This is a genomic window from Streptomyces sp. NPDC001536, from assembly GCF_042894505.1.
GTDB lineage: Bacteria > Actinomycetota > Actinomycetes > Streptomycetales > Streptomycetaceae > Streptomyces.
Genome location: NZ_JBIAVQ010000020.1, coordinates 125429 through 166722 on the forward strand (window position 1 = coordinate 125429; position 41294 = coordinate 166722).

General features: G+C 69.0%; 34 protein-coding genes and 1 pseudogene. 14 read left to right on the forward strand and 21 right to left on the reverse strand.

Features of this window, described 5'->3' with window-relative positions:
- Positions 1-88: 88 nt before the first annotated feature.
- The 15 genes from ACFY0U_RS39985 to ACFY0U_RS40055 all read right to left on the reverse strand — a co-directional run bounded on the left by ACFY0U_RS39985 (position 89) and on the right by ACFY0U_RS40055 (position 20554).
- The gene (locus ACFY0U_RS39985; RefSeq protein WP_388644598.1) at positions 89-415 is read right to left on the reverse strand and encodes a DUF6059 family protein; all 327 of its coding nucleotides are present in this window, start codon (positions 413-415) and stop codon (positions 89-91) included.
- Between the two features lie 196 nt (positions 416-611).
- Entirely contained in the window at positions 612-740 is a 129-nt protein-coding gene (locus ACFY0U_RS39990; protein WP_388644601.1) for a hypothetical protein, read from the reverse strand.
- Positions 741-762: 22 nt separating this feature from the next.
- On the reverse strand, positions 763-2172 hold the full coding sequence (gene ahcY, locus ACFY0U_RS39995; protein WP_388644604.1) for an adenosylhomocysteinase: 1410 nt from the start codon (positions 2170-2172) through the stop codon (positions 763-765).
- The gene (gene metF, locus ACFY0U_RS40000; protein ID WP_388644607.1) at positions 2150-3055 is read right to left on the reverse strand and encodes a methylenetetrahydrofolate reductase [NAD(P)H]; all 906 of its coding nucleotides are present in this window, start codon (positions 3053-3055) and stop codon (positions 2150-2152) included. The genes ahcY and metF overlap by 23 nt, the downstream gene beginning before the upstream one ends.
- A complete protein-coding gene (gene metH, locus ACFY0U_RS40005; protein WP_388644610.1) occupies positions 3052-6555 on the reverse strand; it encodes a methionine synthase in 3504 nt (1167 codons plus the stop codon). The genes metF and metH overlap by 4 nt, the downstream gene beginning before the upstream one ends.
- Entirely contained in the window at positions 6552-7535 is a 984-nt protein-coding gene (locus tag ACFY0U_RS40010; RefSeq protein WP_388644612.1) for a carbohydrate kinase family protein, read from the reverse strand. Before ACFY0U_RS40010 ends, metH begins: the two co-directional genes overlap by 4 nt.
- Before the next feature lie 88 nt (positions 7536-7623).
- Positions 7624-8832, reverse strand: a complete 1209-nt coding sequence (gene metK / locus ACFY0U_RS40015) for a methionine adenosyltransferase (protein ID WP_388644614.1) — start codon at positions 8830-8832, stop codon at positions 7624-7626.
- Between the two features lie 335 nt (positions 8833-9167).
- On the reverse strand, positions 9168-12536 hold the full coding sequence (locus ACFY0U_RS40020; protein WP_388644617.1) for a condensation domain-containing protein: 3369 nt from the start codon (positions 12534-12536) through the stop codon (positions 9168-9170).
- A 507-nt stretch (positions 12537-13043) separates the two neighbouring features.
- Positions 13044-13997, reverse strand: a complete 954-nt coding sequence (locus tag ACFY0U_RS40025) for an aromatase/cyclase (protein WP_388644619.1) — start codon at positions 13995-13997, stop codon at positions 13044-13046.
- Between the two features lie 191 nt (positions 13998-14188).
- Positions 14189-14938, reverse strand: a complete 750-nt coding sequence (locus ACFY0U_RS40030; protein WP_388644622.1) for a thioesterase II family protein — start codon at positions 14936-14938, stop codon at positions 14189-14191.
- Between the two features lie 463 nt (positions 14939-15401).
- Positions 15402-16223, reverse strand: a complete 822-nt coding sequence (locus ACFY0U_RS40035) for a BTAD domain-containing putative transcriptional regulator (protein ID WP_388644624.1) — start codon at positions 16221-16223, stop codon at positions 15402-15404.
- Between the two features lie 565 nt (positions 16224-16788).
- Positions 16789-17634, reverse strand: a complete 846-nt coding sequence (locus ACFY0U_RS40040) for a BTAD domain-containing putative transcriptional regulator (RefSeq protein WP_388644627.1) — start codon at positions 17632-17634, stop codon at positions 16789-16791.
- Positions 17635-17925: 291 nt separating this feature from the next.
- Entirely contained in the window at positions 17926-18579 is a 654-nt protein-coding gene (locus ACFY0U_RS40045) for a ScbR family autoregulator-binding transcription factor (protein ID WP_388644629.1), read from the reverse strand.
- Between the two features lie 73 nt (positions 18580-18652).
- Positions 18653-20242 (reverse strand): acyl-CoA carboxylase subunit beta, encoded by a 1590-nt coding sequence (locus tag ACFY0U_RS40050; RefSeq protein ID WP_388644632.1) that lies wholly within the window; start codon positions 20240-20242, stop codon positions 18653-18655.
- 123 nt (positions 20243-20365) lie between these two features.
- Positions 20366-20554 (reverse strand): acyl-CoA carboxylase subunit epsilon, encoded by a 189-nt coding sequence (locus ACFY0U_RS40055; protein ID WP_388644635.1) that lies wholly within the window; start codon positions 20552-20554, stop codon positions 20366-20368.
- A gap of 336 nt (positions 20555-20890) precedes the next feature.
- Here ACFY0U_RS40055 and ACFY0U_RS40060 point away from each other — a divergent pair, with 336 nt between their 5' ends.
- The 4 genes from ACFY0U_RS40060 to ACFY0U_RS40075 all read left to right on the forward strand — a co-directional run bounded on the left by ACFY0U_RS40060 (position 20891) and on the right by ACFY0U_RS40075 (position 25534).
- A complete protein-coding gene (locus ACFY0U_RS40060; RefSeq protein ID WP_388644637.1) occupies positions 20891-21883 on the forward strand; it encodes a ScbA/BarX family gamma-butyrolactone biosynthesis protein in 993 nt (330 codons plus the stop codon).
- A 781-nt stretch (positions 21884-22664) separates the two neighbouring features.
- Entirely contained in the window at positions 22665-23336 is a 672-nt protein-coding gene (locus ACFY0U_RS40065) for a ScbR family autoregulator-binding transcription factor (RefSeq protein ID WP_388644640.1), read from the forward strand.
- Between the two features lie 201 nt (positions 23337-23537).
- Positions 23538-24302 carry an SDR family oxidoreductase gene (locus ACFY0U_RS40070; protein WP_388644643.1) on the forward strand — a complete coding sequence of 255 codons (765 nt, stop codon included), beginning with the start codon at positions 23538-23540 and terminating at the stop codon, positions 24300-24302.
- 164 nt (positions 24303-24466) lie between these two features.
- Entirely contained in the window at positions 24467-25534 is a 1068-nt protein-coding gene (locus ACFY0U_RS40075) for an NAD-dependent epimerase/dehydratase family protein (RefSeq protein WP_388644646.1), read from the forward strand.
- Here the strand turns inward: ACFY0U_RS40075 and ACFY0U_RS40080 are convergent.
- The 3 genes from ACFY0U_RS40080 to ACFY0U_RS40090 are packed head-to-tail and all read right to left on the reverse strand — an operon-like array spanning position 25518 to position 28449.
- On the reverse strand, positions 25518-25919 hold the full coding sequence (locus ACFY0U_RS40080; RefSeq protein WP_388644649.1) for a DUF6009 family protein: 402 nt from the start codon (positions 25917-25919) through the stop codon (positions 25518-25520). The genes ACFY0U_RS40075 and ACFY0U_RS40080 overlap by 17 nt on opposite strands.
- Positions 25916-27418 (reverse strand): phage/plasmid primase, P4 family, encoded by a 1503-nt coding sequence (locus ACFY0U_RS40085; protein WP_388644652.1) that lies wholly within the window; start codon positions 27416-27418, stop codon positions 25916-25918. Before ACFY0U_RS40085 ends, ACFY0U_RS40080 begins: the two co-directional genes overlap by 4 nt.
- On the reverse strand, positions 27415-28449 hold the full coding sequence (locus tag ACFY0U_RS40090; protein WP_388644655.1) for a bifunctional DNA primase/polymerase: 1035 nt from the start codon (positions 28447-28449) through the stop codon (positions 27415-27417). The genes ACFY0U_RS40085 and ACFY0U_RS40090 overlap by 4 nt, the downstream gene beginning before the upstream one ends.
- 757 nt (positions 28450-29206) lie before the next feature.
- On the opposite strand from ACFY0U_RS40090, the gene ACFY0U_RS40095 reads away from it, so the two are divergent.
- Positions 29207-29779, forward strand: a complete 573-nt coding sequence (locus ACFY0U_RS40095) for a transcriptional regulator (protein ID WP_388644656.1) — start codon at positions 29207-29209, stop codon at positions 29777-29779.
- Between the two features lie 65 nt (positions 29780-29844).
- On the opposite strand, the gene ACFY0U_RS40100 is transcribed toward ACFY0U_RS40095, so the two are convergent.
- Both ACFY0U_RS40100 and ACFY0U_RS40105 read right to left on the reverse strand, forming a co-directional pair.
- Positions 29845-30906 (reverse strand): ParB/RepB/Spo0J family partition protein, encoded by a 1062-nt coding sequence (locus tag ACFY0U_RS40100; protein WP_388644659.1) that lies wholly within the window; start codon positions 30904-30906, stop codon positions 29845-29847.
- Positions 30903-32138, reverse strand: a complete 1236-nt coding sequence (locus ACFY0U_RS40105; RefSeq protein WP_388644662.1) for a ParA family protein — start codon at positions 32136-32138, stop codon at positions 30903-30905. Before ACFY0U_RS40105 ends, ACFY0U_RS40100 begins: the two co-directional genes overlap by 4 nt.
- 679 nt (positions 32139-32817) lie before the next feature.
- Between ACFY0U_RS40105 and ACFY0U_RS40110 the strand changes: the two genes are divergently transcribed.
- The 6 genes from ACFY0U_RS40110 to ACFY0U_RS40135 all read left to right on the forward strand — a co-directional run bounded on the left by ACFY0U_RS40110 (position 32818) and on the right by ACFY0U_RS40135 (position 37452).
- On the forward strand, positions 32818-33894 hold the full coding sequence (locus ACFY0U_RS40110) for a bifunctional DNA primase/polymerase (RefSeq protein WP_388644665.1): 1077 nt from the start codon (positions 32818-32820) through the stop codon (positions 33892-33894).
- Positions 33891-35426, forward strand: coding sequence for a phage/plasmid primase, P4 family (locus ACFY0U_RS40115; protein WP_388644667.1), 1536 nt, complete (start codon positions 33891-33893; stop codon positions 35424-35426). The genes ACFY0U_RS40110 and ACFY0U_RS40115 overlap by 4 nt, the downstream gene beginning before the upstream one ends.
- A gap of 148 nt (positions 35427-35574) precedes the next feature.
- Positions 35575-35958, forward strand: coding sequence for a DUF6009 family protein (locus ACFY0U_RS40120; protein WP_388644670.1), 384 nt, complete (start codon positions 35575-35577; stop codon positions 35956-35958).
- 237 nt (positions 35959-36195) lie between these two features.
- Positions 36196-36435, forward strand: coding sequence for a hypothetical protein (locus ACFY0U_RS40125; RefSeq protein WP_388644673.1), 240 nt, complete (start codon positions 36196-36198; stop codon positions 36433-36435).
- The gene (locus tag ACFY0U_RS40130) at positions 36435-36812 is read left to right on the forward strand and encodes a fic family toxin-antitoxin system, toxin component (protein ID WP_266835504.1); all 378 of its coding nucleotides are present in this window, start codon (positions 36435-36437) and stop codon (positions 36810-36812) included. The genes ACFY0U_RS40125 and ACFY0U_RS40130 overlap by 1 nt, the downstream gene beginning before the upstream one ends.
- A gap of 61 nt (positions 36813-36873) precedes the next feature.
- Complete coding sequence (locus ACFY0U_RS40135) at positions 36874-37452, forward strand: TetR/AcrR family transcriptional regulator (RefSeq protein WP_388644676.1); 579 nt, start codon at positions 36874-36876, stop codon at positions 37450-37452.
- A gap of 171 nt (positions 37453-37623) precedes the next feature.
- Here ACFY0U_RS40135 and ACFY0U_RS40140 read toward each other — a convergent pair whose 3' ends face one another.
- Positions 37624-38220 (reverse strand): TetR/AcrR family transcriptional regulator, encoded by a 597-nt coding sequence (locus tag ACFY0U_RS40140; protein ID WP_388644678.1) that lies wholly within the window; start codon positions 38218-38220, stop codon positions 37624-37626.
- A 176-nt stretch (positions 38221-38396) separates the two neighbouring features.
- Between ACFY0U_RS40140 and ACFY0U_RS40145 the strand changes: the two genes are divergently transcribed.
- The 3 genes and pseudogenes from ACFY0U_RS40145 to ACFY0U_RS40155 form a co-directional block, all read left to right on the forward strand.
- On the forward strand, positions 38397-39353 hold the full coding sequence (locus ACFY0U_RS40145; protein ID WP_388644680.1) for an alpha/beta hydrolase family protein: 957 nt from the start codon (positions 38397-38399) through the stop codon (positions 39351-39353).
- Positions 39354-39473: 120 nt separating this feature from the next.
- A complete protein-coding gene (locus tag ACFY0U_RS40150) occupies positions 39474-39983 on the forward strand; it encodes a putative phosphothreonine lyase domain-containg protein (RefSeq protein ID WP_388644683.1) in 510 nt (169 codons plus the stop codon).
- A gap of 131 nt (positions 39984-40114) precedes the next feature.
- Positions 40115-40322: pseudogene (locus ACFY0U_RS40155) on the forward strand (helix-turn-helix transcriptional regulator); the annotation flags it as partial.
- Between the last annotated feature and the right edge of the window lie 972 nt (positions 40323-41294).

The following is a 41294-nucleotide window of genomic DNA, read 5'->3' on the forward strand; positions in this document are numbered from 1 at the left end:
CGCCGCGCGCCCCCCCCCCCGCCCCCCCCCCCCCCCCCCCCCCCCCCCCCCCCAAACCCCCCCCCCCCCCCCCGGCCCTTCTCGTCCGTCACCCGCGGCCGCGGGCGTGCTGCTCGTAGGCGGGCCACACGTCGCGTACGAGCTGCTGTTCCTGCGGGGACAGCGGTACGTCCTCACGCAGCCGCTCGGGGTGCGCCGGCGGCGGCCCGCCCACCCCTGGTGGCAGCACCAGGAACCGGCCCTGCGCATAGCGCACCAGGCGGTTCTGGGAGCGTGAGGCCGTACGGGGCGGCTCCATGGCCTGCAACGCCTCCGGGCCGACATAGATGGCTCCGTAGGACGCCAGGCCCCGCCAAAGAGGCCGCAGACAGCGGCAGATCGTCACCCGCAGCACGCCACGCAGCATCCGAATCATGACTGCACCTCCACGCCTCCACTCGTCGTTTCCTATAGAGATTGACAAGGTTCACTCGTGGACCGGTCGAGAAGCCTTGGCGCACGGCGATGCTGTTTTCCGGCCACCGCGGCCGCGCGGACACCACGACGAGGCGCGCCGCACAACTGCTGCGGCGCGCCTCGTGGATGGGCCGGGAAGGAACGTCAGAAGTAGGTCAGTCGATACCGCGTACGACGTGGGGTTCCCAGCTGTCGTCCTCGTCGATGCCGGCGAGCCGGAGCGGCGGGGCGAGGGCCGGGACGTCATGGGACTGTCTGAGGTCCTCCTCCAAGATGTCGTACACCTGGTCCTCCTGCTCGGTCGGCTCAGTAGCGGTAGTGGTCCGGCTTGTAGGGGCCCTCGACCTCGACGCCGATGTAGGAGGCCTGCTCCGGGCGCAGCGTCGTCAGCTTCACACCGAGCGCGTCCAGGTGGAGGCGGGCGACCTTCTCGTCGAGGTGCTTGGGCAGCGTGTAGACGCCGATCGGGTACTCGGCCTGCTTGGTGAACAGCTCGATCTGGGCCAGCGTCTGGTCCGCGAAGGAGTTGGACATCACGAACGAGGGGTGCCCGGTGGCGTTGCCCAGGTTCAGCAGGCGGCCCTCGGACAGCACGATGATCGTCTTGCCGTCGGGGAAGGTCCAGGTGTGGACCTGCGGCTTGACCTCGTCCTTGACGATGCCCGGCACGCTCGCCAGACCGGCCATGTCGATCTCGTTGTCGAAGTGACCGATGTTCCCGACGATCGCCTGATGCTTCATCCTGGCCATGTCCGAGGCCATGATGATGTCCTTGTTGCCGGTCGTGGTGATGAAGATGTCGGCGGTCTCGACGACCTCGTCCAGCGTGGTCACCTGGTAGCCGTCCATCGCGGCCTGGAGGGCACAGATCGGGTCGATCTCGGTGACGATGACCCGGGCGCCCTGTCCGCGGAGCGACTCCGCGCTCCCCTTGCCGACATCGCCGTACCCGAACACGACGGCGGTCTTGCCGCCGATGAGGACGTCGGTGGCCCGGTTGATGCCGTCGATGAGGGAGTGCCGGCAGCCGTACTTGTTGTCGAACTTCGACTTGGTGACGGCGTCGTTCACGTTGATCGCCGGGAACAGCAGCACCCCGTCGCGCTGCATCTCGTACAGCCGGTGCACGCCGGTCGTGGTCTCCTCGGACACCCCGCGGATCTCCGAGGCGATCCGCGTCCAGTCCAGCGGGCTGTTCTCCAACAGGGCCCGCACCACGGCCAGTTCCTCGTTCTCGGCGACCGGCAGCTGGCCCGTCTTGCGGTACTCGACGCCCTTGTGGACGAGGAGCGTGGCGTCACCGCCGTCGTCGAGGATCATGTTGGGGCCGGCGTGCCCGGGCCAGGTGAGGGCCTGCTCGGTGCACCACCAGTACTCCTCCAGGGTCTCGCCCTTCCAGGCGAAGACCGGGATGCCGGCGGCGGCGATGGCTGCGGCCGCGTGGTCCTGGGTGGAGAAGATGTTGCAGGACACCCAGCGCACCTCGGCGCCCAGGGCGACGAGCGTCTCGATGAGCACGGCGGTCTGCACCGTCATGTGGAGCGAGCCCGTGATCCGCGCGCCGGCGAGCGGCTGCGCCTCGGCGTACTCCTTGCGGATCGCCATCAGACCGGGCATCTCGTGCTCGGCGAGGGTGATCTCCTTGCGGCCGAACTCGGCGAGGGAGAGGTCGGCGACCTTGAAGTCCGTGAAGTCAGCGCTGGGCTGCGAGGGCATGCTGGGCACTCCTTGAGTTCAGTACGTTGCGGTGGATTTCGAGCGTCGCCGTCGAACGGTTCAGGGTGATGTAGTGCAGCCCCGGGGCGCCTTCGGCGAGGAGCCGCTCGGCCATCGCGGTGGCGTACTCGACGCCGATGCGGTGGCCGTCGGCCGGGTTGTCGCGCACGGCGTCCAGGCGGTGGGCGAGGTCCTCGGGGAAGGCGGCGCCGCTGAGTTCGGCGAAGCGGGCGATCTGGCGTACGTCGGTGGCCGGCATGATCTCCGGGATGATCGGGGTGTCGCAGCCCGCGGCGGCCACCCGGTCGCGCAGCCGCAGATAGTCCTCGACGTCGAAGAACATCTGGGTGATGGCGTAGTCGGCGCCCGCCCTGCACTTGGCGACGAAGTGCCGGATCTCGCTGTCCCAGTCCGCCGAGCGCGGATGCCGCTCCGGGAAGGCGGCCACCCCGACGCTGAACTCCCCCGATTCCTTGACCAGCCGCACCAGTTCGTCGGCGTGGGTGAAGCCGGCGGGGTGCGGGATCCAGGGGGCGTTCGGGTCGCCGGGCGGGTCGCCGCGCAGGGCGAGGACGTCGCGGACCCCGGCGTCGGCGTACTGGCCGATGATGTGCCGCAGCTCCGCCACCGAGTGGCCGACGGCGGTGAGGTGGGCGACGGGGCGCAGGGTCGTGTCGGTCGCGATCCGTTTGGTCACCTCGACGGTGCGGTCCCGGGAGGAGCCGCCGGCCCCGTAGGTGACCGACACGAAGCTCGGTGCGAGCGGCTCGATCCGGCGGATCGCCTCCCACAGCGTCCGCTCCCCCTTGGCCGTCTTCGGCGGGAAGAACTCGAAGGAGAACGACGGCGTCCCTCTGTCGAGGATGTCGCGCAGGGTGCTCATTCCCGGCCTCCGGCGTTGAAGTAGCTGGCCTCGGGGTGGTGCAGGACGATCGCGTCCGTGGACTGCTCGGGGTGCAGCTGGAACTCCTCGGACAGATGAACCCCGATGCGCTCCGGCTGGAGCAGCTCGGCGATCTTCGCCCGGTCCTCCAGGTCGGGGCAGGCCGGGTAGCCGAGGGAGTAGCGGCAGCCCTGGTACTCGGTACGGAACATGCCGTCCAGCGAGCCCGGGTCGCCCGCGGCGATCCCGAGCTCGTCGCGCACGCGCGCGTGCCAGTACTCGGCGAGCGCTTCGGCCAACTGCACGGACAGACCGTGCAGTTCGAGGTAGTCGCGGTAGGCGTCGGCCTCGAACAGCTTGGCCGTCTCCTCCCCGATCCGGGAGCCGACGGTGACGACCTGGAGACCGACGACGTCCGTCTCCCCCGACTCTTCGGGCCGGAAGAAGTCCGCGAGGCACAGTCGCCGGCCCCGGCGCTGACGCGGGAAGGAGAACCGGGTCAGTTCGGACCCGTTCTCGTCGAGCAGGATCAGGTCGTCGCCCTTGGAGACGGCGCGGAAGTAGCCGTGGACGACGGCCGCCTCAAGCAGGTTCTCTGTCTGGAGCCGGTCGAGCCAGCCGCGCAGCCGGGGCCGCCCCTCGGTCTCCACGAGCTCCTCGTAGGTCGGCCCGTCGCCCTTGCGGGCCTGCTTGAGGCCCCACTGCCCCTTGAAGAGGGCGCCCTCGTCGAGCCAGGACGCGTACTCCTTGAGCTGGATGCCCTTGACGACACGGGTGCCCCAGAACGGCGGCGTGGGCACGGGGTTGTCGACGGCGACGTCGGAGCGTCCCTGTTCGGGGCTCTCCGCCACGACGACGGCGGCGGTCGCGGTGCTCTTGACCCGCCGCTGCTTCAGCTCGGGCAGCTTGGCACCGGGCACGCCCCGCTTGACCGCGATGAGCGCGTCCATGAGCCGCAGCCCCTCGAACGCGTCGCGGGCGTACCGGACTTCGCCCTCGTAGATCTCGTGCAGATCCTGCTCGACATACGCCCGCGTGAGCGCCGCACCACCGAGGATCACGGGGTAGTCGGCCGCCAGCCCGCGCTGGTTGAGCTCCTCCAGGTTCTCCTTCATGATCACCGTGGACTTGACCAGGAGCCCGGACATGCCGATCACATCGGCCTTGTGCTCAGCGGCGGCTTCCAGGATCGCGGAGACCGGCTGCTTGATCCCGATGTTGACCACGTTGTAGCCGTTGTTGGACAGGATGATGTCGACGAGGTTCTTGCCGATGTCGTGCACGTCCCCACGCACGGTGGCCAGCACGATCGTGCCCTTGCCCTCGGCGTCCGACTTCTCCATGTGCGGTTCGAGATGGGCCACCGCGGTCTTCATGACCTCCGCGGACTGGAGCACGAACGGCAACTGCATCTGCCCGGACCCGAACAGCTCACCGACGACCTTCATGCCCTCCAGGAGGGTGTTGTTGACGATGTCCAGAGCGGGCGTGTCCTGGAGAGCCTCGTCGAGGTCGGCCTCCAGCCCGTTCTTCTCACCGTCGATGATGCGCCGCTGAAGACGCTCATCCAGCGGAAGGGCGGCGAGTTCCTCGGCCTTGCCCGCCTTGAGCGACTTCGCGGTGGCGCCCTCGAACAGGGCCATCAGCTTCTGGAGCGGGTCATAGCCCTCGGCACGCCGGTCGTAGATGAGATCGAGGGCGGTGGTCACCTCTTCCTCGCTGAACCGGGCGATCGGCAGGATCTTCGACGCGTGCACGATCGCCGAGTCCAGCCCCGCCTTGACGCACTCGTCCAGGAACACCGAGTTGAGCAGGATGCGGGCGGCCGGGTTCAGCCCGAAGGAGATGTTCGACAGACCCAGGGTTGTCTGCACATCCGGATGACGGCGCTTGAGCTCGCGGATCGCCTCGATGGTGGCGATGCCGTCGCCCCGGGACTCCTCCTGACCGGTGCAGATGGTGAAGGTCAGGGTGTCGATGAGGATGTCCGACTCGTGGATGCCCCAGTTGCCGGTCAGGTCGTCGATCAGCCGCTCGGCGATCTCGACCTTCTTCTCGACGGTGCGGGCCTGCCCCTCCTCGTCGATGGTCAGCGCGATCAGGGCGGCGCCGTGCTCCTGGGCGAGCCGGGTGACCTTCACGAACCGGGACTCGGGACCGTCCCCGTCCTCGTAGTTGACCGAGTTGATGACCGCACGCCCGCCGAGCTTCTCCAGCCCGGCCTGAATGACGTCGACCTCGGTGGAGTCCAGCACGATCGGCAGCGTGGAGGCGGTGGCGAACCGCCCGGCCAGTTCCTCCATGTCGGCGACGCCGTCGCGGCCGACGTAGTCCACGCACAGGTCGAGCATGTGCGCGCCCTCGCGGATCTGGTCGCGGGCCATCTCGACGCAGTCGTCCCAGCGGCCCTCCAGCATGGCCTCGCGGAACTTCTTCGACCCGTTCGCGTTCGTCCGCTCGCCGATCGCCATGTACGACGTATCCTGCCGGAACGGCACCGTCTGATACAGCGAAGCCGCACCGGGTTCCGGACGCGGATCCCGTGCGGTCGGGGCAAGTCCACGCACCCGCTCGACGACCTGGCGCAGGTGCTCCGGCGTCGTACCGCAGCAGCCGCCGACCAGCGAGAGACCGTAGTCGCGGACGAAGTTCTCCTGCGCGTCGGCCAACTCCGGGGCGCCCAGCGGATAGTGGGCGCCGTCCTTGCCCAGCACCGGCAGACCGGCGTTCGGCATACAGGACAGCTGGATGCGGGAGTGCCGGGCCAGATAGCGCAGGTGCTCGCTCATCTCGGCGGGCCCGGTCGCACAGTTCAGGCCGATCATGTCGATACCGAGCGGCTCCAGCGCGGTCAGCGCGGCGCCGATCTCCGAGCCGAGCAGCATGGTGCCGGTCGTCTCCACCGTCACCGACACGATGAGCGGCAGATCCACACCGAGTGCGGCCAGACCACGGCGGGCACCGAGGACGGCGGCCTTGGTCTGGAGCAGGTCCTGGGTGGTCTCGACGAGCAGGGCGTCGGCGCCGCCCGCGACCAGGCCCTCGGCGTTCTGCTGGAAGGCGTCGCGCAGGGTGGTGTAGGGGGCGTGGCCGAGCGTGGGCAGCTTGGTGCCGGGGCCGATCGAGCCGAGGACCCAGCGCTGGCGGCCGTCGCGGGCGGTGTACTCGTCGGCTGTATCGCGGGCCACGCGGGCGCCGGCTTCGGAGAGTTCGTGGACGCGCTCGGGGATGTCGTACTCGCCGAGGGCCGCGTGGTTGGCGCCGAAGGTGTTGGTCTCGACGCAGTCGACTCCGGCGTCGAAGTACTCGGCGTGCACCGAGCGCACGATGTCCGGGCGGGTGACGTTGAGGATCTCGTTGCAGCCTTCGAGCTGCTGGAAGTCCTCCAGCGTGGGGTCCTGGGCCTGCAGCATGGTGCCCATCGCCCCGTCGGCGACCACCACACGGGTGGCGAAGGCCTCGCGGAGTGCGGCGATGCGGGTCCGGTGGTCAGCGGTCATGAGTGTTCTCCGAGGACTGGCGCGAGCGGGTCGGCCGTACCGGGGCCGTAGGCTCGCTCGACGATGCCGGACAGCTGTGCCAGGTCGACCTCGTAGGACTGGGAGCCCACCGCGCCGAGGACCACGGAGGCCAGCGCGCAGCCCAGTCGGGCCGCGGGTTCGAGCGGGACGCCGTGGCTGACGGCGGCCAGGAAGCCGGCGCGGAAGGCGTCGCCGACTCCGGTCGGGTCGGCCGTGTCGGTGTCGGGGACCGCGGGGACGACGAGCGGGGGCTGTCCGGCGCGTTCGATGCGCACGCCCTTCTCGCCGAGGGTGGTGACCCAGGTGCCGACGACCGCGAGGATCTCGGTGCGGCTCCAGCCGGTGCGCTCCTTGAGCAGCGCGGCCTCGTACTCGTTGGTGAACAGCCAGGTGGCGCCGTCCACGAGTTCGCGGACCTGGTCGCCGTCCAGGCGGGCCAGCTGCTGCGAGGGGTCGGCCGCGAAGGGGAGGCCGAGGGCCCGGCACTCTGCGGTGTGGCGGAGCATGGCCGCCGGGTCGTTGGGCGAGACGAGGACGAGGCCGGGGCGGTCGGGGCCGGTGACGAGGGCGCCGAGGTCGATGTCGTGCGCTTCGGCCATGGCGCCCGCGTAGAACGCGGCGATCTGGTTGGCGTCCTCGTCGGTGATGCACATGAAGCGGGCCGTCTGGTGCTGGGCGGAGGTGTGCACTCCCCCGGTGTCGACGCCGTGTTCCTTCAGCCAGACCGCGTACTCGGCGAAGTCCGTGCCGACCGCCCCGACCAGGAGCGGCGACAGGTCGAAGCCGCCGAGCCCGAAGGCGATGTTGGCAGCGACGCCGCCCCGGCGCACCTCGAGGCGGTCGACGAGGAAGGACAGCGAGATGTGGGCCAGCTGCTCGGGCAGCAGCTGGTCCGTGAACCGTCCGGGGAAGACCATCAGGTGGTCGGTGGCTATGGATCCTGTCACCGCGATGCGCACGGGAACTCCTTCGGTCGCTTCGGTCGCTGATCGCCGGTGTCGCACGGCGCCGGCCGCGACCGTCGGGCCCGGCCGTCAGGTGTCGGGCTCAGATGCCCGCGGCTGCCTTGAGCTGCTGGGCGCGGTCGGTGCGCTCCCAGGTGAAGTCGGGCAGCTCACGGCCGAAGTGGCCGTACGCGGCGGTCTGGGCGTAGATCGGGCGCAGCAGTTCCAGGTCGCGGATGATCGCGGCCGGACGCAGGTCGAAGACCTCGCCGATGGCCTGCTGGATCTTCTCCACCGGGATGGTGTGGGTGCCGAAGGTCTCGACGAAGAGACCGACGGGCTCGGCCTTGCCGATCGCGTACGCCACCTGCACCTCGCACCGCGAGGCGAGACCGGCCGCGACGACGTTCTTGGCGACCCAGCGCATCGCGTACGCGGCCGAACGGTCCACCTTGGACGGGTCCTTGCCGGAGAAAGCGCCGCCACCGTGGCGGGCCATGCCGCCGTACGTGTCGATGATGATCTTGCGGCCGGTGAGCCCGGCGTCACCCATCGGCCCGCCGATCTCGAAGCGGCCGGTCGGGTTCACGAGGAGGCGGTAGCCCTCGGTCTCCAGCTTGATGCCCTCGTCGGCGAGCTGCTTGAGCACGTACTCGACGACCTCGTCGCGGATGTCGGGGGTGAGCAGCGAGTCCAGGTCGATGTCGGAGGCGTGCTGCGAGGAGACCACGACCGTGTCGAGGCGGACGGCCTTGTCGCCGTCGTACTCGATGGTGACCTGCGTCTTGCCGTCGGGGCGCAGGTAGGGGACGGTGCCGTCCTTGCGGACCTGGGTGAGCCGGCGGGAGAGCCGGTGGGCCAGCTCGATGGGCAGCGGCATCAGGTTGGGCGTCTCGTTCGTGGCGTAGCCGAACATGAGGCCCTGGTCGCCGGCGCCCTGCTTGTCGAGCTCGTCCTCGTCGCCCTCGACCCGCTTCTCATAGGCGGTGTCGACACCCTGGGCGATGTCGGGGGACTGCGCGCCGATGGACACCGAGACACCGCAGGAGGCGCCGTCGAAGCCCTTGGCCGAGGAGTCGTAGCCGATGTCGAGGATGGCGTCGCGCACGAGTTGGGCGATCGGGGCGTAGGCCGCGGTGGTGACCTCGCCGGCGATGTGCACCTGACCGGTGGTGATCAGGGTCTCCACGGCGACGCGCGAGGTGGGGTCCTGGCTCAGCAGCGCATCGAGGATGGTGTCGCTGATCCGATCGGCGATCTTGTCGGGGTGACCCTCGGTCACGGATTCCGAGGTGAACAGACGACGGGACATGGCTCTCCTGATGGTTGCGGCCCAAAGCACGAAGGGCGTCAGAGACCGGGCGAGGTCACCCGTGACCCTTCCGAAGATGTACGACTACGAACGAGGAGCGCTCGAAGAGTGGCGGAACCACAGCGGAGACGATCGTTCCGGCGACGGTGCGGCCGTTTCGCTCGTGGTACGTCGATGTCATGGCGCGGCGATGTCATGGCGCACGTCCCGCCTTGCCGAGCGACGCCCTGCGGCACCGCCCCGAAGTCAGCCCCAACCGCCATCAGAGCGACCGGCGTTCCGGCACCTTCGAAGCAACCGACCTCAGAGGCACCTCCGGGCCGACCCAACCCCCCTCAGACGTCAGGCGCGACGGCGTCCTGAAGGGCCCGGGCGAGGTCATGGGTCCGTTCCTCCTCGTCCGCGCCCGCGCCGGCGAGCACCACGCGGGGCGGGCGGCCGCCGTCGGACGCGATACGCCGGGCGAGGTCGCAGGCGAGGGTGCCGGCACCGGAGAAACCGCCGAGCAGCAGCCGTCCGGTGCCGTGCGCGGCCAGGGCGGGCCGGGCACGGTCGGCGTCGCCGGTGAGCACCAGCAGTTCCTGGGGGCCCGCATAGGCGTGGGCCAGCAGGTCGTAGCAGGTGGCGGGCGCGCCCGGCGGCAGGACCAGACAGATGGTGCCCGCCTGCTCCTGCCCCGCCGTGCGCAGGGTGAGCAGCGGCTCGTCCCCGCCCTCCCCCGAGACCTCGGCCATCCGCGGCACGGCCCTGCCCTCCAGCAGCTTCACGGCGTCGGCGACGGTGGTGGACTCGCCCGCCCACAAGGGGAGTTCGCGCAGCAGCAGGGCGCTCTGCATCAGCAGTTCGGCAGCCGCCTCCTCGTCGAGCACGTCACGGTCGTACACCCCCGTCAGGACCAGGCCGCCCGCGCCGTCGTGGTGGGCGAGCAGCCCGATGGGCAGTACCGAGCGGGCGGGTACGGCGCCCGTGAACTCGGCCCGGATGCCCTGCGCGGCGAGTTCGCCCTCCAGCCCCTCCACCGGATGCGGCGGATCCTCGAAGACGATGACGGTGGCGGCGGGGTCGGTGCCCGCGCCGCGCCGGCCCGGGGGCCGGATCCAGTCGGCGGGCACCCATTCGTAGGCGGCCATGTCCAGGGCGTGGTCCCGCAGTTGCCGCATCAGGTGCGGCAGGGTCCCCGCCGGGTCGACCTCGACGGACATCGGCAGCGAGTTGCGCAGCGGTCCCAGCATCCGGGCGACACCGTCGAGCGGTATGCCACGCCCCGGGACGGTGACCGCGAAGCAGACCGAGGCGGGTCCGGTGGCGCCGGAGGCGCGGTGGATCAGCATCGCCCAGACGGCCTGGAGCACGCTGCTCTCCGCGATGCCCCACATGCCGGCCCAGCGCGCGAGGCGGATGGTTTCTGCAGAGTCCAGACGCAGCCGCGAGCGACCCACTCCGGTCAGCCCGGTGGCCCCGCCGGGCCGGCCCGGGCGCGACGCCGCATCGGCGGGCGGTACGGAACGCGCCCAGAACCCCCGTACGGGTTCCAGGTCCTGGGCCGCGATCCAGGCGGTGTAGTCCCGCAGATCGGGTCGGCGCTCACCGCCGGGCAGGGATCCGCCCGCGAGATAGGCGCGGTGGAACTCGCGCAGCATGATGTGCGCGCTCCAGGTGTCGAGCAGGGCCCGGTGGTAGGTGAGCACGATCCGGGTGGGTGAGGCGGCGCCCTCGAGCGGGCTCTGCTCCGACCCCAGCAGGGTCAGGCGCAGCGGTCCGGGGCAGCGCAGGTCGAAGCCGCGCAGCCGGTCGCGCTCCAGCAGGGCGGACAGCTCGTCGTCGGCGCCGCGCCGGACCCGGACGGTGATCTCGGGGGTGACCCGGCTGTGCACCATGAGCTGTGGTTCGGGGCCGCCGGTGAACGCGGTACGCAGCACGGTTTCGCAGTCGAAGACCGACTGCCATGCGGAGGTGAAGCGTTCGATGTCGAGCGGGCCGTGCCAGACCCACACGAGCTGCTCGACGTGCCGGCCGGTGCCGGGCTGTGCGTCGCTGCCCTGGTACAGCGCCGTCTGCTGAGGGCTGGCCCGGAAGAGGGACGGGATGGGGGCGGTGGCCGCGTCCGCCAGCTCCCCGAGCACCTCGCGCAGCAGGTCGGCGAGGGCGGCCACGGAGGTGTCGGTGATGCCGTGGGCCGGGTCGGGCACCCAGTCCAGGCCGAGGCGCAGTCTGCCGCCGACGAGGTGGACGCGTACGTCGAGACGGTGCGCGGGCCGGCTGGGCGCGCTGCCGGATACGGGGCGGGCGGATTCGGGCAGGAGTTCGTCCGGGCCGTGCAGGATCAGACAGGCCGGGGCGGGCTCCAGTTCGCGCAGAGCGTCGCGCAGCAGCGGATCGGGGCTCCACTCCCGGCAGGCCCCGAATCCGGCGCCGCCCGCCGCCTGTCCGGCGCAGGCCGCCAACGGGCCCGCCACAGCGGCCAGTTGGCCGATGGGGTCGAGGCCGGGGTCGAGGGTGAGATGGACCGGGTGCACATCGGTGAGCCGGCCCACGTGGCGCCGTAGGCCCGGATGGCCGGCCCTGGGGTCGCTGCGCACGTCGAAGCCGACCTCGTCGACGCGCTGCCAGCGGGCGAGGGCCAGGGCGAACGCCCCGGTCAGCACCTGCACGTCGGTCAACGCGAGCCGCCCGGCCAGACCTTGGGTGACCCGCTCGGTCACTGCCTCGTCCAGGACGACGTCGATGTGCCGCTCCTGCGCCGTCCCACTGCTGTCCCAGGCCTGCGCCGGGGCGGTGTCGGCCGCCTCGCCGGACCGGGTCAGCGCGGCGGAACTGCGGGCGCCGAGCGTGCGGGCCCTGCGGTCGGCGACGCGGGACCAGTGGCGGACCTCGTCGGGGTCGTGGGCCAGTTCCCGCAGTTCACCGACCCAGTCGGTCAGCGGGTCGGGCACGCGCCGGGGCCGTACGGGAAGGCCGGCCGTGGCCGCTCCGAGGGCGGCGGTCAGGTCGTCCAGCAGGATCCGCCAGGACGCGGCGTCCACCGCGAGTTGATGGACGATCACCGCGAGCCGGTCGGCGCGCGGTCCTGTCGTACGACGGTCCCGGGCCAGCAGTGCCCGCAGCTGGACGCCGGTGCTCGCACCGAGCACGTGGCCGACGGAGGCAACCGCCGTGGCGAAGTCGGCCTCGTCGGTGAACTCCCCCTGCGCCAACAGGTCCTGGTCGTCCACGGTCGCGGCCTGCCCGGTCAGACGGCCGCCCGTCGTGTCGAGGCGGGAGCGCAGCTGAGGGTGGGCGGCCACGACGGAACGCAGCGCCTCACGCACCACGCCGGCGTCCGGCGAAGCGGCGAGCTCGATGAACACCGCCTCGTAGCGGTGCCGTGCGGGACGGGCGAGGACCGCGCACTGGGCGGGGACGAGCGGACGGTCGGTCACCGCGGGCTCGGTGAGGAGATCGGCGATACGGCCCACCACGGACGCCGCGATCGCACCGTCGCGCTGGATGAAGCGGAGCGTGTGATGGTCGGGGCCGTGCCGCAGCAGCCGGTGCTGCCACCCGGGCCGGCCCGGGTCACCGGCGGCGAGCTCGCCCAGGACGTCTTCCAGCGCGGCGGGGTCGAGAGGGCCGCGCAACTCGAGGTCCCACGGGGCCGTGTGGGGAGGGGGCCCGGGGTCGACGACCACGGAGACCGCCGCGTGGGAGGAACGGGAAACTGTCATGCGTGTCCGGGGACGTGCGGTCCGCTGCGACCGGCGCGGTCCCCTCCCTCCTCTCCTCTGTAGGCGCTGGCTGAGCTGCGACGCACGGCCCTTGTGAGGACCGTGCCGCCGTTCCGGTGGGCGGCGTGCCGAGTCCGGCCCTGAAGGCGTGGTGGACGGTTCGCGCCCGGTTGCGCCGTACAGGGCCGTGCCGAAGACAGGACAACGCCCGAGGACGGACGGCAGGCGGGGCGGAGAGCCCGCGCGCATGCCCGATGGAGCCAGGCCGGAGGAAGTGGCCGCGACGCGGGCGGCCGGCCATGGAACACACGGGGGCGCTGCCGCGCTGCCTCGCTTCCATGACGCCTCCTGGTCAGCAGATATCCACCACACTCCGTCTCAGCACGCTAACGGCAGCACCCCTCCCCCGTCCGATTTCCCAAGCGGGTGTACAGCGGTGCCCAAGCCCGGCAGGGCCCATCCAAGAGCGGCGTGTCCGATACCCGTGTGCCCCGCCCGGTGCCGCCGTCACAGCATGCGGACGGCGGTCTCCGCGTGCTGCTTGGCATGGGCGAGCAGCACGCGGCTGTTGCGGCCGATCGCCTCGCGCACATGCCGGCGGGCGTGGTCCAGGCTCGCGTCCTCGCCCAGTTCGGCGGCGATGTTCTCCTCGCGCAGGACGACGGTGTGCTGCGCGATGACGGTCACGCCCCGCTCCTCGGGGACGACGGACCATTCGCCGATGTGGGCCTCCAGCAGGGCGGAGGTCGTGGTCTGCTTGTGGATGATGCGCTCGGCGTGCGGGAAGCAGATCCGCACCGAGTCCGTGGTGTGCGTACCGAACTCGGTCAGCGTCTCCATGCTCATGCGCTGCACTCCGGGCTCGTCCTCGGACAGGTCGACCCGGGTGACGTGCGGCACCATGTCCGGCCAGTCCCCGGCCCGGTACAGGAAGTCGTAGACCAGCTCGGCCGGTCCGTTGACGTGCACCGACTCCTCGAAGGTCAGGACGAGTTCGTCCAGGCGCGCCCAGCGCTCGGCGACCGCCTTCAGGTCGGTGAGCTGGCTGCGGCTGTGTCCCTCGGCGGCGCGTTCCGCCCACGCCACGTCGGCGGGCAGGTCGTCGACGACGCTGAAGTCGTACAGCAGTTCCAGCTCGCTGCCGTGCGGCCCCGCGGGACGGACGTGCACGGCGCCGCCCAGTGAGCTCAACGGGGGCGCGGGCAGCTCCTGCCGGAATTCCACACGGCGGTTCACCGGGTCCAGGTGCCGCCATGAGGTCCAGGACTTCAGCTGGCCGTCCATGAAACACCATGTCCGCAGCCGCTCCCGTTCGCCGTCGAACTCCAGGCGTTCCACATGAACGCTCGGGGAGAAATAGAGCGGCCAGTTCACCGCATCGGCAAAGAGGGCGTAGACCACACCGGCGGGTGCGGACACATGGACCTTGTGCGTCGTCTTCTCCGCGAGCTCAACAGACATCTGAACACCTCTCCTACATTGCGCCGACGGGTACGCGAACAGAATTCAGACGGCCGGATGAAAACCGCTGAAGAACGAGCGGAAAGCAGATCGAATAGCGCTGGTCCCGTCAGCCGTCGACTGCCGCGTCGCGCAAGAATTCAGAGGCGCAGACATTGCACGTCCGCACCGGATTGACCGGCGGTACAGGTTCAGCCGACAGGCACGCTCTCCCGGGCCAGGCGGTGGGTGACGCGGCAGGCCCGGCCGAGCAGCCCCGGCAGTTGACGGCCCCGTCCGAAGAAGTGATGACCGGGGACGGTACGCAGCCAGGTGGGCCCCTGGGTCCACTGCCGCCAGCCGTCGGCGATCGTGGGCGGCGCCAGCGGGTTCTCCCGCGAGGCGACCACGAGTACGGGGGTGGTGAGCGGCCCCGCGGACGAGGGCTTGCGGGCCGCCTCCTCCAGGGCCTGGGCGAGCTCCAGGTCGGCGCGGAGCACCGGCAGCATGGCCCGCAGCCAGATCCCTTCGTCGCTCTGCGGCGGCACGGCCCCCTTGCCGCCGAGGACGTGCAGCAGTTCGGCGTCCGTCGCCCCGCGCGCGTCCGGCAGCTCCGAGGGGGTGTCGGGCGGCGGGCAGGCACCGACGGCGAGCAGCGCGGGGCCGGGCAGGCCGGCCTCGTGCAGCGCGCGCGTGACGGTGAAGGCGACCATGGCACCGAGACCGTGCCCGTACAGCACATACGGGTCGGGCCGCGGGTCGGTGAACCGGGGCAGCACATCGGCGAGCAGCCCCTCATGGGTGGTCACCCGGGGTTCGGAGCGCCGCCGTTCACCGCCCGGCAGGGCGACCGGGAGCACCTCGACACCGGGGCCGGTGCTCGCGGCCCAGTGATCGAAGATCGAGAGGCCCCCTTCGGAGTGCGCGAAACAGTGCAGTCGCACCGCCGGTCCGTCCGACATGGCTTCCTCCTCTCCCGCCGCCCCTGGACACACGGGGGTGGGGTTCGAGAATCGCCGGACGACCTCAAAAACCGCTTGAGGGCGGGCGGAGGTCGGCTCTCGCCGGCTCGGCCGCACGGCCGAAGGGTGTGATCATGGAGAAGACCTCCTGCATGGAGAGCTCTCGGAGAGGTCCGTCGCACGGAGGTCTTCGTCGTCGATCGGGAGGTCCGGCCGGCCGCTCCGGCCGACTCGGCCGTAGTACTGAAGACCGGTCGCGGAACACCGCGTTCTCCTGAGCGCTGCTGCGGCCGGGGAGAGCCGAGCGGACGCCGGGCGGACACCGCGGGCCCGCGCGCTGCACTCTCCACACCGCCTCGAAGCCGCGCTCCACCCGGCACCGCGGGGTCAAGCGCGATGCCGGGATGAGGCGTTGATGGACAACGATCTCTGAGTACGACTCGAGCCCCCGCTCCGGCCGGCCTCAGGCGGCGTAGAGATCGAAGGTCGAGCTGCGCCGGATGCCGGCGGAGACGTCCAGCTGCGGGTCGACGGCGAGCATCGCCTGGTGCAACCGCTGCACCTGCGGCGAGGGCTCCACGCCCAGCTCCTCGATGAGCCGGATGCGCAGCTTGCGGTAGACGGACAGGGCCGACGCCTGCCGCCCCGACCGGTACAGCGCCACCATGGCCTGCGAGTGCAGCCCCTCGTGCTGCGGGTAGCGTGCCGTCAGTTCGGCGAGCTCCGCGATGAGTTCGGAGTGCCTTCCGAGCCGCAGATCGGCGTCGATGCGCCGCTCGACGGTGCCGAGCCGGCTCTCCTCCAGGCGCATGACCTCGATCTGGAGGATCGGTCCGACCCGTACGTCGACCAGTGCGGGGCCGCGCCACAGTTCCAGCGCCTTGCGGAAGCAATTGGCCGAAGTCTCGTCGTCCCCGGACTCGAACGCCGACCGTCCTTCCGTGACCATGCGCTCGTACTCGTGGACGTCGACGCTCTCGGGCGATATCTGGAGCAGGTAGCCGCCGTGCCGGGTGGCCAGCACCTCCTTGGCCGCGCCGGGGGCGTCGGGTCCCATCGCGGTGCCCAGGCGCCGGCGCAGTTGCAGGATGTAGGTCTGAAGCGTGGTGAGCGCGCTCTGCGGCGGTTCGGTTCCCCAGATTTCTTCCATGAGCATGGGGACAGGCATCACCCGTCCGGGGTAGAGAGCGAGCAGGGAAAGAATCTGCCGCGGCTTACCGGCCGTCGGGACAATCGACCCCCCGTTGACCTCAGCACTCAACGGACCCAGAACTTGAATCTTCACTGCTTTCCTCCGTACCTCGTCGAGTTCCTCTCGTGGCTGAATTCCGTCACCGTCAGCACACTAGCCGGATTCGCGCCACACCCGACTTTCCTCAACCGGAGCTTGAGGACGTTTCAACTGAAGGCCACAGTCCGGAAATTGATCCACTCAAGGGCATGTAAACGACGACTGGAAGAAGGTGCGCCGCACTATCACAGAACTCTCCGCCGGGTTACCTTTTCGGTTGAATTCCGTTGCAGAGAAACCGGATTACGGAACGTACGGCACCGTTGCGACGCAGGGGCCGTATCGGCCCGATGCCGCCCCTCCCCCGGCATCGGGCCGCGGGCATCGGGGGGTGAGGCAGCAGCGCCTCGGCGGCGGGGTGACGTCCGGGCACGGACGAGAGGTGCGACAGATCCCGGTGGGCATCACGGGCGTCGCGGACGAGCGTGCGTCACGGCATCGGCCGGACGCGGCGGTACGCAGGGCTCCGCACTTCTCGGGCCCGTACATGCCGCTTCCCAAGGCATCGGCACACCGGAGGGACCGGCTGCGCGAAGGCCCTGGGAAAGGGGGGCGGCACTCAACTCGTGGGAACGAGGCGCTCCTTGCCGGTCTTGGGCGCCGGCACCGTGGTCTCGGGGTTGGCGGTGAGGATGGACCGCTGCAGACGCCGCAGCCCTGCCGAAGGCTCCAGACCGAGGTCCCGGACCAGTGTGGCGCGCAGCCGCTGGTAGACCTCCAGGGCCTCTCCGCGTCGCCCGGAGCGGTACAGCGCGAGCATGAACTGGCCGTGCAGGCTCTCATGAGTGCGGTAACGATTCACCAGAACGGTCAGCTCGGCCAGCAGTTCACGGTGGCGCCCCAGCCGCAGATCGGCCTCGATGCGCTGGTCGAGCGCGCACAGCCGGCTCTCCTCGAGACGCTTGATCTCCATGTCCAGCTGTGCCCCGGCCTGGACGTCCGCGAAGGCGGTCCCGGACCACAGCATCAGCGCTTCCCGCAACTGCCGCGCGGCACCGGGGAAGTCACCCGCGTCCATGGCCCGGTATCCCACGCCCGCAAGACGCTCGAAGGTGCGCACGTCACTCTCGCCGTCACCGCTGGCCAGCATGTAACCGCTGGGCATCGTCACCAGCACGTCCTTGGCGGTACGCCGCCTGCCCTCCCCCTCAACGCCGTCGTGCTCGTCCTTCTCCAGGGCAACGGCGATGAGTTCGCGCAGCTGGAGGACGTATGTCTGCAAGGTGGTGCGGGCGCTGCGCGGCGGCGTGGTGCCCCACAGCTCCTCGATCAGGGCGGAGACGGGCACCACCCGGTCGGCGTGCAGCGCCAGGAGCGCCAGCACCTGCCGCGGCTTGGGGGCCGTCGGCGTGATGGAGATTCCGTTCTCCTGTACGGCCAGTGCGCCGAGTACCTCGATGTCCACGCGATCTCCCCTGTCTTATGCCCGAGTGCTCCGGTCGGCCCGCGGCCGTCAACAGATGCCAGTCCGGCGCCATGACAAGAGTAAAAAACAGCACGCGCGGTCTGTCAATACCAAACCGCACATCCTGTATTTTCTTAGTGGACACGTAGCGGCTACAGGCCTTCTACCTGCATATATATTGGTTCTCTAGCGAGATTCAAGGCGCCCTAGAGCAAGCCTCCAGGGCGTAACAGGGCGATACAGGCGAGGATCGATCGAGAAACAGACCATGCGGTCTTCTAATGTTCGAGGTCAGCCCGAGGACTGCTCCGCCGGGGAGACGGCAGCCGACGGCCGCGAGCCGGAGCTCACCAGCCGGTCCAGGTCCTGCCGCCCGGCGAGCCGCGGCAGGAGCACCTCCCAGAAGCGGGTGACGTTCTGCCGCGACAGCCAGGAGTTGTCATCGCCGCCGAGGACCTCGAAACCCGCGGTCGCGGCGACGATGACGCGGGCGCTGTCCGCCCAGGACACCCCTTCCGCCAGAGCACCGTTGCGCTCGGCCCGGCGGAGGCTGTCCTCGACCCAGTGCTGCCACTGCGTGCGCAGGGAGGTCTCCCCCCGGCGGGTGCAGTCGCCCGCGAGCTCGAAGCCGCCGCGGACCACGATGTCGTGGGCGAGGCTGCGCATCAGCTCGTGGGTGGCGTCCACCACCGTCTGCAGCGAGTCGCCCTGCCAGGCCCGCGCCGCCTCGGTGATGCGGTGGACGGCCTTGGCGGCCTCCGCCTCCACCGCGTCGGCGAGCATGCCCTTGTTGGCGAAGTGGAAGTGCAGCGCACCGTTGCTGACACCGGCCCGCCTGCTGATGGTGCTCAACGACGCGGTGACAAAGCCCTCCTCGGCGAACACCTCGGCCGCGGCCTGGATCAGTGCCTGCCGGGTGCGGGCCGCTCGCTCCTGTTTGACCATGTGCTGTCTCCTGAGAACAGGGACGTCGAAGGCCGGCACCGCACCGACATCCCAAGTCCCTCGGAACGTACTGCTATTGCGGGGGGTTGCCGTGTTTGCGCGAGGGCAGCTCGGCGTGCTTCCTGCGGAGCATGGCCAGGGAGCGGATGAGGACCTCGCGAGTCCGGGCCGGGTCGATCACGTCGTCCACCAGACCGCGTTCGGCCGCGTAGTACGGGTGCATGAGCTCGGCCTTGTACTCCTTGACCATCTTCTGCCGCATGGCCTCGGGGTCCTCGGCCTCGGCTATCTGCCGGCGGAAGATGACGTTGGCTGCGCCCTCGGCGCCCATCACGGCGATCTCGTTCGTCGGCCACGCGTACGTCAGGTCGGCGCCGATGGACTGGGAGTCCATGACGATGTACGCGCCGCCGTACGCCTTGCGCAGCACCAGCGAGACCCGCGGCACGGTCGCGTTGCAGTAGGCGTACAGCAGCTTCGCGCCGTGCCTGATGATTCCGCCGTGCTCCTGGTCGACACCTGGGAGGAAGCCCGGGACATCCAGGAAGGTCATGATCGGGATATTGAAGGCGTCGCACATCTGGACGAAGCGCGCGGCCTTTTCGCTGGCCTCGATGTCCAGGACGCCGGCCAGGGTCTGGGGCTGGTTGGCCACGAACGCGACGGTCTGCCCGTCGAGCCGGCCCAGCGCGCAGATGATGTTCCGCGCCCAGCCCTCGTGGACCTCCAGGTACTCGCCGTCGTCGACGACCTCCTCGATGACCTTGGCCATGTCGTACGGCCGGTTGCCGTCGGCCGGCACCAGGTCCAGGAGCGCGTCCGAGCGCCGGTCGATGTAGTCGCCGCCGCGCACCCTCGGCGGGGCCTCGCGGTTGTTCTGCGGCAGCAACGACAGGAGGTAGCGCACCTCCGCGATGCACGTCTCCTCGTCGTCGTAGGCGAAGTGGCACACGCCCGAGGTCTCGGCGTGCACGTCCGCGCCGCCCAGCCCGTTCTGCGAGATCTCTTCCCCGGTCACGGCCTTGACCACGTCCGGGCCGGTGATGAACATCTGCGAGGTCTCACGGACCATGAACACGAAGTCCGTCAGCGCGGGACTGTAGGCCGCACCACCCGCGCACGGGCCCAGCATCACCGAGATCTGCGGGATGACACCCGAGGCCTTCGTGTTGCGCTGGAAGATGCCGCCATACCCGGCGAGCGCCGAGACGCCTTCCTGGATGCGGGCGCCGGCGCCGTCGTTCAGCGACACCAGCGGAGCCCCAGTAGCGATGGCCATGTCCATGATCTTGTGGATCTTGGTGGCGTGGGCCTCGCCCAGCGCGCCGCCGAAGATCCGGAAGTCGTGCGCGTACACGAAAACGGTACGTCCATCGACTGTGCCCCAGCCGGTGACCACACCATCCGTGTACGGCTTCTTCACTTCCAGTCCGAAACCGCTTGCCCGGTGCCGGCGCAGTTGCTCGACCTCCTGGAACGAACCCGGGTCCAGCAGCAGTTCGATCCGCTCCCGGGCGGTCAGCTTGCCCTTGGCATGCTGCGCCTCGGTCGCCTGCTGACTGGGGCCGGCCAGCGCCTGTTCGCGGATGCTGTCCAGCTCCGCCACGCGCCCGCGTATATCGGCAGGTCCCGGTTCCGTCGAAGCCCGGCTCGTCATAGCCATGTCAGGTGCCTTCCTGGGACAAGGCCGAGGAGGTCCCGCCCCGGGTCCATGAAGCCATCGTAACAAACCGCTTATGCGGTTTCTGGTTGAGGAGTGAAGGAACTAGGGAGATATGCCTCGCCATCAGCGCCAACTCTCGGGCGCCGCATAGGCGTCCGGCTCCTGCCACCAGCGGATTTCAGCCGCCGGCAGCTCCTCGGGCGCCTCCTCCGCGCCCGCCTGCAGGGCGAGCAGTACCGTGACCACGGCGGCCAGTTCCACCTCGTCAGGCCACCCTCGCTCCACCCTGATCAGGGCTTCTCCCCTCTCCATGCGACCGATCCCCCTTTATGTCGGGCCTGGAGACACGGTCGGGGAAACAACTCAAGAACGACTTTCAGATCGCTTGAGGTAGGGGGCGGGTCACGTCACACGCGCCCCGGCCGACGACGGGCGCCCCATGAATCGGCGCACCACGGGAGACCTGCCGGGGTCTCCATCACCCCAGGAGCCAGCCAATGATCATCTACACATTCGGGAACGCATCGTTCCATTTATCGCATGGCTGACTGCGGCATTCCTTCTAGAAATTAAACCGGATGGTATGTATCTTCGCTCTCCTGAGGGATCCACCACTCACATTCAAGCCGAGGCGGCTCAGGGGGAACCATGTCTGCGAGCACGTTCCACATGGATCGCGCGAAACACAGCGCGGCGCTCACCGAGAGCGACACGATGGCCTCCATCGAGGCCCGTGCCCTGCTCTACCGGTCCTTGACCACCACTGTTCCCAAGGAACTCGTCCACCGTGCGAGCGTCGCCGAGGTCATGCTGACCGACTGGGAGCGGGTGACCGACGATCGCTTCACCGTCGCCGCCCAGTGGCCTCGCGGGCACAGCTTCTTCGCCAACGTGGACGACTGCCACGACCCGCTCATCGCAGCGGAAACGATCCGGCAGGCCGGAACGCTCCTGACGCACGCGGAGTTCGGCGTCCCGCTCGGTTACCACTTCCTCATGTGGGATCTCTCGGTCTCCGTAGAGCCGGCGCACCTTCGCGTCGGCACCGCGCCGGCTTCGGTCGACGTCGAGATGACCTGTGAGGACGTCAAGCGACGTGGCGACAAGCTGGCAGGCTGCCGGTTCAACGCGGTGATCCGCCGCAACGGCCAGGTCGTCGTGACCGGAAGCGCCAATTTCACCTGCACCTCCGCCAAGGTCTATGAACGACTGCGCGGCGACCGCGGCGACACCGCGCAACGGCAGCTGCCGCTCACCGCTCCCATGGCGCCCCAGAACGTCGGCCGGGTCTCCCCCATGGACGTCGTCCTGTCACCCATCGGAGAACCGGACCGCTGGCTGCTGAGGGTGGACACCCGCCACCCGATTCTCTTCGATCACCCGGTCGACCACGTGCCCGGCATGATGCTGCTGGAAGCCGCCCGCCAGGCCGCGACCGCGCTCCTGGGCCGACCTTCCCTGCCTCTCGACATCAGCAGCGAGTTCATGAAGTACGCGGAACTGGACGCTCCCTGTGTGATCGAAGCACGCCGCCTCCCCGGCTCGGCCACGGACCGGGGCGAGTCGGTGCTCGTGACCGGCTACCAGGACGAGACTCCTGTGTTCCGGTCCACCCTGACCATGGCACCGGCCGCCGCGTAACGGCCCGTCCCACATGGCGGGGCCCGCACCCCCGCTGTGTCGGCACCGGCCCCGCGGTGCGCGAGTGAGCTTCGGCCCGCTCCCACAGGGCGGCGCCCGCTCGACGCGTCCCGTACCCGCTCAACGCCGGTTCCTCGAACCGCGGCACGGCGCCGGGTCGGCGACCGGAGGGGGCATCCCACTCCCCGGTCAGCGGCCCGGCGCCGCCGCGACATCCCTGGGCTCGGCAGACTCCCTGTGTTCCGGCGGCAGGGGGGAAGACGGTGCCGCTGGAGCACGACGAGAACGACGGCCGGGGAGACCTCACCACCCGTCGCACTCCAGCCATTTGTGCGGTGCGGGCGCCCCGGGAGCCATCGTCACCGACGACGCGGACGGCACCGAGGACCGCCGGCCGCGCACCCCGGTCGGCGACCGTGGACCGGCGAGGTACCCGGCGTCCGTCCGAGCCGCCGCAACCACCCTCGCGGCCTTCGCGGAATCCCTGGCCATGACGCGAACACGCAGTTCGGCCGGAAGCCGCTCAACCACTTCGCCGTCCCCTGTTCCGACGACTCGCCGACGCCAGGATCACCGGGGACTCGCCCCCACCCGATGGGGTGCGGCGCCTCTCCGCACCCTGATCGAATCGCTGCTTCCCGCCTCCCCGGCACGGTGATTTTCCGCAACTCCTTGAAAGTCGTACGGCCGAAGGGGTGCGCGATCTCCAGTTGTCTGTAAGATACAAACTGGGCGGTTTTTTTAGTGGGTCTCCGGGCTCATCGATCAGAGGAGGCCGAAAGTGGCGAAACAGGACAGGGCGATCCGCACCCGTCGGACGATCCTCACGGCAGCAGCCAGTGTCTTCGAGGAGCACGGCTACCAAGCCGCCACGATCTCCGAGATCCTCTCCACGGCCGGAGTGACCAAGGGAGCCTTGTACTTCCATTTCAACTCCAAGGAAGAACTGGCGTTCGGCGTCCTCGACGCACAGCACATCCAGTTCTCCATCCCGAGCAGGCCCTGCAAGCTGCAGGAACTCGTGGACACGGCGATGCTGCACGCGTACCGGCTCCAGACCGATCCCATGGTGCGCGCCAGCGTGCGCCTGGCCATGGACCAGACGGCGACAGGCCTGGACCGTACCGGCCCGTTCCTGCGCTGGAGCGAGATCACACACGATCTGCTGAAGCAAGCACAGGCCCAGGGCGAGTTGTTGCCGCAAGTCGTACCGACCAAGTCCTCGGACGTGTTCGTGGGGTCCTTCGCCGGTGTCCAGTCCATGTCCCAGGTCCTGAGCGGCTATCAGGACCTCACCGACAGGGTCAGTGAGATGCTCCGCCACCTGCTGCCCAGTCTGGCGCAGCCCTCCGTGATCGCCTCCCTGCGGCTGTCCGCGTCCCAGGGTGCCAAGGTCTTCGAAGAGGTCCAGGACCTGATGGAGGAGCAGAAGGCGCCGGTAGCGGTCGACTGAGCAGCAAGGCAGCGCCATGTGCCGGGCCGTGTTACCTCCGGTCCGCGTGTACTTTGGGATCGAGAGTCACATCCGGTTTCGAGACGTTCGGCAGTTCAGACGCACGGTACCGGTGGCAGGGGTCCCCCCACGCCCCTCAGCTGACGCCACAAAGCACTAACGGCCGGTACATCTACCGTCTGCTGCATGGGGGGTTGGGGCATGGGATCGCTCGTCGGAAAGACAGCACTGGTCACGGGAGCCAGCCGAGGGATCGGCAGAGGGATCGCTCGCGAACTCGCGCGCCAGGGAGCGTTGGTCGCGGTTCACTACGGCGAGAACCAACAAGCAGCGCGTGAGACCGTCGAGTTGATCGGCCAGGAAGGCGGACAGGCCTTTCCCGTCCGGGCCGAACTGGGCGTACCGGGCGACATCGAGACGCTGTACTCCCAGGTGGAGGACGGTCTGGCGCGGCAGGGCCAGGGGCCCGAGCTCGACATTCTCGTCAACAACGCGGCAGTCAGCGGATCCGCCCGGATCGACGAGGTGACGCCCGAGCTGTTCGACCGCCTGTTCGCCGTGAACACCAGGTCACTGCTGTTCCTTGTGCAGCGAGGCCTGAAGAATCTGCGCAACGGCGGCCGCATCATCAACGTCTCCTCGGCGGCCACCCGCATCGCCTACCCCGAATCCGTCGTGTACTCGATGACCAAAGGGGCCTTGAACACCTTCACCCTGGCCCTGGCCAAGGAACTCGGTCCCCGTGGCATCACGGTGAACGCGGTCGGCCCCGGGTTCGTGGAGACCGACATGAACGCGGGCAAGCGGGCAACCGAGGACGCCGCGGCGAAACTCGCCTCCTGGTCTGTCTTCAACCGGGTCGGCCGGCCGTCCGACATCGCCGAGATCGTGGCGTTCCTGGCCTCGGACGCGTCCCGTTGGATCACCGGTCAGTGCCTCGACGCCAGCGGCGGCTCCGGTCTCTGACCCCGCGCCGGCACCCTCCCCTGCTCCTCCCTGGCCTGCCCCGGCCCTGGCCTGACTGGCCATACCCCCTTTGAAACAAACCGAATACGCGGTATGTTTCTTGTCGCGGAGGTCGCGCTCGCCAGAGCGTCTGGAATGCCTGCCTTTTCACAAGGAGCCCAGTCATGCTCACTCTGACATCGAGGCCCAGCAACACCCCCATGACGACCGGAACCGACACCGGCCCAGTCCTGGTCGTCGGGGGCACCGGTTTCATCGGCAGCGCCGTTCTGAGGGAACTGACCCGAGAGCACTCCTCCCCCGGCAGCACGCCCACGCTCCACGTACTGAGCCGGACGCCACCCCGGGTGACCGCAGCCACCGGAGTACGGCATGTGGCCGGCGATCTCACCGATCCGTCCACCCTGCGCGGGGCCTGCTCGGGCATCAAAACAGTGATCCACGCCGCCAGTTACGTCGGCCGCGACGAACAGATGTGCCACGACATCAACCACCTGGGCACACAGGCCCTGCTGGACGAAGCCCGCCGCAACGGAGTCCGGCGCTTCATCTACGTCAGCACCGCCTCGGTCTACGGCATGGGACCCCACCGCGGGCCCGTCGAGGGGCAGCTGGCACCTTCACCGGCCTCACCCGCCAGCACCTCGCGTCTGCGCGCCGAGGAGGCGGTCCGGGCCTCAGGCGGCATCGTGCTGCGCCCTCACCTCGTCTACGGCATCGGCGACCGCTGGTTCATCCCCACCCTGGCCCGGGTGCTGCGCCAAGTGCCCTACTGGCCCGCCGGGACAACGCCCCGAGCCTCCGTGATCGCCGCCGAGGACCTGGCCCGCGTCATCGCCGCGCTCGCGCTGCAGCCCGAGCCGCACGACGGCGGCACGTATCACGTGGCCGACCCCCGGCCGCTGCTCATGGACGACCTGTACGCGAGCCTGCGCGCCCTGCTGCGGCTGCCCATGGCTCAGCAGGTGCCGATCGGTGAACACCGCTCGCTGGTAAGGCAGCTCGTGCCCGATCTCTCCGACCACCAGTACGCCCTCCTCACGCAGGACTGCTGGTTCGACACGACCCGTATCTGGCAGCGGACGGGCCTGAACCCGGGCCCCGGTTTCGAGCGGCGCCTGGCGGCCTGCTCCGCCTGGTACGCGAAGCAACTGGCTCCCGGAGCCCCCACGCAGTCGGGAACCGCCCGGTCCTTGCTCAGCCTCCCCGCCACCGCTACAGCGGCAGCGTGATCCCCAGCTCCCGCATCGCCGAGGACGGCGGCCCGCCCTCCGACCGCTCGGTCTTGCAGCCCTTGCTGCCGGGTGCCAGCGTGCGCGGATCCACGGCCTCGGCGGGCGCGCCGGTCGCGTAGAGCCCCTCGGGCTCGGTGTCGCGATCGTGCGGAAGCAGCCAGAACACCCGTCGGCGGAACGTCCCCGAGGACCGGGACGGCTTGGCTGCCGAGCCCAGCAGCGCATAGCCGACCATGCGTCCGTCGCGATGGTAGGCGGGTTTGCCACGACGCGTCGGCAGCCGGTCCAGGCTCTGGCGTACGTAGTCGAGTGTGCTGATGTCCTCGAGCCAGACGAAGTCGTCCTCATGAACGAGCTCGTCCTCAGCGATGAGGGCGCTCATGCTGTCTCCTCGTCGGCGACCAGTCCGATGCCCGGGTAGTACTTGCGCTGGTTGGACAGGATCATCTCCTTGGGAGACGCCAGTCCGACCACCTCTCGGACCCGTGCCGCAAAGGCCCGGGACGAGATCGCCGGGGCCCCCTCATTCTGACACCACGTCTTATAAACCGCGTAGAGCTGTGCCTGTTCCGCCCTGAGCTCCGGTGCGAGACGGCAGGACTCGGAGAGGAACCGCCCGGTGTGGTCCTCGGTCTCCGCGTACGCCGTGGTGGCGATCCGTACACGTTCGGGGCCGCTGAGGTCCTTCTCCCCGCTCAGGTAGCGACGGGCGCCCAGGATCAGCCAGTTGAGGATTCCGGGGCCCTCCTCGGTGACGAGGATGTCGGCCAGGTTGTCGATCTTGCGTTCGTCGGGGACGACCCGCTCGAACGGGATCAGCCGCATGCGCCGCCAGAACGCGAAGCCGCCGGTGCCGACTTCGGGCCGGTGGTTGCCCAGCAGCCAGAGTTTGTGGGTGGGTTCGAAGCTGAAGAAGTCCTGACGCATGCGGCGGGCCTTGATCCGGTCGCCGCCCGTCAGCAGCTTCACCCGGGCCTCGTCGAAACGGTCCCCCGGCTTGACCTCGCTGCACACGATGACCCGCCGACCGTGCAGCTCGGCCAGGTCGGTTGGATGCCCCTCGTAGGGCCGGGCCATCAGGAACCCGGGCGGCGCCGCGTCGGCGTAGTCCCCCACCAGCTTCATCAGGACGTCCAGCAGCACCGACTTGCCGTTCTTGCCGGACCCGAACAGGAACGGCATGACCTGTGCTCCGACGTCACCGGTGATGGAGTACCCCAGCAGCAGGTGCAGGAAGTCGATCATCTCCGCGCCCTCGGGCCCCTCGCCGAAGGTGTCGGTGAGGAACCGGTCCCAGCGCGGGGTGGGCATCGGCTGGGGGGCCGCGGTGGTGGAGCGGGAGTGGAAGTCCTTGTCGGGGTCGGGGGTGCGCAGCAGTCCGGTGCGCAGGTCGACGATGCCGGCCGGGGTGCACAGCGCGTACGGGTCGGCGTCCAGGCGGGCCGCGTTGAGCACCATGCCGGGGGCTGACCTGGCCTGCGCGAGCATGGCGTTCATGCCGCTGGTGCTGAGCGCCCGTCGGCGGTGCTGCTGCAGTGCCACGGAGGTGAACACCCCCCGCGGGTCGTTGCTCGCCAGGGATTCGGCGAGGTCCCCGGCGGCCCACATCACGGTGTCGTCCTCGTCGATCTGCCAACGGGTGCTGTCCCAGCGGAACCAGCCGAGGCCGGGCACGTGCCGGTAGTCGTTGGAGTAGAGCTTGACGAACAGTTTGGCGTTGCCCCGGTCGCTGAGGGTGTCGGGCAGCAGCCCGTCGGCCGTGGCCTCCCCCTGCGCGGGCAAAGGCTCCTCGGGGCGGCGGGCATGCGGCACCGGCTGGGCGAGGATCTGCGCGGCGACGGCCTGGGCGTCGAAGAGGGTGTCGTCCTGGCGGGACGTCATGTGCGCCCTCCCGGGGACAGCGGGCGCATACGGCCGGCGGTCAGACCGCTGCGGATGATGCCCGCGTAACGGCGTTCCTGCCCGGGCCGGGCATGCTCGGCCGCCTCACTGAGGACCCGCTCGGCCTCCGTCACCTCGAGCTGTCCCCCGGCCACAAGCCCTCCTGCGGTGTACGCGGCACGGTTCAACTTCTCCGAGAACGCGGCCCCTTCGGCTACGGCGGCACAGGCGGCCACCTCTTCGAGCAGTGCGCCCAGAACCCGGCTCACCGCTCTGCTGCCGCCGCCCGCCGCCAGGACGGCCTGCCGGGCCCGCGGGGGCACCGGCCTCGGGGCGGGCACGTACGCGGGCGGCAGATGCCCGGTGCGCTCCAGCTCGCGGGCCAGCCAGTCGGGCAGCGGAGCGGGCTCCCGCACGTCTCCCAGAGGTTCGTAGACACCGGCGTCGGTCACCGTGCCCGGGGCGACGATGTACCCGCCGTGCGCCCGTACGTCGACCTGCCAGGCGAGCGCGCGAGCGCCGGACCCGGTGGAGCACTGCCAGCGGCGTCCGCCGTACGTCCGGTACCAGACGTGCAGGCCGCCCGAAGGAGTTCTCACCCTCAGGGTCGTCTCGTCGTCGGCGGGGCTGTCGACGCCGCGCAGGGCGGCCAGCAGACCGATCGTGTGGAAGCCGTTGGCGAGCCCGGCCAGGTCGATCCCCTCGGAGATGCCGATGCCGGGTAACAGCCGGTCCCGCCCGGGAAGTTCGCGCTCGTGGGCGTCGATGTCGACGACCAGCAGATTGGCGGGTCCACAGGCGATCCCGACACCGAAGCCCGGATGAGCGCCCCACCACTGCTCGATGCGGGCGAAGTCGAGCGTGGCGGCGTGGAACCCGTGACACCAGCGGCCGGCGGCCGGACAGCCGCAGTCCTTGTGATGGTGCCCGGGCAGGCGGCAGCTCTCGCAGTTGCCCGCAGGCGTCTTGCGTCCCGGTGCCAGCGGATGGACGGGCCAGCCCCGGCTGGCACACCACCGAGCTGTCGCCAACGGACCTGCCACCGGAGCGGACGGCCGTGAGTAGCTATGCGAGTTGTGCAGCTCAGAAGCCATTCGCACCCCCCACCAGCGACCGAAGCGACTGAGCGACCGGCACAGCATAGCTAAGGAGGTGGGGCCCGAACGTCCCCTGGGAAAACAGATATTCGAGCCAGTTCAGTGGCCAGCGACTCAGGTGGTTTCGGTAGCTGCCCAGTCATCTCGACGAAGCAGCAGGTCAGCGAAACGGAAGCGATCGAACAGCGACTGAAGCGACTCAAGGTTCCTGTATATGACGCCCACGCGCATGCACACGCGCACACGCGAATGTCTCCATATACCCGGAGCTTGAGTCGCTTCAGTCGCTGTTCAGTCGAGGGACCGGCCCTGACCTGGCCTTTTCCAGCAGCGACTGAAAGCTGCCGAGAGGGTCATCGGTAGCTGCTCCTCGGTCGCTCCCCGCGTAGGCCCTATTCGGCCACAGCGACTCACGCCCCCTCCCCTCCCCCACCCGAGTCCCAGAGCGACTCAAGCGACTGTGAAGCGAGAACGCCCACCCCGACCCACGCCGCCCATCCGGGCTCCCCACGGCCGAGTCGCTTCGGTCGCTATTACGACGTAATAGCCGCGCCCCCACTCCGCTCCCCCACCGCCCCGGTTGAGGAACTTCTCCCCGGCCCTGCCCCATACTGATCTCCCGTAATGACATCGCGCCCCACGCCCATCCGGGCAGCGGGCTACGAGAACCAAGGCGGAGGGAGGAGACGGGATGCCGGATCACACCCATGAGTTCGGCAAGTACGGCGCCCGAGGCGTCAAGGGGCACGAAGCAGTCGCTCGTCGGCTGGACGCCCTCGCCGGCTACATCGCCACCCCGGTCACCGCCCGGCGTGGTCTGATGGCCCGCCTGCACTACCTCACCCGCAGCGAACACGCCCTCGTTGCCGCGCGCGCCGCAGGCCTCACGGTCACCGACCGCACCCTCAAGGCGTGGCTGGACGGCAAGCGCAGTCCGTCGAAGAAGAACCTCGAACGCATCGAGACGGCATACCGCACCGTCCGCCGCCACAACGTGGCCCGCTATCTCCTGGCCCGCCTCAACCGTGAAGGCCGCGGCACCCGCGTCGAGATCCACCCTCTCAACCAGTCCCAGGTTCCCCGCCCCCGGCAGCGCGTGGTGGAGTTCCGCACCCTCAACATCCGCCACTGGGACCGCATCGTCGAGGCCTGGGCCACCGACAACGTCCAGGCGCTCGACGACGCCTGGGTCGACCAGATCGTCGACCTCGGCTCCCAGTGGGGCCAGTACGAGTACGTCACCAACGTGGGCTTCGCAGCCTGAGCTATTACGCCGTAATAGCCCGGCCCCCTATTACGGCGTAATAGGGGGCCGACTCATCAGACCGCTCAGACAGCCTGGCCGTCGCTCTCTACGACCCCGGCCCGCTGCTCCTGGTGCTCGTTGAGGATCCGCAGCATCTTGTCGAACTCGGTGTCGCTCATCTTCCGGATGAGGTGCATCGCGAGGAAGGCACCATCGTCGTAGGGAAGCTTCGGTGGTGTCCGCAGATCGTCCTCGACCGTCTCAGCCGCCTTGCCCACCGAGGCGTTGCCACGAGGCTCCGGGACAGTCTCCGCTCGCTGCACCGGTGCTTCGGCAGGAGCCGTTGGCGTCGGCTGCAGGGCGCCCTCTCCTATTACGCCGTAATAGCCCTCGGTCCCGTCGTCCGGCTTCTGCGCCTTGCGCTCCTGCTTCAGGATCTCCTTGCGGACCCGCTCTGCCTTCAGCTCCTCCAGTGCCTCGCCCTGCTGCTCGGCCGGCTTGTTGCCGACAGCCCTCAGCAGATCGATGGGCTCCTGGCCGACTCGCTGCTGGAGCTCGGGCGTCAGGTTGAGCAGAGCAAGCCTCTGCGACACCCACCCCTGCGAGCGGTGCAGCCGCTTCGCCAGAGCCGTCTGGCTCCCGTGGATCGCCAACAGCCGTTGCAGCGCGCGGGCCTCGTCCAGCTCCTCGAGGTCCTGCCGGTGGATGTTGGCGACCAGAGCCGACTCCAGGAGCTCCTCGGACGTGGCGCCCTGATCATCACTGACCATCACCTTGACGGCAGCGAGACCGGCTTCCCGGGCGGCCGCGAGGCGGCTGCTGCCGTCGATGACGACGTAGGTCGTCTCCGGCTCCAGGTCCGCCTCGTGAGCCGGGTTGGCCTTCACGTAGGCATCGCGGTTCATGACCGTGATCGCCTGCTTCTGGCCGTGCGTCCTGAGGCTTCCCGCCAGATCGGTGAGGTCGCCGAGGCTGGAGCGCGGGTTGTCGGGGTTGAGGCTCACACGGTCGGTGGGCAGTTCCGAGGGCGGGGCGACTCCGTCGGTCGGCACCCCGGTCGCCGCGGCCACCGCCTGTCGGCGCGCGCTGATGGCCCGGGTGGCCCCGCCGAAGCGGCCGGCGCCGAGCTGGTCGGCCTTGCTCATGAGATCTCCCGTGCGAGGGCACGCATACCGACCGCCTGCTGGGACTTGGGGGCGTAGGACAGCAGCGGCTGCTTCACGCGCACAGCCTCCTTCTGCTCCTTGAGGTCTCCGATGAGTCCGACGACTTTCGGATCCTTTATGTCGACCCATCCTTGCAGGGACGAGGTGGCGATGTATCCGCGTCGGGAGTCGTAGAGGTTGACGACGATCCCGAGGTAGTCGATGTCGATCTGCAGATCGCCGCGCAGGTCGTCGATCTGAGTGGTGAGCAGCTCGTAGGCGTCGGCGGAACTGTCCTCGGCCTGGACCACGATCAGAGCTCCGGACTGGCCGGGCTTCTCGCCGTCACGTCGCCTGCCGTAGTAGGCCGCGGCGTCCATGCTGAGTCCGAGGCTGGGCGGGCAGTCGACGAGGATGACGTCGTAGTGGGCCTCCAGGGGGGCCAGCGCGCGCTCCAGGGCGGCCTCGCGCGCCCGGACGGCCGACAGGCGTACGTCGAGAAGGAAGGCGTCGTTGCACGCGGGCAGCAGATGCAACCGGCCGGCGAAGTGCTCGTCGTCGACGGAGACGATGAGGTCACGCAGGTCACCCTTGGGATCGCCCGCCATGTGGTTGGTGAGGCTGTCGCCGTTCATCGGCAGGGGAGTGCCACCCAGTTGGTTGGTGAGGTGGCACTGCGGGTCGAAGTCGACGAGCAGGACCCGCAGCCCCAGCCCCGGCAGGTCCTCGGTGTCGAGCGGGCTGTCGAGCGCGTCGCTGGCGGCCGCGAGCTGCTTGGCGATACGGACGGGGTAAAGGCGGCTGGGGTCCTCGGCCAGGGCCTCACCGGTGCCTGCCGTGATGGCGGTCTTGCCGACTCCGCCCTTCTGGTTGCAGACGACGATCCGGCGGGTGATGGCCGGCCTTTCGACGTCGGGCGCCGGATGGGTGTCCAGCCACAACTGCACGGACTGGGCCAAGCCCTGAATGAGAGACACTCGGCGGTCGCTCGCGATCCGCTTGAACTCGTCCCACTGACCTTCCGGCAGGAAGGTGGAGAACGAGTCGGCGCCGGAGGTGTCGACCCCGGCTGTTGCGGAGGCCAGGTCGCACCAGTCCTGGATGCCCTGCTCTACGGCCGCCTGGATCTCGATGCCCTTCTGGGCGGCTCTGACTTTGAGGTCCTGCCGGAGCCATCCCGGCAGCTTGGAGACGACCTTCTCGCGGTCGTTCGGGGAGGCTGGAGAAGTCATGGGAGTCAGCTTACTAACGCGAGTGATCAAAAACGCGAACGACGCGTTAGGTAGGGCAGGTTTATTACGGCGTAATAGACCGGAGGGACGGAGAGGGGCTGAGGGACTGTTTGGTCCCTGGGGTTCAGTCCCTGGTGTTTGTGCAGGTCAGAGCGTTTTGGGGGGCCAAATCAGGGACTGTAGGGACTGAACTTCCTAATTATGAGCTGGAGTAGAGCTTTTTTCGTACGCGCGTGCGCATCTGTCCCCACATGTCTAGTTCAGCTCATAATTAGCGAGTTGAGTCCCTACAGTCCCTGTTGAGGGAGGGTGGAACGCTGTGACCTGCGTTTTTGTGCAGGGACTGAAGGAAGGGACGGTCCCTCGAGGGACCCTGGGTTCAGTCCCTGGAGGTTCTCTGGAGGGTTCAGTCCCTCCGGCCGCTCTCAAGGGACCCAAACGGCGCCGACTGATGAGGGAGTGGCGGCTCGTCGGAGGCCGAAGGGACTCAAGGGACCGAAGGAACTGATAGAACGCCACGCGGTGGGAGTTGCCGGACTCCCCGTCGACATGCCTCTACACTCTTCCCGAAACACAGTCCCTTCAGTCCCTGATACGGCATCATCCACACGTGTGGCCTGGAGTTTTCTCAGGGACCGAGCCACAGAACCGCACCACGAGACCCGACAGGACGATCAGCGTGCCGCGCCCCGGTGACATCCGCTTGCCTGCCGCCCCGGCCAGGCCCGCGACGCCGCATGCCGTCGCCCGCTGGTGCGCCGCCCAGGGCTGGCCGGTCCACCCTCTGGCACCCGGCCGCAAGACCCCGGCCGCCAACTGCCCCGAGTGCAGGGACCGAAGCCACGACCCCAAGACGTGCCTCTGTCTCCCCGCAGGACGCCCCTGCCACGGTTTCCACGCCGCCACCACACACGGCCCGTACATCGACGCCTGGTGGGGGAGCAGCCCCTCTTGCGGCGTGGGCGTCGCCTGCGGGCCCGCCGAGCTCGTCGTCCTCGATGTGGACGCCCACAGCGCCCAGGTGCCCGACCGCAGCCGTCTCCTGCCGGGCATCCCCATCCCCGACGCCGTGAACCTCACCGGCCTGGCCTCGGGCTTCGACACCCTCGCGCTCCTGGCGGCCTTCCGAGGCTGGCCCGACCCGGCCCACGACGAGAGCACCCTGCGCGTGCGCACGCCCTCCGGAGGCCTGCACATCTGGTACCGCAACCCGTACCCGGAAACCCGGCTGCGCTGCTCGACCGGCTCCAGTCCCAAGGTCGCCCTGGCCTGGCAGGTCGATGTCAGGGCCGACGGCGGCTACATCATCGCCCCCACCACCCGCACCGCACAGGGCACGTACGAGCCCGAAGGCCCCGCCCGTTTGCCAGCCCCGCTCCCGGACTGGCTGCACGCCGAACTCGTCCGCACCGGCCACGTCATCGCCCCGCCGGTCCCCAGACAACCCCTCGCACGGACCCGTCGTATCCGCAAGCCGGCCGCCGCCCACCGTGTCCTCGCCCCGCTTCTAGACGAGATCGCCCAATGCGCCGCGGCGCCCGAAGGGACCGGGTTCACGGAGAAGCTCAACCGAGCCGCCTACACCGCAGGAGGCCTTATGGCAGCAGGCCACCTGGAGGAAACCGCAGCCCGCGACCAACTCCGCGCAGCGGCCGCCGAGGCCAGACCCTGGCAGACCGCCCGCAACGAAAAGATCATCGACGACGGCCTTGCCGCCGGGGCCGCCCACCCGTTCCGTCTCGAAGGACGTCCATGAGCAGCGCCGAAAGCATGCCGCGGTTCGACGCACAGGCCGCCGCTCAGCAGATGCTCGACCTCCAGGCGGCCGAGCAGCCACCCACGCTGCTCCCCGCGCAGGCCTCCGGCACCCCCGGCAGCCTGCCCTTCGCGTCCCTGCAGTCCGGCCTGCTGCCCCCACACCTCAGCGACCGAGGCAACGCCCGCCTCTTCGTCCAGCTCTACCGCGACCAGTTCCGGCACGTGGAAGGCCTCGGCTGGTTCTCCTGGGACGGCTACCGCTGGAAGCGCACCGGCGGCGAGAAGGCCGCCCTGTGGGCAGCGGGGGAGATGGCCGAGGACATGCCCGAGACCGACCCCCGGGGCGTCTTCAGCAACCGGGAACTGTCCGCGCACAAGAAGAAGACCCTCTCCACCACCGGCATGAAGGCCCTGCTCACCCAGGCCAAGGCTTCCCCGGACCTCTCCGTCGACCCCGACACTCTCGACGGCGACCCCTACGCGCTGTGCACCCCCGGCGGCGTCGTCGATCTGCACACCGGCCAAGTCCGCAAAGCGGACCCCACCCTGGACTTCCACTCCCGCGCCACCAGCGTCGCCCCCCAGCCCATGGAAACCCCTCGCTGGCACCGCTTCCTCGCCGACACCTTCGGCGACGACGCCGAAGGCCGCGAGATGATCAGCTTCCTCCACCTGCTGCTCGGCTACTCCATCACTGGAGACGTCGGCGCCCAGGTCCTGCCGTTCCTCCACGGAGAAGGCAAGAACGGCAAGAGCGTCCTGCTCGACACGATGATCCAGATCCTCGGCGACTACGCCGACGCCGCCCCACCCGGCTTCCTCATGGACCGCGGAGCCTTCTCCGAGCACTCCACCGAGCTCACCGAACTCCACGGCCGCCGCCTCATCGTGTGCAGCGAACTCAAGCCCAACGACAAATTCGACGAGGCCCGCGTCCGCCTCCTGACCGGCGGCGACAAGATCAAAGCCCGCCGCATGCGGCAGGACTACTTCTCCTTCACCCCCACCCACCACCTCTGGCTGCTGGGCAACCACCGCCCCGAGGTCTCCACCGGCGGCTACGCCTTCTGGCGCCGCATCCGCCTGCTGCCCTTCACCCGCACCGTCCCCGCCGCCCGCCGGATCGACAACCTCGCCTTCGAACTCGTACGTGACGAAGGCCCCGGCATCCTCCACTGGCTCATCGAAGGCGCCCGCCGCTACCTCGCCACCCGAGACCCTCTCGAAGGCCCGGACAGAGTGCGCATCGCCACGACCGCCTACGCCAACACCGAAGACCACATCGGCCGCTTCCTCGACGAATGCTGCACCCGCGCCGCCGACAACGGCAGCGAACTACGCGTCGAACAGGGCCTGTTGTTCACGGAGTACAGCTCCTGGTGCAACGCCGGCGAAGGCATCCGCCCCGCCTCGCCCCGCGCCTTCGCCACCCGAGTCCGCCAGGAAGTCGGCCTCGCCTCACCCACCGACATGATCAAGTCCAACGGCCGCAAGTACTACCCGGGCATCGCCCTCCTGGGGACCGAATGACGCACCGCACACCACCCCACGCCCTACATCTCACCCAGCGGCCGAACTACGATGTACCCCCGGCCCCGCTAGCGGCGGCCCCCACAACACGCACGATCCAGTCCGGCCCCCGCCCTGTGCACAGGCTGGCGAACGAAGGGCTGCGGCCATGAGCTCGCTGTTGACCGAGAGCGACCTCACCCACGAGGCGGACGTGGTGTGGCTGGAGGACCCCGGCAACCTCGACTACGTCCGCCAGGCCCTGGACAAGACCAAGCGCCGCAACAACAAGCCCCCCTACGCCCGGGACGGCCGCATGGTCGGCTACGCCCTCCTCAACGACGAGGCCGAACCCGACCCCGACAGCGGGCTCTACAAACGTCGGGTCTTCTTCCTCCTCCCACACGACCGGGACACCCTCCCCGACGGTCTCTACCGCGAGGGAGCCCCCGGCGAGGCAGTCGACCCCCGCACGATCGAACCCAAGAAGCCCGGAGCGAAAACCCCACGCTCCCAACGCGGCCCCGCCCCCATAGCGTCGGCGACGCAGTAATCCGACCTTGAAGGACAGTACCAAAAACCACCAAAAGCACCCGAACTACCCACCCCTGAAAGCTATTACGCCGTAATAGCCAGAGGGCGCAGCCCCCAGAAGAGCCTCCGCCGGGTGCCCCCACGTCCTTGGCTATTACGGCGTAATAGCCAAGCCCAGAGTGCAGGCAGCACCGCCGACTCGACCGCTGAGCGGCCACCCCTGCCCTCATCTGGTAACAACTGTTACCATGCTCGTATGGCAAAGACACAGCTGGGTGCCCGCGTCGACGACGAGGTCGCCGAACTCGCCAAAGCCCGAGCCAAGGACCGTGGCCTGAGCGTCGGTGACTACATCGCCGAACTCGTCCGCGAGGACACCGACGGCCTGCGCGCCCGCGGTCTCGACGCCGCCCGCCGCTTCCTCGACGAACACCAGGCGATCTTCGACGACACCGAGGACGCCGACCGCACCGCTCCGGGGGCTCACGCCGCGTAATGGACCTGCACATCGACGTCCCCTGGATCCTGCAGGTCGCCGAGATCGCCGGCGCCCGCGATCCCGCCCCTGACGATTACGGCATCCCTGTCGCCGCAGTAGCCGCCCACAAGGCCGAGCTCCTGGACCAGCCGGTCTACGACGGCCCCTACGCCCGCGCCGCCGCCCTCGTCCACGTCCTCGGCCGCTGCCGCTGGCTGGAGCGCTCCAACATGGCCGTCGCCGCCGCAACCGGCGTCATGTACCTCGAGGCCTCAGGCATCCCGCTCAAGCCGACGCGCAACGACGCGATCGCCCTACGAGACCTCCTCCGCGACCCCGCCTGCACCACCTCAAAGATCGCCACTCTGCTACGCACCTGGCCCACAGCCACCTGAGCGCCGACCACCAAGCACAACACCTGTTCCGCCGGCACCCGGTATCGAGAGGCCCAGAACCATGGCGCGCGCAGGACTCACCGCACAACGCCTCACACAGGCCGGCGCCGACCTCGCCGACGAAGTCGGCTTCGACCAGATCACCGTCTCCGCACTCGCCAGACACTTCGACGTCAAGGTCGCGAGCCTGTACTCGCACGTGAAGAACTCCCACGACCTCAAGACCAGGATCGCCCTCCTCGCCCTGGAGGAGCTCGCCGACCGAGGCACCACCGCCCTCGCCGGCCGAGCCGGAAAAGACGCCCTCACCGCCCTGGCCGACGTCTACCGCGACTATGCCCACGAACACCCCGGCCGCTACGACGCAGCCCAGCTACGCCTCACCCCAGAAGCAGCCGCAGCCAGCGCCGGCGCCAGACACGCCGAGATGACCCGGGCGATCCTCCGCGGCTACGACCTCACAGAACCCCACCAGACCCACGCCGTCCGCCTCCTGGGCAGCACCTTCCACGGCTACATCAGCCTGGAAATGGGCGGCGGCTTCAGCCACAGCGCCCCCGACACCCAGGAAACCTGGACCCGCATCCTGGAAGCCCTCGACACCCTCCTACGCAACTGGCCAACCACCCCCACCCCCTAACCACTGGGCCATCCCACGCACTCCGACACACGTCGACGTCCAGCGCCGAAGCGCAGTCAGGACCTGCGCATGAGCCTTCTCTAGCCCGTGCCTCTGACGGCTGTGAGGCGATGATCGAGCGGATCGCGTGGAAGTGGGGGAGGGGCCAAGCCGCGATGAGGCCCGTCGACATCAGGACGCGTGGGGTTGCTCAAGACCTTGGAGGAGGAGGGCGATCAGACGTCGCGGGTCGTAGCGGGGGTCGCTGTCGTGCCCGATGCAGAGGTTGCCGATACCACGCATGAGCTCGTAGGGCTGTGTGCCGGACCTGATGTCGCCGGCCGCGACCGCGGCATCGAGCAACTGGGCGCAGACGGGCAGCAGCCGATCCAGGAAATAGGCGTGCAGCGAGGCGAAACGGTCGGTCTCGGACTGCAGCGCGTCGGCGAGTCCGTGCTTGGTGACCAGGAAGTCCACGAAGAGGTCGATCCACTGACGCAGCGCATCGAGCGGTGAGCCGGCACGAGCCAGCAGGTCCGGGCCGGCCTCGGCGCATGCCTCGATCTGGTGGCGATAGACAGCGGTGACCAGATCCGCCCGGGTCGGGAAGTGGCGATAGATCGTGGCCATCCCGACCCCTGCCTGGGCCGCGATCTGCCGGATCGGCGCGTCGACACCAGAAGTGACGAACACCTTGGCGGCAGCAGCGAGCACCGTCTCCCGATTGCGCTGCGCGTCAGCCCGCTTACCTCGGGACGGCGACTCCCCTGCAGGGCTCTCGGCGGCCATCACGCACTCCTCCCACACCGATTGACAAAACGGAGCAGCGCTCCAGATACTAAATGGAGCAACGCTCCGATTCAGATTATCGGAAACGGACCACTCCTGCCCCCATGTCTCCTCGCCCTCGCCGCCCTCAAAGCGGGGCCACAGCAGACAGACACCACCGAAAGGAAGCCCACGCAATGAGCGCCCCCACCACCGACACCCTTGGCCCGCCCGCCCCAGTCCTGTCCTTCAGCCCCGTAACCCTCTCCGTACCCGCCCGCCCCGTGGACCTCCAGGTACGAGTCTCCGCCCCCGCAACAGGAACCAGCCTCCCCGTCATCCTTCTCTCCCACGGCCACGGCCCCTCCAACAACCTCTCCTCGCTCAACGGCTACGCCCCGCTCGCCAACTTCTGGGCAGCACACGGATTCGTCGTCATCCAGCCCACCCACCTCACCTCCAGGACGCTGAGCCACCTCGTCGCCGACGCACCCGGCGCACCCGACTTCTGGCGCTCCCGCGCCGAGGACATGACCCACATCCTCGACCAGCTCGACGTGATCGAGCGCACCGTGCCGCAACTCGCCGGACGGATCGACCCCACCAAAATCGCCCTCGCCGGACACTCCCTCGGCGGCTTCACCGCCGCCCTCCTACTCGGCGCCGGACTCACCGACCCCGACACCGGAAAGGTGGTGCACCTCGTCGACCCCCGCATCAAGGCGGGCGTACTCCTCGCCGCGCCCGGCAGGGGCGGCGAAGCCCTCAACGGCCCCATGGCCCAGCAGTGGCCGATCATCGGCGCCGTCGACTTCTCCACCATGACCACACCCACCCTGATCGTCGCCGGCGACAAGGACGACCCTCGGCACTTCACGGACATGGGACCGGCCTGGCACACCGACCCCTACACCCTCGCCCCTGCCCCCAAAACCCTGCTCACCCTCTTCGACGCGGAACACGGACTCGGCGGAATCGCCGGATACGACGCCGCCGAAACCACCGACGAGAACCCCGACCGAGTCACCGCCCTCGCCCACCTCACCGCGTCCTACCTCCACACCCAGCTCCACCCCGGCGCCCCCACGTGGCAAACGGCATGCGAGGCACTCATAGCCGGCCCCGACCCGGTAGGACGAGCCAAATCCAAGTAAGCCTCCACTGCGACACCAGCCACTTGACCCAACTCCTAGGCTCCCGCTCTGTCGGCGCCCGACGAAGCGGGAGACCTTTTGCGGTTCTCACCTCATAGCCGGCCAGAAACACTCTTGTCAGTGCTCCGTCGTACGCTGATCTGTTGTGAGGCGGCGGAGGGGGGATCCGTGGTGCCGGACAGGCTGATGTGGACGGACATGGTGCTGGCACCGGACGATATCGCCGAAGAGGTCGATGAGTTCGGCAACGGGGTGGTCGGGAAATGGATCCCCCAAGACCTCACTGAACAGCTCTGGCAGGGCATCCGAGGCGCAACGATCGAGGGCTGTCTCGGCATCGGCTCCAAGGTGTCGCCCGACCACACGCGAGCCTGCGTGTACACGAGGGATTACCGCGACATCAATGACCTGCGCCGCGTGCTCGGTGTCCTACGAGCGATTGGCGTGTCCGGTTGGGTCACCTACAAGCGCGACTGCGAAACAGCACGCGGCGTATATGGCACTGGCGCCTCCTACTGGACGTCACCACCGGGAACAACGGAGATTCGAACCCCACGAGTATCGGTGGGCCGTCAGCTGGACCGTGTTGCTCGAAAGACAGCGCATGATTCTGGTGGCTGGCTCGGGTGAACCGCTCTGGGTCTGATGGAGCCTCCATCAGACCCAGAGCGGTTCACCCGAGCCGAACGCGATGAGCGATCAATAGGCGAATGACTGAGTGATTCAGAGTGTGATTGGTGCACGGTGCGCTGTTGGAGTAGATAGCGCAGGGCGGGGTTCCTGTGTCTGCTGAGCGTAGGTGCCTGCGTGAATCTGGCGGACTCAGCCAGGCTCAGATTGCGACAGCTTTGGGAACGCGCCGGGAGGTTGTGGGGAACTGGGAAGCCGGCAGGACAGAGCCGCGGCCGCCGCAGCGCGCCGCCTACGCCCGGCTCCCTTTAGGGTCTTGCTCAGCGTTTCCCTGCCCCTGACGGAGGGGTGGAGCACGAGCCTGCCGCACCGGAGACGTCCGCTGCTGAGCCTGTCGCGTCGGCGTCGGCCGTATCTGTGTGCGTTGATTCTCGGTCTTTCTGTTTCTGAGGTTCTTTTCTGTGGTTGGGGCGAGCTGATTTTTGAGTGGGTGGAATGGGGCTGATTCACTGGGGTTTCCTGGTTTTTCCTGCTTTGATGCTGCGGGTTTTTCGGGGCTGGAGTGCTGCGGATGCTCTGTGTCGGGCGTGAGTTCAGTCGGTCGTTCAGCTGTCTTGGTTTGGGGGGTGCAGCGACGCGGAGTGAGCCGGGGAGGTTCGTCCGTATGTACCTGAGGGATTGAGCCCGTCCGCTGAGAGCCAGGCTGAACTTTCGCCTGGGAAAGGCCTGTTGGGGTTGACGCCTGTTTGCTGGGTTGCTGTTGGGCCGCCCGCTTCTTGGCCAGTGTCGTGTTTCCGCGAGCCGAGTAAAGGGCGCTGCGCTGCGCTTCGCGTCGCCTTCGGCGATGGCCCTGCGGGCCACCCTTGACTCGGCTCGCGGAAACACGGGTTGGAAGCGAGCGGGCGGCCCGAGGGATGGGTGGCCCGCAGGTGGGTTTGAGGTGCGGTGGGTGGGGTGGTGGGCCGGGGAGGGTGTAGCGCGGTCGCGCCTCGCCAGCACGCCGGGTCGGCTTGGCGGCGAGCGGCCGGTGGGTGGAATTTCTGACTGAGTGTCATAAATAGTTGATGATTCGTCAGTAGCTTTTGTTTTCATGGGAGTTGCTGTGTTCTTGTGGTTGCCGGACCACTCCGTGGTCCGGTCCGGCGGCGGAGCTGCCGGCGAGGGAAAGCGGGCACGAAGGAATCCGAGCCTTCGCGCCCCACTTTCTGGCAGGAGATCTGACGGCCTGTCAGTCCCGCGTTGCGCAGGTCTCCGATTGCTGCGTATGGAGGCCGCGGAGCGGACTCCATGGTCCGGACCGCGGAGCGGTCC

Coding starts and splice junctions, on each gene's coding strand:
- ACFY0U_RS40115 (WP_388644667.1), top strand. CDS start 33,891: ATGAGCAGCGCCGAAAGCATGCCGCGGTTCGACGCACAGGCCGCCGCT.
- ACFY0U_RS40050 (WP_388644632.1), bottom strand. CDS start 20,242: ATGGCTATGACGAGCCGGGCTTCGACGGAACCGGGACCTGCCGATATA.
- ACFY0U_RS40020 (WP_388644617.1), bottom strand. CDS start 12,536: ATGACAGTTTCCCGTTCCTCCCACGCGGCGGTCTCCGTGGTCGTCGAC.
- ACFY0U_RS40145 (WP_388644680.1), top strand. CDS start 38,397: ATGAGCGCCCCCACCACCGACACCCTTGGCCCGCCCGCCCCAGTCCTG.
- ACFY0U_RS40075 (WP_388644646.1), top strand. CDS start 24,467: ATGCTCACTCTGACATCGAGGCCCAGCAACACCCCCATGACGACCGGA.
- ACFY0U_RS40120 (WP_388644670.1), top strand. CDS start 35,575: ATGAGCTCGCTGTTGACCGAGAGCGACCTCACCCACGAGGCGGACGTG.
- ACFY0U_RS40100 (WP_388644659.1), bottom strand. CDS start 30,906: ATGAGCAAGGCCGACCAGCTCGGCGCCGGCCGCTTCGGCGGGGCCACC.
- ACFY0U_RS40140 (WP_388644678.1), bottom strand. CDS start 38,220: ATGGCCGCCGAGAGCCCTGCAGGGGAGTCGCCGTCCCGAGGTAAGCGG.
- ACFY0U_RS40060 (WP_388644637.1), top strand. CDS start 20,891: ATGTCTGCGAGCACGTTCCACATGGATCGCGCGAAACACAGCGCGGCG.
- ACFY0U_RS40080 (WP_388644649.1), bottom strand. CDS start 25,919: ATGAGCGCCCTCATCGCTGAGGACGAGCTCGTTCATGAGGACGACTTC.
- ACFY0U_RS40135 (WP_388644676.1), top strand. CDS start 36,874: ATGGCGCGCGCAGGACTCACCGCACAACGCCTCACACAGGCCGGCGCC.
- ACFY0U_RS40095 (WP_388644656.1), top strand. CDS start 29,207: ATGCCGGATCACACCCATGAGTTCGGCAAGTACGGCGCCCGAGGCGTC.
- ACFY0U_RS40055 (WP_388644635.1), bottom strand. CDS start 20,554: ATGGAGAGGGGAGAAGCCCTGATCAGGGTGGAGCGAGGGTGGCCTGAC.
- ACFY0U_RS40105 (WP_388644662.1), bottom strand. CDS start 32,138: ATGACTTCTCCAGCCTCCCCGAACGACCGCGAGAAGGTCGTCTCCAAG.
- ACFY0U_RS40130 (WP_266835504.1), top strand. CDS start 36,435: ATGGACCTGCACATCGACGTCCCCTGGATCCTGCAGGTCGCCGAGATC.
- ACFY0U_RS40030 (WP_388644622.1), bottom strand. CDS start 14,938: ATGTCGGACGGACCGGCGGTGCGACTGCACTGTTTCGCGCACTCCGAA.
- ahcY (WP_388644604.1), bottom strand. CDS start 2,172: ATGCCCTCGCAGCCCAGCGCTGACTTCACGGACTTCAAGGTCGCCGAC.
- metF (WP_388644607.1), bottom strand. CDS start 3,055: ATGAGCACCCTGCGCGACATCCTCGACAGAGGGACGCCGTCGTTCTCC.
- ACFY0U_RS40070 (WP_388644643.1), top strand. CDS start 23,538: ATGGGATCGCTCGTCGGAAAGACAGCACTGGTCACGGGAGCCAGCCGA.
- ACFY0U_RS40025 (WP_388644619.1), bottom strand. CDS start 13,997: ATGTCTGTTGAGCTCGCGGAGAAGACGACGCACAAGGTCCATGTGTCC.
- ACFY0U_RS39985 (WP_388644598.1), bottom strand. CDS start 415: ATGATTCGGATGCTGCGTGGCGTGCTGCGGGTGACGATCTGCCGCTGT.
- ACFY0U_RS40045 (WP_388644629.1), bottom strand. CDS start 18,579: ATGGTCAAACAGGAGCGAGCGGCCCGCACCCGGCAGGCACTGATCCAG.
- metH (WP_388644610.1), bottom strand. CDS start 6,555: ATGACCGCTGACCACCGGACCCGCATCGCCGCACTCCGCGAGGCCTTC.
- ACFY0U_RS40085 (WP_388644652.1), bottom strand. CDS start 27,418: ATGACGTCCCGCCAGGACGACACCCTCTTCGACGCCCAGGCCGTCGCC.
- metK (WP_388644614.1), bottom strand. CDS start 8,832: ATGTCCCGTCGTCTGTTCACCTCGGAATCCGTGACCGAGGGTCACCCC.
- ACFY0U_RS40125 (WP_388644673.1), top strand. CDS start 36,196: ATGGCAAAGACACAGCTGGGTGCCCGCGTCGACGACGAGGTCGCCGAA.